The following is a 57,338-nucleotide window of genomic DNA, read 5'->3' on the forward strand; positions in this document are numbered from 1 at the left end:
GTGTCGCCGTCGGCGCAGGCGGTGTGCTCCAGCTCGCCCCGGTGGTTCAGGGTCCAGATGCAGACGCGGTCGGCGGCCAGCCGCTCGGTCGCGGCGCGGACGCAGGTGTGCAGGCGCTCCGCCAGCGGCCCGGAAGCCGTCATGGCGGCGGCGACCTCGGCGGTGAGCAGGGCGTGGCTGGTGCGCTCGGCGAGTTTGCGCTGGGCGTGCATGCGGTCGGTGACGTCCTCGGCCAGTACCAGCGTGCGGCCGCGGCCCTCGGCGTCGGTGACCTGCTGGGCCGCGACCCGCAGGGACTGCAGGGCTCCGTCGGGCCGGGCCCGTTCGAACAGGGCGTCGGGCTCGGCGGCACGGCTGGTGCCGGACGCGGCCAGGTACTCGCGGAACGCCGCGCGCTCGTCCTCGGCGAACAGGTCGGCCAGCGGCCGGTGGAGCGTGTCCCGCTCGGTCAGCTGCAGCATGTCGGCCGCCCTGCGGTTCCAGGCGATCACCCGGTCCCCGTCCAGCATGAGCGCCCCGATCGGGGCCTGGGACAGGAACTGCCCCAGCAGCCGCTCGCCCAGGTGCCGGTGGAACGACGTGCCGGTGGACAGCTGCTGCTGGGCCGCGGCGAGCGCCGCGGCGTGGACCCGCCGCCGGGAGAGCTGCCGCAGCAGTTCCGTCACCGTGCCGGGCACCCGGCCCGGCACGCGGCGCACGACGTCCGCGGAGAACAGCAGGGGGAGCGTGGCGAGTCCGGCGGCGGAGCCGGGACCGGTCATCACGGCGACCAGCAGGTCCGTGGCGTGGGGGCGCAGGGAGTGGATCAGGCCGACCGGCGCCGTCAGCCCCGGTCCGAGGACCACCACCGTGGGACGGCGCTGGCCCGGGGTGCCGCCGGCGTAGGCCAGGACGTCCTCGGCCGTGGTCTCGATGACCTCGACCGGGCCCGCCGGGCCGTCCTCCATGGGCCCGACCGTGCGGCGGGCCACGTCCACCAGCAACAGTAGGGGCGCGGCTGCGTGCACGTCACCCCTCCAGCAGGGGTTCGTCCAGCAGGGCCCGGCCGGTCCACACCCGCAGCAGGTCGGTGACCGGGGACATCACGTGCGCGGCGCGGGCGTCGCGCAGCAGGCGGTGCAGGGACGAGCGCTCGCCGTAGCCGACGCCCCCGACCAGCGTGAGGGCGTCGTTCACGGTCGCTTCGGCGGCTTCGGCGACCTCCGCCTTGGCCGAGGCCAGCCCGAGCAGGGCCTCGGGGCCGCCGATCTCCGCCTCCGCGGCGGCGTGGTAGATCAGCCGGCGGGTGCGCTCGACGCGGGCCCACATCGTGCCCAGGCGGTGCTGGACGACGGGCTGGCCGGCGGGGGGACGCCCCGCGCGCGCCGCCTTGCGCCGCAGCAGGTGCCTGCGCGCCTCGTCCAGGGCCGCCGCGGCGACCCCGAGGTAGGTGCCGGCCATGGCCATCAGGAAGTAGGGGGCGACGACGTTGAAGACGTACCAGATCTCGTCGCCCTCCTCGCCCAGCAGGCACCAGCCGGGGATCCGCACCCCGGGCAGTTCCAGCCCGCGGGAGGCGTTGCCCCGCATGCCGAACCCCTCCCAGGCGTCGCCCCACCGCAGTCCCGGTGTGCCGGCGTCGACCACCGCGCAGGAGAACTGCCCCGGCGGGGTGCCCGGACCGGTCGCGACCGCGGACACCACGTAGGAGTCGGCGTGAGCGGCGTTGGTGACGAAGCTCTTCGCCCCGCTCAGCCGCAGTTCCCCGGCGTCACCGCGCTCCATGCGCGTCTGGGGCAGCCAGAACTCGACGCCGGTGGCCGGCTCCGACAGCGCCAGGGTCGTGAGGTGCTCACCCGCGGCGATGGGTTCCAGGTAGTGCTCCCGCTGACGGCGGTCGGCCTTCGCCGCGATCACCGCCGACCCCACCAGGTGCATGCCGAAGCAGATGGACGTCGACGCGCACGCCCGCCCGGTCGCCTCGCCGACCTGCGCCACCGCCAGCAGGCCGTGGCCCATGCCCCCGGACTCCGCGGGCACCACCAGGCCGCCCAGCCGGGAGCGGAGCGCCTCCATGCCCTCGGCCGGCCAGCGGCGCTCGGCGTCCACGGCGTCGGCCTGACGAGCCAGAACGTCCTCGGCGATCTCACGCGCCAGCGTGACCGCAACACCTAGTTCCACCCGCACCACCACTTCACCCGCACATCATACGGATCGCGGTCCGGCCACCGGGCGGGGCCGGGCGGCCGGAACCCGGCGGTCCGACGGCGGACGGGGACCGGGGCGGGGCCCGTCCCCGGACACCGCGGGGCACCGGGCGCCGGCCGCCCGGCCCCGCCGATCCGGCCCGGGACACGCGGGCCGGCCGCACCACCTCCATGACCCCGCTCCCGCCCGCCGGGCCCGTCCCGGCCGGCCGTGCGGGGATCGGCGGCCGGTCCCGCGTGTCCCGGGCCGCCCGTCGGGCACTCGGCCCGCCGAGGGGGGTGAAACCGGACACAGCAGGCAAGTGGAGGAAGCGTGCACCTGTCATTCCTGCACCCGCTCTTCGACACCCCCGGCCCCTGGGCCACCGTCTACTTCGGCGCCGCCCCGAACGACGAGAGGGGCGCGAAACAGCACGAGCTGTCCGTCCGGCAGGCCTGCCGGACCCTGGAGGAGGAGGGCGCCGACGCCGCGACCGTCGAGGCGGTGCGCGCCGCCCTGATGGCCACGAGCCCCGCCGAGGACCCGGCGGGACGGGTCTTCTTCGCCACCGGCGGACAGGTGGTGCTCAGCCACCGCCTCTCCCGGCCGCCGCGGCGCCCGATCGCCTGCTGGGCGCCGCTGCCGCGGCTGACGCCGCTGCTGGAGCTGTCCGGCCAGGATCCGGTCTGCCTGGTGGCGTACATCGACCGCACCGGCGCCGACTTCGAGCTGCGCGGCGCGACGGGCCCGCAGGACGCCGGGCAGGTCGAGGGACAGCGCCGTCCGGTCCACCGCACGGCCTCGGCCGAGTGGAACGAGCGGCACTTCCAGCTCAAGGTGGAGAACACCTGGGAGCACAACGCCGGCGAGATCGCCGAAGCGCTGGCCTCGGCGTACGAGGAGTGCGGCGCCGACCTCGTCGTCCTGGCGGGTGATCCGCGCGAGCGGCGGGCCGTGCACGAGAGGCTGCCCGGGGCGGTGCGCGAGGTGACGGCCGAGACCGAGCACGGCGGGCGTGCCGCGGGTTCCTCCTCCCCGGCCCTGGAGGCGGCCGTCGAGCGGGCCCGGCAGCAGCACCTGCACCATCACGTCGAGGAGGTGCTCGACCGCTTCCGGGCCGGACGGGTGGGCACCGACCGGGCGACGGACGCGGTGGAGGGCGTCCCGGCCCTGGTGGAGGCCGCGCGGGAGCACCGCATCGACACGCTGCTGGTCCGGCCCGACGGCTCGGAGCTGGCCCGTGAGGCGTGGGTGGGCGCCGGCCCCGACCAGGTGGCGACGCGCCGTACCGACGCCCAGGCCCTGGGCGAGAGCGATCCGGTCCTGGTGCGCGCCGACGACGCACTGCTCAGGGCGGCCGCCGTCACCGCCGCCGACGTCCTGGTCGTCCCGGTCCCGGACGAGGACGAGGAGGATCCCGGACTGCCGACGGGGGGCCTCGGCGCGCTGTTGCGCTGGACGTACGAGCCGGCCACCGCGTAGCGGACGCGCCGGCCGGTGACCGGGCCGGCGCGCACCGGCGGGACGTACCCGGCGACGGCACGGCGACGGTTCCGGCCGGCCCGGGAAGGAGCCGGCCGGAGCGGCCGGGAGGGGATGCGGACAGCGACGAGGCGGCTGCCGGGCCGGCAGCCGCCTCGTCGTCGGCGGGTGTGTCACTCAGGGGGAAGCATGACGGTGCCGGGCGCCGCGCGCCCGGGCGGCCCGGTCCGCGCGCACCTCAGTCCACGGCCGGGCCGGCGTCCTGCGTACCGGACAGTTCGGCCAGGAACCGGTGACAGCGGGCCGCGCGCTCCGAGTCCTGCTCCATGACGGAACGGAAGAAGTCCGCGATCTCCTGCTTGTTCGCGTTCTCCGCGTCACGCACGTACTGGCCGTAGTCGTGCCCGGCCTTCAGGGAATGATATTGCACGGAGATGAGGTCGAAGACGACGTCACTGAATCCGGTTTCGCCTGTCGCCATGAGTCCTCCCGGACCACTCGAGAATCGGACAAGAGGTGGGTATCACCTTCTGCGCGAACGAAACGGCCTGTTTCGGCGCGGATCCGGGATCAGGGCGGTCCCTTGTCGCCGACGGCCGGCGGCGGGGGCTCCCCGAAGCGCACGGAGATCTTCTCGAAGCCCTTGAAGGCCTCCGTGGTCGCGTACGAGCGGTAGGCGCGCAGGTCGCCAGTGGCGAGGTGGACGTGGTCGGTGAACGGGGTCAGCAGGCTGCGGGGCCACAGCCGCAGGCAGCGCACGGAGATGATCTCGGCCGCGGTGAGGTACACGACGGCGCCGAGGTAGATCCAGCCGAGCAGCCCGAGCACGATGCCGAACATGCCGTACGTCGCCGTGGCGCCCCGCAGCACGTGCCCGACGTAGTAGGAGCCGCCCCACTGCAGTGCCTGCCAGGCGCACGCCCCGCCCAGGGCCGGCCCGTACAGCACGCGCAGGGTCAGCCGGCGCCGGGCCATGAGCCGGTAGCTCAGCAGGAGCAGGGCGGCGTTGCACAGGACGCCCGCGACGACGACGGCGATCCGGACGCCGAGTTCCAGGTGGGCGCCGAAGACGCCGGCCGCGGACTCGGCGGCGGACAGGGCCGTGGTCAGGCACAGGCCGACCGCGAGCAGCAGCAGGAAGCACACCCCGCGCAGCCGGGAGCGCAGCGGATCGGGACGGGCGTGCCGGGGCACCGCGAAGATCTTGTTCAGGGCGTGCTGGGCGGCCTGCGCCACGCCCAGGGCGCCGTAGAGGCTGCCGGTGACCCCGACGGCCACGGCCGCCCCGCTGCCGTGGAAGGAGTGGACGCTGTGGCCGAGCTGGTCGCCGATCACCGGGAACTCGCTCAGCGCCGAGTGCAGCACCGACTGCTGGAGGTGCGGGTTGCCGTGCAGGGCGGCGCTGAGGATCGCCACCAGGAACAGCAGCAGCGGGAAGAGGGAGACGAAGCCGTAGTACGTCAGCAGGGCGGCGAGGTAGGCGGCCTGGTCGTCGAAGAACTTGTACACCACCGCCAGGGGCACGCCCGCCCACCGGTGCCGCCGCTGGTAGCGGTCGAGCCGGGCCAGCACGTTCACGCACCCTCCCACACCCTCGGGTGCGAGTTCGCACCATGGCTCGCGCCACAGCATTCCGGTGCCCCCGCCGGACGGTCCCACACCGGCCGGCGCGGTCCGGCCCGGCCGCGCGGCGTCCGGCATCCGGCGGGGGCACCGGGCGGGACGCGGACCGCCGCCCTCAGGCGGGGGGCGGGGCCGGGCGGACGCCGGGACGGAACTTGGGGATGCGCACGGTGATCCTCGTGCCGGCGCCGACGCCTGTCTCGACGACCAGCCCGTGCGCGTCGCCGTAGACCTGGCGCAGGCGCGTGTCCACGTTGCTCAGGCCGATGCCGGCGGACGGGCCGCCCCGGCCGCGGAGGATCTCGCGCAGCCGCTGCGGGTCCATGCCGACGCCGTCGTCCTCGATGACGACCCGCGCCTCGGTCCCCTCGTCCTCGGCCGCGATCGTGATGCGGCCCCGGCCCGCGGACTCCCCCAGGCCGTGTTTGAGCGCGTTCTCGACGAGCGGTTGCAGGCACAGGAACGGCAGGGTGACGGGCAGCACCTCCGGGGCGATGCGCAGGGTCACGTCGAGGCGCCGGCCGAAGCGGGCGCGGGCGAGTTCGAGGTACTGCTCGATGGAGCGCAGTTCCTCCGCCAGGGTCGTGAAGTCGCCGTTGCGGCGGAACGAGTAGCGGGTGAAGTCGGCGAACTCCAGGAGGAGGCCGCGGGCCCGCTCGGGGTCGGTGCGGACGAACGAGGCGATGCTCGCGAGCGAGTTGTAGACGAAGTGGGGGGAGATCTGGGCGCGCAGGGCCCGGATCTCGGCCTCGATCACGCTGGAGCGGGCCCGGTCCAGGTCGACCAGTTCGAGCTGGACGGAGACCCAGCGGGCCACTTCCCCGGCGGCCCGCACCATCACGGCGGACTCCCGGCCGCCGAAGGCGGCGAGCGTGCCGGGGGCCCGGCCGTCGACGCGGAGGGGTGCCACGACGCCCCAGCGGACCGGACAGGTGCCGTCCGCGCAGGACAGCGCGAAGGTCTGGGGGCGGCCGGTGCGCACGGCCTGCGCGATCTGCGGGCCCGCCTCGGCGCGGTGGTGGCCGCCGGCGCCGTCCCAGGCGAGCACGGACTCCTCGTCGGTGAGCGCGAGGGCGACCGTGCCGAGCAGGGGGCGCAGCCGCCGGGCCGCCTTGCGGGCCGTGTCGGGGGTGAGGCCCGCGCGCAGCGGCGGTGCGGCGAGCGAGGCGGTGTGCAGGGTGTGGAAGGTGGCGCGTTCGACGGGGGTGCCGTGGCCCGCCGGGTTCTCCTGCTGGCGGCGGGCGGCGCCGTGGCCGAGGGCGAGCCCCAGGGCGAACAGGGCGAGCCCGGCCAGGGCGAGGGCGACGGTGCCCAGCGCCGTCGCGGCGCCCAGCGCTCCCGTCACGGTGCCCGGTGCCGCCGGGGCGACGGGCGCGGTCACGGGCGGCGTCCCGCGGAGCGGGCCGGGCGGGTCCCGGGCATCGGGCTCCTCGTCGCTGCGGGGCCGGCCGGGGTGCGCGCGGTCACCGCGGGGCCGGCCGGGGCGGGGGCGGACCGGCGCGGCCGGTGAGGGACTCGGGCAGGTGGAGCCGGGCCATCGTGGCGCCGGCGCCCGCGGGGACGCGGTCCCGGGTGGCCAGTGAGGTCAGCACCATGGCGGCGAAGCCCACGGGGACCGACCAGACGGCGGGCCGGGCCAGCAGGGCGTGCGGCCAGCCGGAGCGGGCGGCGCCGGCCATGGTCGCCGCGACCGCGGTGAGCGCCGAGCCGCCGCCGAGGAGCAGTCCGGCGGCGGCGCCGTGCGGGGTGAGTCCGCGCCACCAGATCCCGAGGACGAGCAGCGGGCAGAACGAGGACGCGGACACGGCGAAGGCGAGCCCGACCGCGTCGGCCACGGGCAGGTCGCCGACCACGGTGTTGGCGGCGGCGGGCACCGCGACCGCCGGCAGGGCCGCCAGCCGGACGTGCCGCAGGCCCAGGGCCGGCAGCACGTCCTGGGCGAGGACGCCGGCGACCGACATGGTGAGCCCGGAGACGGTGGACAGGAACGCCGCGCAGGCGCCGCCCGCGATCAGCGCGCCGAGCAGGTCGCCGCCGGCGCCGCCGATCAGCCGGTGCGGCAGGACGAGCACGGCCGCGTCGGTGTCGCCGGTGAGCAGCAGGTCGGGTGCGTAGAGCCGGCCGAGCGCCCCGTAGAGGGGGATCAGCAGGTAGAAGACGCCGAGCAGGCCGAGGACGGCGACGGTGGTGCGGCGGGCGGCGCGGCCGTCGGGGTTGGTGTAGAAGCGGACGACGACGTGCGGCAGGCCCATGGTGCCGAGGAAGGTGGCGAGGATCAGCCCGTAGGTGGAGTACAGGCCGTGCTGTTCCCGGCCGGTCGCGAGGGGCCCGGCCCAGCCCGGCGGGGCCGCGCGCCCGCCCTCTTCCCGGGGCAGGGGCACGGGGGCGCCGGGCGGGAAGCGCAGGGTGGTGCCGGCGCCGACCCGGTGGGCGCCCCGGCCGAGGGTGAGCGGGGCGGCGCGCAGGGTGCGGTCGTCGACGGTTCCGGTCGCGTCCACGCGCACCGGGGTGCGGACGGTGAGGGTCAGCGGCCGGTCGAGGTGCACCTGGGTGGTGCGCCGGAAGGCGGGGCGCTGGTCCCAGGAGGGTGCCGGGGTGTGGTCGGCGCCCCAGGCGAGCAGCAGGAACACCGCGGGGACCAGCAGGGCGGCGAGCTTCAGCCCGTATTGGAAGGCCTGGACGAAGGTGACGCTGCGCATGCCGCCGGCGGCCACCGCCGCGGTCACCACGCCGGCGACGACCGGGCCGCCGAGCCAGCCCGGCGCCCCGGTGAGCAGGCGCAGGGTCAGGCCGGCGCCGCGCAGCTGGGGCAGCAGGTAGAGCCAGCCGACGCCGACGACGAGGACGCTCGCGATCCGCCGGACGGCGCGGGACTCCAGCCGGGCCTCGGCGAAGTCCGGGAGGGTGTAGGCGCCGGAGCGGCGCAGCGGGGCGGCGACGAAGGCCAGCAGGACCAGGAAGCCGGCGGTGTAGCCGACGGGGAACCACAGCATGTCGGCGCCCTGGGCGAGGAGGAGCCCGGCGACGCCGAGGAAGGAGGCGGCGGACAGGTACTCGCCGCTGACGGCGCAGGCGTTGAGCCGGGGCGGGACGCTGCGCGAGGCGACGTAGAAGTCGGAGGTGGTCCGGGAGACGCGCAGGCCCAGCGCGCCGACGAGCACCGTGGCGAGGACCACGGCCGACACGCCGGCGATCGCGTACGTCCGGTTCAACGCGCGGTCACGTCGCCCTCGGCGCGCTCGGCACGGCGGACGTACCAGGCCCCGATGCCGAGCAGGGCCGGGTACGGCGCCACGCCCAGGACCAGCCACACGGCGAGTGGGGCGTCCGGCCGGGCGCTCGTGGCCGGCAGCAGCCGGAGGACCACGGGGAGCGAACCCAGCAGGGCCGCGAGCAGGGCCGTCACCGTGAACCCGGTCCGTATCTGGCGGCGCATCAGGTGCGTGACGGCGGTGTCGTCACCGGGTGCGGGGCGGGGTGCGGGTGCGGTCGCCGGGCGGGGCGGGGTGCGGCCCGCCCGGCCGGTGCGGACGGTGCGCGGCCCACCGGTGACCACCTCCCTGCGCGGGACGGGCTCCGCACCCATGACGCACTCCCCCAGGCCGCGGTGATCACCTTGTTGCGGTGAGTGTACGCAGCCCGTCAGTGGTGGGGTAGACGCTGGACGGGGTTCGCCCGCCGGGTCAGCAGGTCCCGCAGCTCACGGGCGTTGCGGCGGCTGACGGCCAGGACGCGGTCCCCGACGCGGACGGTCAGGTTGCCGCCGTCCAGGCGCAGTTCCTCGATGCGGGAGAGGGCGACGAGACGGCTGCGGTGTATCCGTACGAAGCCGCGGGGGCGCCACTGCTCCTCCAGCGTGGACAGCGGGATCCGCACCAGGTGGCTGCCCTGCGCGGTGTGCAGGCGCGCGTAGTCGCCCTGGGCCTCGACGTCGGTGATGTCGGCGACGGACACGAACCGCGTCACCCCGCCCAGTTCCACCGGGACCTGGCCGTCGGCGGCGTGCCCCGGCTGCCGGTCCGCGCCGGCGCGGGGTCCGGCGGGCGGGACGGCGGGCCGGGGCCCCTGGCCGGCCCGGGTCAGCTCGGCGACCCGTCGCACGGCCTCCGAGAAGCGCTCCCTGCGCAGGGGTTTGAGCAGGTAGTCCACGGCCTTGAGGTCGAACGCGCGGACGGCGAAGTCCTCGTGGGCGGTGACGAAGACGATCAGCGGCGGGGCCGCGAAGCCACCGAGCAGCCGGGCCACGTCCAGGCCGCTGAGACCCGGCATGTTGATGTCGAGGAAGACGACGTCGAGGGCGTCCGCGCCGTCCGGCCCGCCCTCCACGGCCCGGCTCAGCCGGCGCAGCGCCCCGGTGGCCTCCAGGGCGGGCACCACGCTGCCGACCCTGGGGTCCTCGCCCAGGAGGTACAGCAGTTCTTCGAGCGCGGGTTCCTCGTCGTCGACGGCGAGCACGCGCAGCGGGGTGTCGGTCATGGGCCCTCGGTGTGTGGTGGGCGGGCGGGCGTACACCAGGGTCCCTCGCGGACGCGGTTCGTCAACCGGTCGTGACCCGCCCGTGTGCGGACCGGCCGCGCGGGCCGGACCGCCGTCCGGACCGCCCGGGTCCACCGGTGTCCCGTCCGGGGCCGCGGGCCGGCGGCCCGCGGCCCCGGACGCGGTCACCCCTCGGCGAGCAGCGCGGGCAGGATCCGGTCCGGCGTGAGGGGGAGTTCGCGGAAGCGGGTGCCGGTGGCGTGGTGGACGGCGTTGCCGATGGCGGCGGCCGTGCCGACGATGCCGATCTCGCCGATGCCCTTGCTGCCCATGGGGTTGAGGTGGGGGTCGTCCTCGTCGATCCAGACGGCCTCGACGTCGGGGACGTCGGCGTGGGCGGGCACGTGGTACGAGGCCAGGTCCGCCTCGGCGAAGTCGCCGAACGCGGTGTCCAGCGTGCTGCCCTCGGTCAGGGCCATGCCCAGGCCCATGGTCATGCCGCCGACGAACTGCGAACGTGCCGTGCGGGCGTTGAGGATGTGCCCGGCGGCGTAGACGCCGAGCAGGCGGCGGACCCGGACCTCGCCGGTGACGGTGTCGACGGCGACCTCGGCGAAGTGGGCGCCGAACGCGTGCCGGGCGTACGGGCTGTCGGCGTCGGCCCGCCCGGTGGTGTCGGCGCGGGCGGCCAGCCCCTCGGCCGGCAGCGGGCCGCCGTGCCCGGCGAGCCGCTCCCTGAGCTGGACGCACGCCTCGTGCACCGCCCAGCCCCAGGAGGCGGTGCCGGAGGAGCCGCCGGCCAGCGGGGCCGGGGGCAGGTCACTGCGGCCGACCTCGGTGCGCACCCGGTCCACGGGCACGCCGAGCGCGTCGGCGGCCACTTGGGCGAGGACGGTGCGGGCGCCGGTGCCGATGTCGGCCGCGTTGACCCGGACCACGAAGCCGCCGTCCGGCAGGGCGTGCGTGGTCGCGGTGGACGGGGACGCCATCACCGGGTAGGTCGCCGCGGCCACGCCGGTGCCCAGCAGCAGCGGCCCCTCGGCGCGGGAGCGCGGGCGCGGGTCGCGCTCCGCCCAGCCGAAGCGGCGGGCACCCTCGCGCAGGCACTCCACGAGGTGCCGGCTGCTGAACGGCTTGCCGCTGCCGGGGGCGCGGTCCGGCTCGTTGCGGATGCGCAGCTCCACCGGGTCGATGCCGAGCGCGCCGGCGAGTTCGTCCATGGCGGACTCCAGGGCGTACATGCCGGGGGCCTCGCCCGGTGCGCGCATCCAGGACGGGCTGGGGACGTCCAGCGGGACCACCCGGTGGACGGTGCGCAGGTGCGGTGCGGCGTACATGACGCGGGCCGGCACGGCGGCCTGCTCCACGAACTCCTTGACGCGGGAGGTGTGCGTGGTCACCTCGTGCAGCAGGGCGGTGAGGCGCCCGTCCTCCGTCGCGCCGAGGCGCAGCCGGTGCAGGGTGGGGGCGCGGTGGCCGATCGTGGTGGGGAGGTGGCGGCGGGGGTGGGCCAGGGTCACGGGCCGGCCGGTGTGCCGGGCGGCCATGGCGGCGAGGACGACGTCGGGGCGCGGCGTGCCCTTGGAGCCGAAGCCGCCGCCGACGTGCTCGGCGACGACGGTGATCCGGTCCTCGGGCAGCTCGAACAGGGACGCCAGCACGGAGCGGACGGTCGTACCGCCCTGGCTGGAGGTGTACACCGTGAGCCGGTCCCCCTCCCACTGCGCCGTGGTCGCGTGCGGCTCCATGGGGTGGTTGTGCAGGGGCGGCACGCGGTACTCGGTGTCCACGCGGACCCGCGCGGCGGCGAAGGCGGTCTCCGGATCGCCGTGGTCGAGCCGGCCCGGCTGGCCGCCGTTGGCCTCCTCCGGCTCGTAGGCGTCCGGGTGGTCGGGGCGCAGGCCGGCGTCGTGCGCCTCGGTGTCGTACGTGACGTGGACCGCGCGGGCGGCGGCGCGGGCCGTCTCCGGTGTCTCGGCGACGACCAGGGCGACGCACCAGCCCCGGTGCGGCACGTCCGGGTCCTGGAGCAGGGCGAGGGTGGCGTCGTCCGGTTCGGCGAGGCGGGGGGCGTCACCGGGGGTGAGGACCGCGAGCACGCCGGGCAGCGCGAGCGCGTCGGCGGTGTCGACGTCCCTGACCCGGCCGCGCGCCACGGCCGCCGGCACGGGCCAGGCGTGGGCACGTCCGGCCAGCGGGTGCTCGGCGGCGTACCGGGCGCCCCCGGTCACCTTCTGCCGCCCTTCCCGGCGCTCGACGGGGGCGCCCAGGGCGGCCCCGACGGGGGGCGTGGCGCCGGGCCGCGGCCGGGTGCGCGCGGTCGCGGCGTCCGCCGCCGGTGGCAGGTCGGCACCGGCGGGGGCCGGGGGGCCGCCCGCGGGCGGACCGGACCGGGCCCGGGGACCGTCCGCGGGCAGGCCCGGCCGGTCCCCCGGAGCGTCCGCCGGAAGGCCGCCGCGGGCCGGCCGGGCGCCGGGCGGCGGGCCGGGGGGCGGGGTGGTCGGGGGCGGGCCGGTGGGGGCCATGGGGTCTCCTGGGACGGGCCGGGGCGGGGGTCGTCAGAGCGGCGCGGGGGCCGGGGCGAGGCGGTTGAGGACGTCCAGGGCGAGGTTGCGGGCCAGGGGCACCTTGTAGGCGGTGTCGCGCAACGGCTCGGCGCGCTCCAGTTCGAGGGCGACGGCGCCCTCGAAGGCGGCGGGCGTCGCGGCGGCGCCCAGCAGGGCGGTCTCCGCGTGCCGGGCCCGCCAGGGCCGGTGGGCGAGGCCGCCGAAGGCGATGCCCACGTGGTCGACGACGCCGTCGGCGACGCCCAGCACCACGGCCACGGAGGCGAGCGCGAAGGCGTACGACGCGCGGTCGCGGGCCTTGCGGTAGGCGGACGGGAGCCCGGCCGGGGCGGCGGGCAGCAGCACGCCGGTGATCAGCTCGCCCGGGCGGATCTCGGTGTCCCGTTCCGGGTGCTCGCCGGGCAGCCGGTGGAAGTCCGCCGCCGGGATGCTGCGGGTCCCCTCGGTGCCGTACAGCTCCACGCGGGCGTCGAGGGCGGCCAGGGCCACCGCCATGTCGGAGGGGTGGGTGGCGACGCACCGCTGCGAGTGCCCGAAGACCGCGTGGTCGCGGTGGACGCCCTCCAGGGCCCCGCAGCCGCTGCCCGGCTCCCGCTTGTTGCAGGGTTTGTCCAGGTCCTGGAAGTAGGGGCAGCGGGTGCGCTGCAGGAGGTTGCCGCCGGTCGTGGCCGCGTTGCGCAGCTGGCCGGAGGCTCCCGCGAGGAGCGCCTGGGACAGGACCGGGTAGCGGTCGCGGACGAGCGGGTGGGCGGCGAGGTCGCTGTTGCGGACGGTGGCGCCGACGCGCAGCGAGCCGTCGGGCCGCTCCTCGACGGTGTCCAGGGGCAGCCGGCCGACGTCGACGAGGACCGCGGGACTCTCCACGCCGAGCTTCATGAGGTCGACGAGGTTGGTGCCGCCGGCGAGGTAGCGGGCGCCGGGGTGGGCGGCGTGGGCCGCGACGGCCTCCTCGACGCTGCCGGGCCTGAGGTAGGCGAAGCCTTTCACGGGAGCACGTCCTCCACCGCCTCGACGATGCGCGGGTAGGCGCCGCAGCGGCACAGGTTGCCGCTGAGCCGCTCGCGGATCTCGGACCGGTCCAGCGGGACGGGCCGGCCGGAGGGGACCTCGGGGCCGGTCACGTGGGAGGGGTGGCCGGCCGCGGCCTCGGCGAGCATGCCGACGGCGGAGCAGATCTGCCCCGGGGTGCAGTAGCCGCACTGGAAGGCGTCGCGGTCGAGGAAGGCGCGCTGCAGCGGGTGCGGCTCCTCGCCGTCGCCGCCCAGGCCCTCGATGGTGGTGACCTCGCTGCCGTCCAGGGTGACGGCGAGCAGCAGGCAGCTGTTGAGGCGGCGGCCGTCGACCAGGACGGTGCAGGCACCGCACTGGCCGTGGTCGCAGCCCTTCTTGGACCCGGTCAGGTCGAAGTCCTCGCGGAGCAGGTCCAGCAGGACCCGCCGGTGGTCGACGAGCAGGGTGCGGGGTTTGCCGTTGACCCGGAGAGTGATCTCCGAGTGGGGGCCGGACTGGTGGTCGCTGGTCATCGCAGGGAGGGCCTTCCGGACGGACCGTGTGCCGTGCAACTTCACGTATCCAGGCTGCGGCGCCTCACACGTCCGGGCTCCGAGGGGCACCCGTGCGGCGGAGGAGGGCCGGGGACGGCGTCGCCGGGTCGAGGACGACCACGTCCGGACCGGGGCCGGGGCCGTCGGCGTGCCGGGGCACGGGGGTCACCCGGAAACACCGGGCGGCGGTGCCGTTGCGCGCGCCGGACGAACCGGACGCTGTCGGCCGTCGCGTCGCCGGTCACGTCCAGGCACTTGCCGAGGGCGCGGACGGTGCCGCCACCGCCGACCGTCCACTGCTGGACGGCGCTGCCGTTGCAGTCGTAGAGCTGGACGGCCGTGCCGTCGGCGGAGTTCGCCCCGGCGACGTCGAGGCACTTGCCTTGCCGGCCAGGCCCGTGACGGCGCCGGTGGCGGCCTGGGCCGGGGCGGCGGTGAGCAGGCCGGCGGCGAGGGACAGCGCGGCGCGCGGGACGGCTGCGGTGAGGGGTCTGGCCATGGGTGGGGGCGGCCTTTCGCGTGGGGGCGCCCGGGCGCGGCCCGGCACCCGGAGGACCATCGGGTGCCGGGCCTGCCAGGGGTCTTCGAGCAAGGCGTGAGGTGAGAGGTCTGGACCACAGTCGTCAAGAGGCTGGACGGCGTTCAGGAGGATGGACGCCGGCGGGAGGACGGTCCCCCTCAGGCCGTCCGCTCGGCGGCGGCCCGCTCGGCGAACTGCGTCCGGTGCAGCTCCGCGTAGCGTCCGCCGGCCGCCAGCAGCTCCTCGTGCGTGCCCCGTTCCACGATGCGGCCGGCCTCCACCACCAGGATCTGGTCGGCGGCCCGGACGGTGGACAGGCGGTGGGCGATCACCACGGCGGTGCGGCCCTGCAGGGCCTCGGTCAGGGCCTCCTGGAGGGCCGCCTCCGAGGTGTTGTCCAGGTGGGCGGTGGCCTCGTCGAGGATGACGACGCGCTGGCGGGCCAGCAGCAGCCGGGCGATCGTCATGCGCTGGCGTTCGCCGCCGGAGAGCCGGTAGCCGCGCTCGCCGACCACCGTGTCCAGGCCGTCGGGCAGGGCCCGGACGACCTGGGCCAGCCGGGCGCGGCCGAGCACGTCCCACAGCTCCTCGTCCGTCGCCTCCGGGCGGGCCAGCAGCAGGTTGGCGCGGACCGTGTCGTGGAAGAGGTGGCCGTCCTGGGTGACCATGCCCAGGACGGCCCGCAGAGAGGCGGCGGTCAGGTCGCGGACGTCGATCCCGCCGATGCGGACGGCGCCGGCGTCGACGTCGTACAGACGCGGCAGCAGCTGCGCGATGGTGGACTTGCCGGCGCCGGAGGAGCCCACCAGGGCGACGGTCCGGCCGGGTTCGGCGCGGAAGGAGACGCCGTGCAGGACCTCGGCGCCGCCGCGGCCGTCGAGCGTGGCGACCTCCTCCAGGGAGGCGAGGGAGACCTGGTCGGCGGCCGGGTAGGCGAAGCGCACGTCGTCGAACTCGACGGCCACCGGTCCCTCGGGCACCTCGCGGGCGTCCGGCCGCTCCTCGATGAGCGGCTTCAGGTCGAGCACCTCGAAGACCCGCTCGAAGCTGACGAGCGCGCTCATCACCTCCACCCGGGCTCCGGCGAGCGCGGTGAGCGGGGCGTACAGGCGGGTCAGGAGCAGGGCGAGGGAGACGACGGCACCGGCCTCCAGGGTGCCGTTCAGCGCGAACCAGCCGCCGAGGCCGTAGACGAGGGCGAGCGCGAGGGCGGAGACCAGGGTGAGGGCGGTGATGAACACGGACTGGGCCGTCGCCGTGCGCACGCCGATGTCGCGGACCCGGCGGGCGCGGGCCGCGAACTCGGCCGACTCCTCCTCCGGACGGCCGAACAGCTTCACCAAGGTGGCGCCGGGCGCGGAGAAGCGCTCGGTCATCCGGTTGCCCATGGCCGCGTTGAGCGTCGCCGCCTCGCGCTGCAGGCCGGCCATCCGGCTGCCCATGCGGCGGGCGGGCACCACGAACACGGGCAGCAGCGCCAGCGCGAGCAGGGTGATCTGCCAGGACAGGGTCAGCATCACGGCGAGCGTGAGCAGCAACGTCACCAGGTTGCTGACCACGCCCGACAGGGTGTTGGCGAACGCCCGCTGGGCACCGATCACGTCGTTGTTGAGCCGGCTGACCAGCGCTCCCGTGCGCGTCCGCGTGAAGAACGCGACGGGCATGCGCTGCACGTGGTCGAACACGGCCGTGCGCAGGTCGAGGATCAGCCCCTCCCCGAGCGTCGCCGACAGGCGCCGGCCGAGGATGCCGAGAGCCGCCTCGGCGAGGGCGGCGAGCGCGATCAGCAGCGAGAGGCGTACGACGGTGCCGGAGTCGTGGCCCGAGACGATCGCGTCGACGACGCGGCCGGCCAGCACGGGCGTGGCGACGGCGAGCAGCGCGGTCACCACCCCGAGCAGCACGAACCGGGTGATGCCGGCGCGATGGGGGCGGGCGAAGACGGCGATGCGGCGCAGCGTGGCGCGGGCGAGGGGCCGGCGCTCCCGCTGCGCGTTCATCACACTGTGCAGTTGGGTCCAGGCGGTGGTCTCCATGCTCATGAGCAGACCGTAGGACCTCGAGCTTCGTTGAGGTCAAGGTTCGGACGGGTTCGCCCGCCGCGCCGCCCCTCGTGGCCACGGCGGCGGTGACCGCTCGCCGGTCCGGCGGCCCGCGGTCACCGCCGCCACCGGGGGCCCGGCCCGCCGCTCGAGGCGTCCGGCCGGCGTCCGTGCCGGTCCCCGCCGGTCCGTTCCGCGCGCGAACCGGCCTGCCGGATACGGCAGGATGAACGTTCGCGCCGACCGCCGCCGGTCCGGCGGGCGGCGCGGACGCACATCCCGGACATCGAACAGGTGACAACGTGACGACACTTCACATCAGGTTCCGCGCGGCGGTTCCGCGCGCCGGAGGTGGCCGGTGAACCGCACACCGACCCTGGACGACCTGGTCCTCGCCGGCGTCGCCCTCGCGGCGGGCCTGCTGCTGGCCTTCCTGTCGCGGTCGGTGCTGCGCTGGCTGGCGGGACACGCCAAGCGGACCCGCTGGAGCGGTGACGACGTCATCGTGGAGGCGCTGCGCTCCGTCGTCCCCTGGGCGGCGATCGCGGGCGGCACGGCGGTGGCCGCGGCGGCGCTGCCGCTGACCGGAACCGTCCAGCACCACGTCAACCAGAGCCTGCGGGTGCTGCTCATCCTCGTGGTGACCCTGTCGGCGGCCCGGGTGATCGCGGGCCTGGTCCGCACGGTCACCCAGTCCCGCTCGGGCGTGGCCGGCTCGGCCACCATCTTCGTCAACATCACCCGGGTGCTGGTGCTGGCCATCGGCTTCCTGGTGGTGCTGCAGACGCTCGGCATCTCCATAGCGCCGCTGCTCACCGCCCTGGGCGTGGGCGGCCTCGCCGTCGCGCTGGCGTTGCAGGACACGCTCGCCAACCTCTTCGCGGGCGTCCACATCCTCGCCTCCAGGACCGTGCAGCCGGGGGACTACATCCGGCTCAGCAGCGGCGAGGAGGGTTACGTCGAGGACATCAACTGGCGCCAGACGACGGTGCGGCAGCTGTCGAACAACCTGGTGGTCATCCCCAACGGGCAGCTCGCCAAGGCGAACATGACCAACTACACCCGCCCCGAGCAGCAGCTGACGGTGCTGGTCCAGGCCGGTGTGGGCTACGAGTGCGACCTGGACCACGTCGAGCGCGTGACGGCCGAGGTGGTCACCGAGGTCATGACCGGCATCACCGGCGCCGTCCCGGACCACGAGCCCGCCGTCCGCTTCCACACCTTCGGCGACTCGCGCATCGGTTTCACGGTGGTCCTCGGCGTCGGCGAGTTCAGCGACCAGTACCGGGTCAAGCACGAGTTCATCAAGCGCCTGCACCGCCGCTACCGCGAGGAGGGAATCCGCATCCCGGCCCCCACCCGCACGGTGGCGCTCCAGCGGGACTCGGTGGCGATACCGCAGCAGCGCAGTCCGAAGGACTCGGCGTCCGGCCCGGGCACGGCCGACTAGGAACGGCCCGCGGGCGACCGGCCGGGAATTCCCGGACCCCGCCCGCACACCCCCGCCCGCACGCCCCCGCGCCGCGGCCCCGGGGCCGGACCGGCCCCGGCCCGGTGCGACCGCACGATCACCGGCCCCGGCCGGCCGGCGCGGCCGGTTCCGCTCCCCGGACCCCTGTCGAGCCGGCGCCGCTCACGAGATATCTTGATGTCGAGCAATGTTGCAGACGTGGAGCGGAGCACCCGGTGACTGACTCGACCATCATCTACACCTACACAGACGAGGCCCCGGCCCTGGCGACGCATTCGTTCCTGCCGGTGATCCGGGCGTACGCCTCGCAGGCCGGTGTGCCCGTGGAGACCCGCGACATCTCGCTGGCCGGGCGCATCATCGCCGTCTTCCCCGAGTACCTGAACGAGGACCAGCGCGTCGCGGACGCGCTGGGCGAGCTGGGCGAGCTGGCCAAGACGCCCGCGGCCAACATCATCAAGCTGCCGAACATCTCGGCGTCCCTCCCGCAGCTGAAGGCCGCCGTCGCCGAGCTGCAGGCCAAGGGCTACGCGCTGCCGGACTACCCGGACGACCCCAGGACCGACGAGGAGCGCGAGATCCGCGCCCGCTACGACAAGGTCAAGGGCTCCGCCGTCAACCCGGTGCTGCGCGAGGGCAACTCCGACCGCCGCGCCCCCGCCTCGGTGAAGAACTACGCCAAGACCCACCCGCACCGCATGGGCGCCTGGACCTCCGACTCCAGGACCAACGTGGCGACCATGGGCGAGAACGACTTCCGCTCCACCGAGAAGTCCGTCGTCGTCACCGAGGACGGCGCGCTGCGCATCGAGCTGGTCGCCGAGGACGGCACCACCACCGTGCTGCGCGAGTCCGTGCCGGTCCTCAAGGACGAGGTCGTCGACGCCTCCGTGCTGCGCGTCGCGGAGCTGAACGCGTTCCTCGCCGCGCAGGTCGCCCGCGCCAAGGAGGAGGGCGTCCTGTTCTCCGTGCACCTGAAGGCCACGATGATGAAGGTCTCCGACCCGATCATCTTCGGTCACGTGGTGCGCGCGTTCTTCCCGAAGACGTTCGCGAAGTACGGCGAGACCCTCAAGGCGGCCGGCCTGACCCCGAACGACGGTCTGGGCGGCATCCTCAAGGGCCTGGAGAACCTCCCCGAGGGCGCCGGGATCAAGGCGTCCTTCGACGCGGAGCTGGCCGAGGGCCCGGCCCTCGCCATGGTCGACTCCGACAAGGGCATCACCAACCTGCACGTCCCCTCGGACGTCATCATCGACGCCTCCATGCCGGCGATGATCCGCACCTCCGGCCACATGTGGGGCCCGGACGGCCAGGAGCACGACGCCCTCGCCGTCATCCCGGACTCCTCCTACGCCGGTGTCTACCAGGCCGTCATCGAGGACTGCCGCGCCAACGGCGCCTACGACCCGTCGACCATGGGCTCCGTCCCGAACGTCGGCCTGATGGCGCAGAAGGCCGAGGAGTACGGCTCCCACGACAAGACCTTCGAGATCCCGGCCGCGGGCACCGTCCGCCTGGTCGACCGGGACGGCAACGCCCTGATCGAGCAGCCGGTCGCGAAGGGCGACATCTTCCGCGCCTGCCAGACCAAGGACGCCCCGATCCGCGACTGGGTCAAGCTGGCCGTCACCCGTGCCCGCGCCACCGGCGACCCGGCCGTGTTCTGGCTGGACGAGGGCCGCGCGCACGACGCCAACCTGATCGCCAAGGTCCGGCAGTACCTGTCGGAGCACGACACCGAGGGCCTGGACATCCGCATCCTCAGCCCGGTCGAGGCCACCAAGCTGTCGGTGAAGCGCATCCGCCGCGGCGAGAACACCATCTCGGTGACCGGCAACGTGCTGCGCGACTACCTGACCGACCTCTTCCCGATCCTGGAGCTGGGCACCAGCGCCAAGATGCTGTCCGTCGTCCCGCTGATGGCGGGCGGCGGCCTGTTCGAGACGGGCGCCGGCGGCTCCGCGCCCAAGCACGTCCAGCAGCTGGTCAAGGAGAACTACCTGCGCTGGGACTCCCTCGGCGAGTTCTTCGCCCTGGTGCCGTCCTTCGAGCAGTACGCCGAGGCCACCGGCAACGCCCGTGCCAAGGTCCTCGCCGACACCCTCGACCGCGCCACGGCGACCTTCCTCAACGAGGACAAGTCCCCCACCCGTCGCGTCGGCGGCATCGACAACCGCGGCAGCCACTTCTACCTGTCCCTGTACTGGGCGCAGGAGCTGGCGCGGCAGACCGACGACGCCGGCCTGGCCAAGGCCTTCGGCCCGTTCGCCGAGACCCTCGCGGCGAACGAGCAGAAGATCGTCGAGGAGCTGAACGCCGTCCAGGGCTCCCCCGCCGGGATCGGCGGCTACTACCAGCCCGACAAGGCCAAGGCGGACGCGGTCATGCGCCCGTCGGCCACCTGGAACGAGGCGCTGGCGTCCCTGGGCTGACGTCCGCGGCGCCCGGGCCGCCCCGCACGTGATCCCGCCCCGGCCGGCACCCCGGCCGGGGCGGAGCCGTGCCGCGCGGGCCCTCGGGCCGGCCCGCCCGACCGTGCCGGGAGCGGGCCGCCGTTGCGGCGGCATGTCGTGTGTGACGTCTTCGTGTCGCGTGTGCGACACGTCCGCCGGACTCCGTCCGGCCGTGCTTACCTCGTCGCACGTCCGCCGACCCCCCCGCACGAGGAGCACCATGAGCACGCAGGCCGACACCTCGGCGTGGTCCTTCGAGACCAAGCAGGTCCACGCCGGAGCCGCCCCGGACCCGGTCACCGGCGCCCGCGCCACGCCCGTCTACCAGACCACCTCGTTCGTGTTCCGCGACACGCAGCACGCGGCGGACCTGTTCTCGCTGGCCGAGCCCGGCAACATCTACACCCGCATCCACAACCCCACCACCGACGTCCTCGAGCAGCGGATCGCCGCGCTGGAGGGCGGGGTGGCGGCGGTGGCGCTGGCGTCGGGGCAGGCGGCCCAGACCCTGGCGCTGCTGACGCTGGCCGGTGCCGGGGACCACGTCGTCTCCAGCGCGTCCCTGTACGGCGGCACGTTCAACCTGTTCCGGCACACCCTGCCCAGGCTCGGCATCGAGGTGTCGTTCGTGGACGACCCGGACGATCCCGAGGCCTGGCGGGCCGCGGTCCGGCCGGGCACCAAGGCGTTCTTCGCCGAGTCACTGGGCAATCCGCGCGGCAACGTGCTCGACGTGCGGGCGGTCGCGGACGTGGCGCACGCCGCGGGCGTCCCGCTGGTCGTGGACAACACCGTGCCGACGCCGTACCTGCTGCGCCCGATCGAGCACGGCGCGGACGTCGTCGTGCACTCCGCGACCAAGTTCCTCGGCGGGCACGGGACCGCGATCGCCGGTGTGGTGGTGGACGGCGGCACCTTCGACTTCGGGGCGCACCCCGGACGGTTCCCGGACTTCACCGAGCCGGACGCCAGCTACCACGGGCTGCGCTACTGGCCGGCGCTCGGCCCGGGCGCGTTCGCGGTCAAGCTGCGGGTGCAGCTGCTGCGCGACCTCGGCCCGGCGCTCGCCCCGCATTCGGCGTTCCTGCTGCTGCAAGGGGTGGAGACGCTGAGCCTGCGCATCGAGCGGCACACCGCCAACGCGCAGGCGCTCGCGCAGTGGCTGGAGCAGCGCGACGAGGTCGCCGTCGTGCACTATCCGGGCCTCGAATCCAGTCGGTGGTACGAGGCCGGGCAGAGGTACCTGCCGCGCGGCGCCGGCGCGGTGGTCTCCTTCGAACTGCGCGGCGGGGTCGAGGCGGGCAAGCGGTTCGTGGACGCGGTCGAGCTGTTCAGCCACCTCGCCAACATCGGCGACGTCCGCAGTCTGATCATCCACCCGGCCTCCACGACACACAGCCAGCTGACCGAGGACCAGCTGGTGGCCACCGGGACCGCGCCGGGCCTGGTGCGGTTGTCAGTCGGCATCGAGAGCCTCGCCGACCTCAAGGCGGATCTGGAGGCGGGCTTCCGCGCGGCCAAGGGCACGGCCTGACCATGGCGCCGTTCACCACCGGGGCCTGGCGGGAGGGGGACCCGCCGGGCCGGCGCCGCTGGTACGCGGCCGGGAAGCCGCTGCCGCTGCACGCGGGCGGGGAGCTGCCGGGCGTGCGGCTGGCCTACGAGACCTGGGGGCGGCTCGCGCCGGACGCGTCGAACGCGGTGCTGGTGCTGCACGCGCTGACCGGTGACAGCCACGCCGCCGGTCCCGCCGGGCCCGGGCATCCCGCGCCCGGCTGGTGGGACCCCCTGATCGGGCCCGGGCTGCCGCTGGACACCGACCGGTGGTTCGTGGTGGCACCGAACGTGCTGGGCGGCTGCCAGGGCAGCACGGGCCCCGCCTCACCGCGCCCGGACGGACGGCGGGCCTGGGGCGCGGCGTTCCCGTTCCTCACCCAGCGCGACCAGGTGGCCGCCGAGGCCGGCCTGGCCGACGCCCTCGGCATCGGGCGCTGGGCGCTGGTCGTGGGCGGTTCGATGGGCGGGATGCGGGCCGTGGAGTGGGCGGTGTCCCACCCCGGGCGGACCGGGGCGCTGCTGCTGCTCGCCACGGCGGCGGCGGCGAGCGCGGAGCAGATCGCGTGGGCCGGCATCCAGCTGCGGGCCATCCGCTGCGACCCGCACTGGCACGGCGGCGACTACCACGGCACCGGCCGCGGCCCGCACACCGGTCTGGGCCTGGCCCGCCGGCTCGCCCACGTCACCTACCGCAGCGAGCCGGAACTGCAGGCGCGCTTCGGCCGCGCGCCGCAGGACGCGGAGGACCCCCGGCGCGGCGGGCGGTACCGGGTGGAGTCCTACCTGGACCACCACGCGGCCAAGCTGGTGCGCCGTTTCGACGCGGCCAGCTACGTCGTGCTCACCGAGGCGATGAACGCCCACGACGTGGGCCGGGACCGGGGCGGTCCGCGGGCCGCCCTCGGCCGGGTGAGCGCCCCGGCGCTGGTGGCCGGCGTCGACTCCGACCGCCTCTACCCGCTCGCCCAGCAGGCGGAACTGGCCGCGCTGATCCCGGGCGCCGACCGGCTGCGGGTGGTGGAGTCGCCCTACGGGCACGACGGGTTCCTGATCGAGACCGAGCAGGTGGGCGCGCTGGTGCGGGAGCTGCTGGACTGACGGCGCGCTGCGGGTGGCACCGCGGCCCGCACCACCCGCCGCCCATGCCCCCCCGGCGCACCGGGTCACGCCCGCAGCCACTCCGTGACGATCACCTCCGTGCCGGTGCTCAGCCGCAGGGCGAACGGACCGGCGGGCGGCTGCTCTCCGGTGAAGCGGCCCAGGGCGTCGACGGACACCGGACGGACCGTCCGGGGGCCGCCGAGCACCTCGATGCGCGCCCGCTGCGGCGGCAGCACCTGCCCGATCAGTCCGTCCGCGGTGACCTCGACGTCGACGGTCAGTTCCCCCGCGCGGAACGTCAGCAGCCGCGGGGCCTCGGACACCCCCCGGACCGGCAGGCCGTCCACGAGGGAGTCGAAGGTCAGCTCGGCGAGGCGGGCGTCCAGGTCGTGGAACGCGTAGGCGTCCAGGGCGAGCTGGCGCAGTTCGACGGGGACGGGGTCCAGCACGGCGGCCGCCTGCCGCAGCTCCTCCTCCAGCCGGGCGTCGCCGGCGCCTCCCCCGTCGAAGCCCCCGCCGGGGGTCCCGTGCCCGTCCGTGCCGCTCATACCGTCCCCCGCGCGTCCATCCGGGCCCGCAGCCGGCGCAGGCAGCGCTGGCGCAGCGGCCCGATGCTGCCGACCGCGATGCCCAGCGCGGCCGACACCTCCTGGTAGCTGGGGGGCGGTGAAGCCATCAGCACCCGCAGCAACTGCCTGCACCGGTCGCCCAGTCCCTCGAACTCCTGCCACAGCCGGCGGACCCGCTCGGCCTGGGCCGCCGCCTCCTCCGAGTCGATCAGCGACTGCTCCGGCGTGCGTTCGTCACTGGCCCGGTCCAGCACCCGCGGATCGTCCGTCAGGGTCAGCCGGGTCAGTCCCCTGAGCACCTTCAGGCACTCGTGCCGGGCCGTGCTGGCCAGCCAGGAGCCCGCCTTGTCGGGTTCCCGGAGGCGGCCGAGGTGCTGGGCGAAGCGGAACCACACGGTCTGGTAGACCTCGTGCCCGTCGGCGTCGGAGAGCCGGTGCGCGCGCACCACCGACCACACCAGCGGACTCAGCCCCTCCACCAGTGCCTTCCAGGCCGCGGCGTCGCCGTCGACGGCGGACTGGACCAACACGCCGACCTCTGTTCGGTCCACGGTTCCACCCCTCGTGTACGGCACGTCATCGTACGCCGTGGAGCAGAGGGTTCCGGTACTCATGCGGACGGCTCCCGGATCACGAGGGGGACCGGGCGCCAGGTCGGAGGGCGGAGCGCCGGTACGCGCGCCCCGCGCACTTCGGCCACCTCCGTGGTGCGGGCCAGCAGGTCGCGGCCGGCCGCGCGCGGGTCGCGTTCCTTGTGCGCCGTCATGTGGGCGGCGACGAGTCCGGCGACGACCGGGGTGGCGAAGGAGGTCCCGCTCCACTGCGCGAGTCCGTCGAACATCACCTGCTCGGGCTTGCCCCCGCTGTTCTCCCACGCCTCGCTCAGCACGCCCGTGTGGCGCGGGTACTGGCAGGTGCAGGCGTAGTCGAAGCCGTACCGGCAGGTGTCGTAGGTGGAGTGCTGGTAGACGTACGGCACGGGGGTGGTGAAGCCGGTGAGGGCGCTGGTCAGGCGCTCGCCGGGGGCGTGCACGCGCACCCAGGGGCCGTGGTTGCCGAAGCAGGCGCCGGACGCGCCGTCCCCGCGCAGCGCGCCGACCGACAGCACGCAGTCGGCGTACTCGGGCAGGGCGGCGTAGGCGGCCGGCCAGAACGGGTTGTCGCTGGCGTTGTTGCCGGCGGCGGCCACCAGCAGGGTGTGCCGGGCGCGCAGTTCGCGCATGAAGGCGTCGAGGCCGAGGAGTCCGTCGGTGCCGCCGGTCGAGGTGCCGGCGGAGAGGCTGATGACGTCCGGCCAGCCGCCCTCGTCGACGGCCTCGAAGAGCCGGGCGCCGAACTCGGACTCCAGGACGGCGCCCGCGTCGTCGAGCGTGCCGCGCACGGTGACGTCCGTGTTGGGCGCGACGGCGGCGAGGATCCCGGCGATGAAGGTGCCGTGGCCCACGTACGGCCGGAGCACCCCGTCGGCGCCGGTCTCGCACACCTCGGGGTCGCCGGTGGTGTGGGCGAGCAGCGGGTGGGCGCGGTGGTCGTGCACGAGCCCGGTGTCGACGACGAGCACGGTGACGGCGGTGTCCGGGTCGTGGAACCCCCCGGCGGGGGCCGGGTTGGCCGGTTCGCCGCGGGGGACGGGGACGGGCTCGTCGCCGGGACAGGCGTTGACCGCGATGTGCACGACGTGGTTGCGCCCGACCAGCCGGCGGCCCCGGCGGCCCTCGGCCTCCCGCAGCGCGCGCAGGGCGTGCGGGACGGTGTCCTCGCCCTGGGCGGGGTCGCCGACCCGGATGCGGGTGACGCCGGTGCGGCCGGTCCCGGGTCCCGTCCGGCGCACGTGGTCGGGCACCAGGCCCTGGGTGGCGGTGAAGTGGGCGCGCACGGTGTCCTCCACGACGCGGGCCTCCTCGCCGTCGCGGGCGAGGACGACGCCCTTCTCGTAGAGGAACTCGGCGTCCCCGTCCGGCCCCATGGCCAAGGGGGTGCCGGGCATCGTGCGCTGGATGTGGTCGAACTGCTCGTGGAATCGCCGTGGTGCCATGACGTGTCCTCCCCCTGAGACGGTGTCCGACAGTCAGAGCCGCCGGAGCCCCGCTTGATACACCTCCGGCCGCGGGTCGTGCGGGGCGCGGGGCCCCGGGGGACGGCGACGGGGAGGGACGGTGACGGCCGCGGGGGCCCTGGCGCGCGCGTGTGACGGCCCTGCGCGGGCCACTACCATGCGAGGGATGACAGCGGGAAGCGAGCCGGTCCTCGAACTGCTGCCGATGGTCTTCGCCGACCCGGCCGGGGCCCGGGCGCGCGCGGAAGAGGTGCTGCGCTCCGCTCCCCCACCGCTGCACGCCGGCGTGGCGCACCAGGTGCTCGGCATCTGGCAGCGCGACTTTGGCGACCTGAGGATCGCGCTGCGGCATCTGCGCCGGGCCCGTGACCTCGCCGCGCGTGCCGACTCCGCCGAGCGGGAGGCCGACGTGCTCGCGACGCTGGGGGTCGCACTGGTGCACGCGGGGCGCACGCGGCAGGGGCTGTCGGCGTTCGAGCAGGGGGTCGCGCGGGGCACCGGGCACACCCGGGCGCGGGTGCTGTACCGGCGGGCGTACGTGTGGTGGGTGCTGGGGCGCCACCGGGAGGCGCTGGAGGACGTGCGGCGGGCGATCCCGGTGCTGCGGCAGGCCGGGGACGTGATCTGGACGGCGCGGGCACTGACCCTGCGGGCGACCGTGCACCTGGCGCTGGGCGCGGTGGACCGGGCCGAGGCCGACTTCGCGGCGGCGGAACGGCTGTGGGGGACCACCGGCCAGGAACACGACAAGGCGGACGCCGTGGAGAGCCGGGGGCTGGCCGCGTTCCGGTCCGGCGACATCCCGGCGGCGCTGCGGCTGCTGGACGAGGCCGAGGAGCGCTACGCCAAGCTCGGCACGCCGACGTTCATGCTGTCCATCCGGCGCTGCGAGGTGCTGATGGCCGCCGGGCTCGCCCCGGAGGCGCTGGCGGAGGCGGACGCGGCGATCGCCCTGCTGGACCGGATCGGCGGACAGTCCACCCGCAAGGCCGAGCTGCTGCTGGCCGCCGCGCGGGCCGCCCGGTCGGCCGGGGACCCGGACACCGCGATCGCCCGCGCCGCCGACGCCGTACGGCTGTTCGCCGCGCAGCGGCGGACCTGGTGGCAGACGCACGCCCGGCTGGTGCTCACCGAGGCGCGGGTGGCGGCCGGGCGCCGGTCGGGGCGGCTGGTGGCGGACGCGGCGGCGGCCGCCGAGCGGCTGACCTCGTTCGGCTCGCCCGCCGCGCCGGAGGCGTCGCTGCTGGCCGGCCGGATCGCGCTCGCGCTGGGCCGGACAGCGGAGGCGGAACGGCACCTGGCGGTGGCCGCCCGCAGCCGGCGCGCGGGACCGCCGCCAGCCCGGGTGACGGGCTGGGCCGCGCAGGCACTGCGGGCCCGGGCCGCCGGCTCCGCGCGCGGGGTGCTGGAGGCCTGCCGGCGCGGCCTGGACGTCCTGGACGACCACCGGATGACGCTGGGCGCCTCCGAGCTGCGGGCCCGGGCCACCGCGCAGGGTGCCGAACTGGCCGCGCTGGCACAGGAGGTGAGCCTCACCCAGGGCGATCCGCGGCGGCTGCTGGAGTGGAGCGAGCGCTGGCGGGCGACCCTGTTGTCCGCGCCGCCCGCCCGGCCGCCCGCCGACGCGGCGCTGCTCAGCGGCCTGACCGCCTACCGGGAGATCGCGGCCCGTGCGGAGGCCGCCCGGATGGAGGGCCGCCCGGTGCCGGCGCTGGAGCGCGAACAGCGGCGGCTGGAGCGGGAGATCCGCTCCCGCACCCACCACATGCGCGGTTCCGCCCCCGGCGGCGGCGACCGCTTCGACGTCGGCCGCCTGCTGGACCGGCTCGGCGAGGCGCTGCTGGTCGAACTCGCCGTGGTGGACGGACGGGTGCACGTCCTGCTGTGCGGCCGGGGCCGGGTACGGCGGTTCGCGGGCGGGGCGCTGGCGGAGGCGGTGGCCGAGGCCGCACACGTGCAGGCCGGGCTGCGGCGGCTGGCGCAGCCCGGGGGCGAGGCGCGGCTGCCGCTGGTGGAGGCGGGCGGGCGGCGCCTGGAGGAGCTGCTGCTGGCCGGCGCCGTGCCGCACCTCGGGTCCGGACCGGTGGTGATCGTGCCGCCGGGCGCGCTGCACCGGGTGCCGTGGGCGCTGCTGCCCGCGCTGCGGGAGCGGGTGCTGAGCGTGTCGCCGTCGGCGGCGAGCTGGCTGCGCGCCCGGGAGACCGCGCCGCCGCCCGGCGGCCGGCACGTCCTGGTGCGCGGCCCCGGGCTCGCGTCCGGTGGCGCGGAGGTGCCCGAGCTGGCCGACCGGTACGGCACCGCGACGGTCCTGGAGGACGCGGCGGCCGAGGCCCCGCGCGTGCTGGCCGAGCTCGACGGCGCCGCCCTGGCCCACCTGGCCGCGCACGGCACGTTCCGCGCCGACAGCCCGCTGTTCTCCGCCCTGCGGATGGCCGACGGACCGCTGATCGTGCACGACTTCGAGCGCCTGTCCCGCAGCCCCTACCGGATCATCCTCTCCAGCTGCGACACCGCCCGGCTCGCCTCGGTCGGCGCCGACGAACTGCTCGGCCTGGTCACCGCGCTGCTGCCGCTGGGCACGGCCGGGGTGGTGGCCAGCAGCGCCCCGGTCAACGACGCGGCGGTGGTGCCCCTGATGCTCGCCCTGCACAAGGGCCTCGAAGCGGGCCTCTCCCTGCCCGAGGCCCTGCGCGACGCCCGCACCACCCAGCCCGGCGACCCGCTCCACCTGGCCACGGGCTGGGCGTTCGCGGCGTTCGGGGCGGCCTGAGGGGGCGCGCCCGCGGCGTGCGGGGCGGTGAGGAGGACGCGTTCACGTCGCCGGGGCTCCGGGGGACGCCCCCACGGTGGCGGGGCGGCGGCGGGGCGGCGCGTCACCGGTCGGCCGGACGCGAACGCACGGGTGCGGGGCCGTGCCGGCGGCCGGACGCCGGTGCCGGGCGCGGCCCGCCGCTGCGGGCCGGCCGCCGGCCGCCGGCCCGCAGCCCCCTCCCCCGGCTCCGCCCCCGGTCCGAGGCCGTCCCGTCCCCGGCCCCGGCCCCCACCGGCCCGCCCCGCCCGCTTCCGGGCGACGAGCCCCCTCGGGCCCGCCTACGCCGGTTCGGCATCCCGCAGGTCCCCCAGCCACGGCAGCGCCCCGCGGTCACTCGCGCCGAGCCGGGTGTAGGCGCCGTACAGGTGATTGCCGACGGTCCGCACGGACAGCGTCAGCTTCTCGGCGATCTGGCGGTTGCTGAGACCGGCGGCGGCGAGCGTGACGATCTGCCGCTGCCGGGCCGTGAGTTCGCCGAGGAGGAGTCCGGACAGCGCCGGCGTGCGGGCGTCCTCGCAGCGGCGGGCCAGCGCGACCGCGCGGGTGCGGGAGACGCGGGCGGCGCGCGGGTCGCGGTGGGCCCGGACGGCCTGGGCGTGCGCCTCGGCCGCGAACAGCAGGAGGCCGCGCTCCACCAGCGCCTCGGCCACCCGGTCCAGGGCGGCCCCGTCCCCGCGGGCCAGCGCCTCCGCGTGCCGGGCGAACACCCCGCCGGCCGGCAGCGTTCCGGCGACCCGGCCGGGAGCGCCGAGGCGCACGGCGTCGTACCGCGCGACCACGTCGTCCTCCCCGGCGATCGAGGCCAGTGCGCCCTCGATGTCACCGCGGGCCGCGGCGGCCCACACCCCCGTCCCCTCCGCCTGGCCCGACTGGCCTTCGGCTTCGGCCAGTTCCCGACGGCAGCGGGCGTCAGCCGGTGTGTCGCGCAGTCCTTCGCGCGCCCACGCCGCCGCCTGCCGCAGTTCTCCGCGCAGTCGGGCGTACCGGGCGCGCACCGCCGCGTACCCGGCGGGGACCGGCAGCCCCTCGGCCACCAGCCAGTCCCCCACCGGCGTGGGCACGCCGCGCGCCTCGTACCGGGCCAACCGCCGCTCCAGACGGTCCTGTTCGTCCCCCAGCGCAGGTCCGCACCGGTCCGGTGCGCGGGTCAGCCGCCGGGCCCGCAGCCGACCGGTGGTGGCGCGCAGGGCCGGGCCGTGCAGGGGGTGCGCGAGGGTGACGGAACCGGGGTCGTCGACGTGGACCAGCCCGTCCGCCTCCAGGCGTTCGAGGACGTCCACGTCGAAGCCGTCGCGGGTGAGGTCGTCCAGGGTGAGCGGCAGGGGCTCGGCGAAGGCGAGGCGTTCGAGTGCTTCGCGCTCGCCGGGGCCGGGCCGCTCCAGCACCGGGGCGAGGCGGTCGCGGACGGTGGCGGTGACCGGGAGCGGGCCGCGCCACGCCCACGCGTCGGAGTCCGGGACACGGACCGTCCGGCCGCGGGCGCGCACCGCCCCCAGCAGGTCCCGTAGCAGCCGCAGGTCACCGGCGCACATCCGGTGCAGGCGGTCCACGGTGAGCGGCTCCGGACCGCTCGCGGCGAGCAGCCGGGCGGTGTCCTCGCGGGGCAGCGGCTCCAGGGCCAGGCGGGGCAGCAGCTCCCCCGTCCACAGCCGGGACACCGCGCCCGGTGCCGGCGCCCCGTCCGTGGCGGCCACGACCAGGCGGGTGCGTCCGTGCGCGGCGAGCTGGTGGACGAGGGCGGCGGAGGCCTCGTCGAGCAGGTGGGCGTCGTCGACGACGAGCAGCCGTACGCCGGACAGGAGGTGCACCGCGCGGTGCAGCGAGACGGTGTCGGGCAGCAGGTGCGCGAACGCCGCGAACGGCAGGCCCCGGGTCTCGGGCGTCCCCGTCACCCGGGTGCAGCCGGTGCCGCGCAGCGCCTCGGCGATCAGCCGGGTCTTGCCGCGGCCCGCCGGCCCGGTCACCACGATGCCGGGCCGGCCCGCCGCCGACGAGTCGCGCAGCAGCTCCAGTTCGCGCTCCCGGCCGGTGAAGGGCCAGGGCAGTTCCAGCGTCCTCGCGTCCTGTTCGTCAATCGTCACGACAACAGGAGCGTGCCTACTCAGATCTGATACAGGGCGACTTGAGTAGCCCCCGACTCAGGCGCCCGGACCCCGGTGACGGCAGTCTTGGCACATGGCCCGCCGCGGACCGGCACCGGGGGCGGCCGGGGAACGTCGCCTTCGGGGGAGGGCGATGTTCCCCGCCGACGCCGGCGCGGCGGCCACGGGCCCCACGCGCCCCGCCCGTTCCACGAAGTGGGACGCCTCTTGGTGGCGGACCGGCCCCTGCGGTACAAATGGGCCTCATGAATCACGAGCCCTTGGTGCGACGCCTGGTCATCGACCTGTGCCGACGCCCGGCTTCGTGTTGTTGCTGTTGATCCGGCTCGTCTGACGCGCCCGCCGTCCGGTGCTCCCACCCGGCGGGGGCCGGTATCCGCGCCTCCCCTGAGCGGCCGTCCGCCGCTTCCGCCAGCTTCCCTCCCCCTTTCGAGGACGCCGCGTGTCCACAGCACCCCTTTTGTCCGACCCCGACCACCTCCCGACGCCGGACGCGCCCCGCCCGTCCGGGCGCGGCCGGTGGGTCCGGTTCCGCTCCGCCGCCCTGCCGTTCGGTTCGCTGGTGCTCTTCCTCGCCCTGTGGCAGTTGCTGGCCGCGAGCGGCACGTGGAGCGAGACGCTGGTGCCACCGCCGGCCAAGGTGTGGCACGCGTTCGTCGCCGTGTCCACCACGCACGACGGCGTACGGGGCTACAACGGCACCTACCTCGTCGAGCACCTGGGCATCAGCCTGCGGCGCATCGCGTTCGGGGCCGGGATCGGCATCGCCCTCGGAGTGCTCTTCGGGCTGCTGATGGGCACCGTCGGCTGGCTGCGCTCGCTGTTCGAGCCCTGGATCACGTTCCTGCGCACCCTGCCGCCGCTGGCGTACTTCTCCCTGCTCGTCATCTGGCTCGGCATCAACGAGGAACCGAAGATCACGCTGCTGGCGGTGGCCGCGTTCCCGCCGGTGGCGGTGTCCACCACGACGGCGGTCGCGGCCGTGCCGCGCAGTCTCGTGGAAGCGGCCCGCGCCCTCGGCGCGTCGCGCTGGGACGTCGTCAAGGACGTCGTCGTACCGTCCGCGTTGCCGGAGACCCTCACCGGCGTCCGGCTGGCCGTGGGCGTGGCGTACTCCTCCCTCGTCGCCGCCGAACTGGTCAACGGCCTGCCCGGCATCGGCGGCATGGTCAAGGACGCCGCCAACTACAACAACACCCCCGTGGTGTTCGTCGGCATCATCGCCATCGGGGTCTCCGGGCTCGTCATCGACGGACTGCTGCTGCGGCTGGAGCGTGCCGTCGTGCCCTGGCGCGGGCGCTCCTGATCCCGCCCCACGCTGCCGCTCCCCTTCCCGTTCTTTCCGGCCTCTCGTCGTCCCTTCCTCATCCTTTTCCGCCCTTCGCTCGCCCTCCCCTGCACAGAAACGGCCCCGTCATGCCTCCAGTCCCCGCCGGCACCGCTTCGCCGGGCCCCTCCCGCCGTCTGCTCCTCGCCGGAGCACTGGCCGCCGTCTCCGCCGCCGTCACCGGTTGCTCCGGGGACAGCGAGGCGTCGGCGTCCGGCGGTTCCAAGCGGCTGCGCATCGGCTACTTCGCGTTCCCCAGCGGGGACCTGCTCGTGAAGAACGGCAAGCTGCTGGAGAAGGCCCTGCCGGACCACCGGATCACCTGGATCAAGTTCGACTCCGGCGCCGGCGTCAACCAGGCCTTCCTCGGCAAGTCCCTCGACATCGCAGCCCTGGGCTCCAGCCCGTTCGCCCGTGGGGTGTCCGGGAGTTCGCCGATCCCGTACAAGGTCGCCTGGGTACTGGACGTGGCGGGCGAGAACGAGGCCCTGGTGGCGCGCAGGGCGACCGGCATATCCGACGTCGCCGGTCTGAAGGGGAGGACGGTCGCCACCCCGTTCGCCTCCACCTCGCACTACAGCCTGCTCGCGGCGCTGGAGAAGGCCGGGCTGAAGACGTCCGACGTCAAGCTCGTCGACCTGCAGCCGCAGGCGATCCTGGCCGCCTGGCAGCGCGGGGACATCGACGCCGCCTACGTCTGGCTGCCCACCCTGGACGAGCTGCGCACGACCGGCACCCAGCTCACCAGCAGCAAGGAGATCGGCGCCGCCGGCAAGCCGACCCTGGACCTGGCCGTGGTCTCGGACGACCTGATCGCCCGGGACCCGGGGGCGATCGACGCCTGGCGCAAGGCGCAGGCGCAGGCGCTGCGGCTGCTGAAGTCCGACCCCGAGGGATCGGTCAAGGCGGTCGCGGCCGAGCTGGACATCAGCGCCGCCGACGCCAGGGCCCAACTGAGGCAGGGGGTGTTCCTCACCCCGGAGCAGGTGGTGTCCGCCGACTGGCTCGGCACCGACGGCGCTCCGGGCAAGCTGCTGGGCTACGTCACCGACACCGCCCGGTTCCTGGCCGGCCAGAAGCAGATCGACGGCGTGCCGTCCCAGGAGGCCGTCCGCAGGGCGTTCTACCTCAAGGGGTTGTCCGATGTCCTCAAATGAGACGACCGGGACGGCCGAGAAGGCGGCGGCGGACGCCACCCGTGCGGAAGCCGTACGCCTGGACCGCGTCGTCCACCGGTACGGCCGGGGCCGCGAGAGCGTCACCGCCGTCGGACCGGTCGACCTGACCGTCCCCGCCGGGGAGTTCCTGGTCCTGGTGGGCGCCTCCGGCTGCGGCAAGAGCACGCTGCTGCGGCTGATCGCCGGGTTCGAGTGGCCCACCCACGGCTCGGTACGCGTCCTCGGCACCGCTCCGCGGCCCGGCGGGGCGGCCGGAGTGGTGTTCCAGACCCCCCGGCTGTTCCCGTGGCGCACCGTCCGGGGCAACATCGACCTGGCGCTGCGGTACGCCGGCGTCGACCGTGCCCAATGGCCGCTACGGCGTGCCGAGTTGCTGGCGCGGGTCGGCCTGGAGGGCACCGGGGGACGGCGCACCTGGGAGATCTCCGGCGGCCAGCAGCAGCGCGTGGCCATCGCCCGCGCCCTGGCCGCCGAACACCCCCTCCTCCTGATGGACGAGCCGTTCGCGGCGCTGGACGCGCTGACCCGCGAGCGGCTGCAGGAGGACGTGCGGCGGGTCGCCGCCCAGACCGGCCGGACCACGGTCTTCGTGACGCACTCGGCCGACGAGGCGGTGTTCCTCGGCTCGCGCATCGTGGTGCTGACCAGGAGCCCCGGCACCGTCGCCCTGGACCTGCCCATCCCCCTGCCGCGCGGTGACGTCGACGCCGAACAGCTGCGCGAGTCGACCGAGTACGCCGAACTGCGCGCCCGGGTCGCCCACGCCGTCAAGTCCGCCGCGGCCTGAACCGTACCGAGCACCAGGAAAGGAACACGCTGATGAGCATCCTCAGTGAGCGGCCCGCGGCGACGGAGCTGCCGGTCACCGAACTCGGCCCGCACTTCGGGGCCGAGGTCCACGGCATCGATCTCGGCCGCCTCGACGACGCCCAGGTCGTCGCGGTCCGCGAAGCACTCGTGCGCCACAAGGTGCTGTTCGTGCGCGGCCAGCACCACCTGGACGACGACGCGCAGATCGAGTTCGGCAGGCGGCTGGGCGAGGTGACCGTCGGGCACCCGGTCCACGACTCCGGCGACGTGGCGCCCGAGGTGTACGCGGTGGACAGCCAGGACAACGGGTTCGCCGACGTCTGGCACACGGACGTGACGTTCGTGCGGCGGCCGCCGGCCATCTCCGTCCTGCGGGCCGTGGTGCTGCCGCCCAACGGCGGCGACACGAACTGGGCCGACAGCCAGCTCGCCTACGAGTCGCTGTCGCCGGGCCTGCGGGCGTACGTCGACACGCTCACCGCCGTCCACGACGGGACCCGCGAGTTCGGCTACTACCTGGCCCAGCGCCGCATGGGCCGCGGCAACGTCTGGGAGGGCGAGGTGTTCACCGACCTGGTCCCGGTGGAGCACCCGGTGGTGCGCGTCCATCCCGAGAGCGGCCGCAAGGGGCTGTTCGTGAACCCGGGGTTCACCTCGCACATCGCCGGCGTCTCGGAGCACGAGAGCCGGGGCATCCTCGACATCCTGTACGCCCACCTCACCAAGCCCGAGCACGTCGTACGGCACCGCTGGCAGCCGGGCGACGTCGCGCTGTGGGACAACCGCAGCACGGCGCACTACGCCAACCGCGACTACGGCGACCGGCACCGCGTCATGCACCGGATCACGCTGCGCGGGGACGTCCCGGTCGGCCCGGCGTCCGCCCCGCGCTGACCCGGCGCGGGAGCCCGGCGGCGGTCCCTCCGCGCGCCGGGCTCCGCCGTCAGCGGGTGCGGTCGGCTCCGGCGGAGGCGGAGGAGGTGCTCAGGCACCGGCCGTAGCCTGTGGCGGGTTCGCGGGCGGTCCCGTCGTCCCCGGCGGCCACGACGTCCGCGGGCACGCTGGCGTACGGCTTGTCCAGGACGTCGGGGGCCGGAACGCGGCGCGGCGGCCCTCCACCGCCTCCAGCACCGTGGCCGGACTGACGTGGTGGTTCGCCGCGAACCGCAGACCGTCGCCGCCCGCGGCCCCGGCGCTCCCGCCCTCAGCGCTGCCCGGGATCCAGACCTCGGCACCGGCGCCCTCCCCGGCACGACGTGGGCCTCGACACCGTCGGCGGAACGGTACGTGCCGCCGCAACACCGTGATGCCGTCCACCTGTTCGCCGTGGTTCTGCGACTCGGCGTTCGGCAGGAGGAGCAGCTTCCGCCGGAGCACGGCACGCAGTGCGCCGAGCAGGTGCCCGAACGGGAACCGGGGTGGGACGCGCAGGCCGTTGGGGGCGCCGCCGTCGACCACCGCGGCCGCGGTGGTCGACGGCGGGGTGGCGGGCCCGCTGGGTGGGCGTGGGCCGGAGCGGCCGAGCCCCGGGCCGAGGTGCCCGGGGTGCAGTGCGTCGATCAGGCAGGGGTGGTCCGGGGTCGCGTGGTCCTCGCACGCGCGCACCGCGGGTCGAGCGGGCTGAGCGTGGTGACCGCTGTGAACGGCCGGATCCGGGAAGTGCGGGCGGCGATGTGCCTGAGGACGACGGGTGTCGGGGAGGGGACGGAGGGCCGTTCGTGCCGCTCCCCCACGCCGAAGCCGTCGAAACCCACCTCCTCGGCGGGCAGCGCGTCGTCGAACACCTCGCGGAAGCGGTCCGGGTGGGCCTTCGTATGCCCGTCACCGAGTGCGGGGCGCGCACGACCGGTGGTGGCGGGGAACCTCACGATGCCGCCCGCCCGTCGCGCACCTCGTCGGGGTGGGCCAGGCCGAGGTGGTCGCGCAGGGTCGGGCCCCCGTACTCGGTGCGGAAGACGCCCTGTTCCTGGAGGAGCGGGACCACCTTGTCGGCGAAGGGGTCGAGACCGCCCGGGGTGAGGTGCGGAACGAGGATGAAGCCGTCGCTGGCGTCGGCCTGGACGAAGTCGTTGATGGTCTTCGCGACGGTGGCCGGGGAGCCGATGAAGGCCTGGCGGTTGCCGGTCTCGATGACCAGGTCACGGATCGACCACTTGTTGGCCGCGGCCAGTTCGCGCCACTCGCGGGCGGTGGCCAGCGGGTCGCGGTACATGCGCACCTGGGCGCGGCCCTTGGAGATGTGGTTGTCACCGACGTCCGGGTCGATGTCGGGCAGCGGGCCGTCCGGGTCGTACGACGACAGGTCCCGGTTCCACACGAACTCGAGGTGCTTGATGGCCGTGGCGCCGCTGACCTGCTGACGGCGCACCTCCTTGGCCAGTTCCCCGGCCTCGGCGTCGGTGTCGCCGAGCACGAAGGTGGCGGCCGGGAGGATCAGCAACTGGTCCGCCCTGCGGCCGTACTTGGCGAGGCGGGACTTGACGTCGGTGTAGAAGGCCTGGCCGGCGTCGAGGGTGCTGTACCGGCTGAAGATGGCGTCGGCGCCGGACGCGGCGAACTCCCGGCCCTCTTCGGAGTCGCCGGCCTGGAAGATCACCGGGCGGCCCTGCGGCGAGCGCGGCACGTTGAACCGGCCGTGGATGTCGAAGTGCCGGCCCCGGTGCACGAAGGCCCCGGCCTTCGCGTCGCGCAGGAAGGTGCCGGTGGCCTGGTCGGCGACGATCTCGTCGCCGTGCCAGGAGTCGAACAGTTCGTTTGCCGTGGCCAGGAACTCCTTGGCCCGGGAGTAGCGCTCCTCCTGCGGCAGGAAGCCGCCGCGGCGGAAGTTCTCGCCGGTGAAGGCGTCCCAGGAAGTGACGACGTTCCATGCGGAGCGGCCGCCGGAGAGGTGGTCGAGGCTGGCGAACTGGCGGGCCACCTCGTAGGGCTCGTTGAAGGTGGAGTTGATGGTGCCCGTCAGTCCGAGGTGCTCGGTGACGGCTGCGAGCGCGGCGAGGACCGTGAAGGTGTCGGGGCGGCCGACGACGTCCAGGTCGTAGATCTTCCCGCCCTGTTCCCGCAGCCGCAGTCCCTCCGCGAGGAACAGGAAGTCGAACTTGGCCCGCTCGGCGGTCCGCGCGAAGTGGGCGAAGGAGCTGAACTCGATGTGGCTGCCGGCCTGGGGGTCGCTCCACACCGTGGTGTTGTTGACGCCGGGGAAATGGGCGGCCAGATGGATCTGCTTCAGTGGCTTGCTCATGTCGTACGGTCCCTCCGGCTCAGGTGTTCGCGGCAGCGGCGTAGCGGTTGGCGGGGCGGGCGAGCCCCAGCAGCCCGCGCAGGGTGTCGGCCTCGTAGACGCGGCGGAAGGCGTCCCGGCGCTGGAGTTCGGGGACCAGGCCCCGCGTGATCGCGGGGAGGTCGTGACCGGCGACGGCGGGCCGCAACCGGAAGCCGCTCAGCCCGGCTGACTGCAGTTCCTGGAGCAGATCGGCGAGTTGGGCGGGGGTGCCGGTGAAGATCCGGGCGTCACTGGTGTACGGGTACCCCGCAAGGGCGTCCAGGCGCTCCCGGCGGGCCGCGGCCCCGTCGGGCTCGTCGTCGAGGAAGACCACCAGGTCGCCGAAGACGTGCAGGGTCTCGTCGGCGCGGCCGGCCGCCGTCTGCTCGGCGCGGATCTCCTCGACGACGGCGCGGGCCTGGCCTGCGTCGTGCGGAGTGACGTAGCCGATGTCGGCGGCCCGGGCCACCAGCCGGTGGGGGAGGGCCGCATGCGCCAGGGCGCTGACGATCGGCTGGCCCTGGGGCGGACGGGGCGTGATGGAGGGACCCTTGACGCTGAAGTGCCGGCCCTCGAAGTCGATGTAGTGCAGCTTGTCCCGGTCGATGAAGCGGCCGGTGGCGACGTCCCGGATCTCCGCGTCGTCCTCCCAGCTGTCCCAGAGCCGGCGGACGACCTCGACGTAGTCGGCGGCCTCGTCGAAGGCGTCGGCCACCGCTTCCTGCACAACGGGCTCGTGGTGGTCCTCCGTCCGGAGCGGCGGGAACGTACGACGTCCGAAGTGCGCGGCCTCGTCCTGGCGAACCGTGATCTGTACGCGCAGGCCCGCGCGGCCGTTGCTCACATAGTCGAGAGTGGCGATCGCCTTGGAGATGTGGAACGGCTCCGTATGGGTGGCCACCACCGTCGGCACCACACCTATGTGACGGGTCAGCGGGGCGACCCGCGCGGCGATGAGGACGGCGTCCAGGCGTCCGCGGACCTGGTAGGTGCGGCCGTCGGGTCCGGTGGGGGACGAGGACTGCAGGCCGAGCGCGTCCTCGATGGTCACGAAGTCGAGCAGACCGCGCTCGGCCTCGGTGACGAGGTCGGTCCAGTAGGCGGCGGTGAGCAGGTCGCGGGGCCGGGCGACGGGCTCGCGCCAGGCAGCCGGATGCCAGCCGGCGCCGTCGAGGGCGACGGCGAGGTGCAGGGGGGAGGGTGACGAGGACACGGGAGTGGTGCCTTCCTGATCGGTCGTACGAGGGAGCCGGCCCCGTACGAGGGGTGCGGCTGCGAGGACAACGGGTCAGGAGCAACAGAGCGCGCCGGCCACGCGCAGCAGGTCGATGTGCGGCCGGGAGTACAGGTGCACGCGACGGGGCGGGGCGGGTTCCACGACGCGGTGACGGGACACGGGACGCACGTGCCTCACCTCCGCCCTTCCGGCCCGGCGACCCCGGAGCCCCCGTGGGCCTCGCGCTCTCGGCTTGCCGAGGGGACGCCGCTCGCCGGCCACCAGGCACAACAGCACGGCTATTCCTTTTCTTCCGGCTGTTCGGCCACTTGTTCGTTCCGGCCCCGGGTTTCGTCCCGGCCCCGTCCTTCCGGCTGTCCGTCCGGTGTGCGGACGAGCGCGAACCGCGTGCGGCGGCGCAGGGTGAACCCGATGGACTCGTAGAGCCGGATCGCGTGGGTGTTGCTCGCCGCGGCGTGGAGGAAGGGGGTGTCGCCGCGTTCCCTGATCCCCGCCGCGACCGCGCGGACCAGCCGGGTGGCCAGGCCCCGGCCGCGGTGGTCCGGGTGGGTGCAGACGGCGCTGATCTCGGTCCAGCCCGGCGGACGGAGGCGTTCCCCGGCCAGGGCGATCAGCCGCCCGCGGTCCCGGATGCCGAGATAGGTGCCGAGTTCGACGGTACGGGGCAGGAAGGGACCCGGCTGGGTGAGGGCTATGAGGCCGAGGATTTCGGGTACGTCGGCGGGCCCGAGCCGTACCGCTTCGGGTGCGGGTTCGGCGTACAGCGCGGTGTCGACCATCTGGACGCCCTCGCCGCCGTCCTCCGTCTCCCAGCCGCCGGGCACGGTCTGGACCGCGGTGACCGGGGTGACGGTGCCGGGTCCGACCAGTGCGGCCAGGTCGTCCCAGGCGCGGGGATCGGCGGGGTCCTCCAGGGCGGTGAACGGGGAGACGTCCGTCGGGTAGCGGGCAGCCCGGCCGACGCGTTCGGCGAGGTGGGCGTGCGGGCCGGTCAGCGCGGCCCAGGCCGCGTTGTCGAGGATGTGCGGTTCCGTCGAGCTCGGGGGCGGGGGGTGATGGACGCTGGTGGACATGGCGGTGCGAAGTCTCCCTTGTCTGGAACGCGGCGGGGCGCGGCCGGGACTCCGCCGCGTCACGGCGGAGTCCGGTGGGCCGACGACGGTCAGGAGTTGTCGAGCGGCAGGCCGGCCGGGTTGACCTCGGACCTGGCGACGGCCTCGTTGGAGAGGTTGTAGGCGGCGAGCCACTTGGCGTACTGACCGTTCTCGATCAGGTGGTTGATCGCGTCGGCGATGGGCTTGGCGAGCCCGCTGTCCTTCTTGGTGGTCGCCGCGATCAGGCCCTGGAGCGTGGCACCGGCCCCGGAGAACGTGCCCGCGCTGCGCGTCGGGTTGGGCGACCCTGCGGTCTGCGTGATGTGGTAGGCGATGCCGGGATTGGCAGCGAAGTAGGCGTCGATCCTGCCGCCGGTCAGCGCCAGGTTGACGGCGTTCTTGCTGGCGTAGTTCTTGACGGTGAGGGTCCTGCCCTCCTTCTTCAGCTTCGCCCGCCACTCCAGGAGGATCTTCTCCTGGTTGGTGCCGTTGTCGACGGCGACCGTCTTCCCGGCGAGGTTCTCGTAGTTGTCGTCGAAGTTCCAGGTGCTCTTCTTCAGCACCTCGAAGCCGAGATTGTCCTTGCGGTAGGAAGCGAAGTCGTACTTCTTCTTCCGCTCCTCGGTGTCGGTGATGTTGGAGAAGGCCACGTCGACCTTGCCGCTGTCGACACCGACGAACATGTTCTCCCAAGTGGAGTTCTCCAGTTCCGGCTTGAGGCCGAGGACAGCGGCGACCAGACGGCCGAAGTCGGGTTCGGCGCCGGTGAGGGTCTTCTGGTCCGAGCCGACGTACGCCAGCGGCGGGAATCCGTCGGGCAGTGCGCCGACGCCTATCTCCAGCTTGCCGCTCCTGCTGACCGACGCGGGCAGCTCGGCGCTGATCGACTTCACCTCGGCCACCTTGAGCGCGGTCTGCTCGGCGGCCCCGTTGGACAGCCGTCCCACGGTGACCGTGCCGGCGGCGTCGGTCGTGGTGGCGGCGTCGCTGCTGCCCCCGCAGGCGGCGAGTCCGGCGGCGAGCGCGGCGACGGCGGTGCCTGCGGTCATACCGCGGAGAAGTCGACTGCGATGGCTGAGGGTGCGCATGACTGTCCTTGATGGTGAGCGGTGAGCGGTGAGGTGGGGCAGGCTGCGGTCAGAGGACTCTGCTGAGGAAGTCCCTGGTCCGCTCGTGTTTCGGGTGGTCGAGGACCTCGGACGGCGGGCCCTGCTCGACGATCCGGCCGCCGTCGATGAACACGACCCGGTCGGCGACCTCGCGGGCGAAGCCGATCTCGTGGGTGACGACGACCAAGGTGGTACCGCTGGTCGCCAAGTCTTTGATGACGGTGAGGACTTCGCCGACGAGTTCCGGGTCGAGGGCGGAGGTGGGCTCGTCGAAGAGGATCACACCGGGGCGCAGGGCGAGGGCCCGGGCGATGGCGACGCGCTGCTGCTGGCCGCCGGACAACTGCCGCGGATAGGAAGCGGTCCTGTCGGCGAGACCGACCCGGCCGAGGAGTTCGCCGGCGAGCTCCCGTGCCTCGGGCTTGGTGAGTTCGCCGGTGGCGACCGGGGCGGCGGCCACGTTGTCCAGCACGGTCAGGTGCGGGAAGAGGTTGAAGTTCTGGAAGACGAAGCCGATGCGGCTGCGCTGGGCGAGGATGGCCCGCTCGCTCAGTTCCTTCAGCCGCTCCCCCTGGCGCCTCACGCCGATCAGCTCGCCGTTGACGCTGACGTGGCCGATCTCGGGCTTCTCCAGGTGGTTGATGACCCGCAGCAGCGTGGACTTGCCGGAGCCGGACGGGCCGAGGATCACGGTGACCTCGCCCGGCCGTACGGTCAGGTCGACGCCGTCCAGCACCCGGTGGGCGCCGTACCACTTGTGCACGCCGTGGACCTCGACGGCGGCGGGCACGGCCACCGGGGCCCCGGTGGTCCCGGCGCTCATACGGCGGCCTCCCTGCGCGCACGCTCCCGCAGCTCCCCGAGACCGGTGCGCAGTTTCTGCAGCGGGGTCGGCGGCAGGGTGCGGGTGGCGCCCCGGGCGAAGTACCGCTCGACGTAGAACTGGACGGCGGACACGGCGCTGGTGAGGATCAGGTACCAGACGGTGGCGACCAGCAGCAGCGGCACGATGTCGCCGGGATAGGTGCTGCCCATCGTCTGCACCGAGCCGAACAGGTCGAGCAGCGACACGTAGAACACCAGCGACGTGCCCTTGATCAGGCCGATCAGCTGGTTGACGTAGTTCGGGACGATGGACCTGAGGGCCTGGGGGAAGACGATCCGGGTGAACTGGTAGCCCTTGGGCAGGCCGAGCGCGGCGGCCGCCTCGTGCTGGCCCTGGTCGACGGAGAGGATGCCGCCGCGGACCACTTCGGCCGCGTACGCCGCCTCGTTCAGGCTGAGGCCGACGACCGCGACCGCCGTGTCGGTGGCGAGCTTCGACTCGTCGAAGGTGAAGAAGGCGGGCCCGAAGGGCACGCCCAGGCTCAACGTCTTGTACAGGGCGGAGAAGTTGTAGAGGAAGATCAGGACGACGATCAGCGGCACCGACCGGAACAACCAGATGTACACCCAGCTCACGGCCCGCAGCACCGGAGCACCGGAGAGCCGCCCGAGTGCGAGCAGGATGCCGCCGAGCAGCCCCAACACCGCGCTGAGCGCGGCCACTTCGAGGGTGATGACGAGTCCGTCGAGGATCGTGGGGCGCAGGAACCAGTAGCGGAAGCGGTCCCACTGGTAGAAGGGGTTGGTGCCCAGGCCGTGGATGATCTGGGCGACCAGGACCAGCACGACCGCGGTCCCGATCCAGCGGCCGGGACGCCGGAGCGGAAGGACCCGCTGCGCCGCGAGGGGTTTCGGCTCGGCGGGGGTGTCGGGGCGGGGGATCGCCTCGGCGGGAGGCGCTGGTCCGGAGGACACAGCGATGCCCGGAGATTCACTCATGGTGGGCTCCAGCGGATTCGGACACCCCGGACCGCGGAATGCGGCAGTACCGCGCCGAGCGGGAGCGGCCCGGTACGAGACGACGCACGAGTGCACGCGGAACAGGGGCTGGGCGGGGAGAGGGCACACCGCGACAGCGGTGGTCGTCAGAGACTCAGAAAGCCGTCAGCCCTGGCAGAGGGCGCGACAAGCGGCCGTACACAGCGCACTGTTGACGCGCAGCAGGTCCACGGAGCGGTTCGTGCACAGCAGGACGCGGCCGGGGCGCCGCCATGCGGCCGTCCCGTCAGCTGCGTACATCGCCGTCACCCTCACTTCTCCGGCCCTGGGGCATCTTGGTCTGCGCCGCAAGTTAGACATGCCCCGAAAGGAATGTCAATGCAAGTGACCACCAGGTGAGACCACGTGTGCGGCCTTCTTCACGGCGTCACGGAGCGCGCCGAAACCGACGTGGACGGTCACGGTCGTCAGCGCCCACGGCGCGGGTTCGCCCCGGCCGTTCGGATGCCGACGGCCGTGTCCGCCGGGTGAACCCGCTGGGGCGTCCGTCACCTGCGGGAAGGGTCCGGGGCGTGCTCGCTGTGGTGTGCCCAGTCCAGGATCTGGACGGCGGCGCCGGCGGCCTCGAGACCCTGGCAGCGGCCGCGGTGGCGGCGGGCGATGCCGTCGAGGTCGAGGTGGGTGCCGAAGGCGGGATGGGCGGCCAGGCGGCGGGCGTAGGTCCACAGTGCCGGGTGGCCGGCGATGCGCTGCACGGCTGCGGCGTCGAGGTGGTGGCGGTGCACGGTGTCCAGCTGCACCAGGGAGACCCACAGTTCGATGTCGGCGGCGGTGAGTCGGCCGGCGATCAGGTACTCCTCCCCGGTCAGCGACCGCTCCAGCCGGCCGAGGGTGTCGAGCAGCACGTCGAGGGCGGCGTCCCGCTCGGCCGGGTCGGCGCCGGCCCGGCCCGCGCGCTGCGCGGCCTCCTCGATGCCCTCGGCGCACAACCGTTCGACGGCCTCGACGGTGGACGTGTGAGCGCGGGGGTGGAGGCGGGCTCCGCCGTCCCGGGGGAAGCGGTCCAGGTCGCGCAGGATGTCGGGGGTGTGGGTGCTGACGATGCGCCCGGACCAGTCGTCACTGAGCACCGGGCCGAGGGCCGGGCCGGTGTGGTGGTGGGCGCTCGCCTCGTAGAGCGGGCGCAGCGTCGAGTACCCGCCGTCGGGGAGGTCTGGGACGGCGGGCAGGGGAGTGACCGGACAGCTGGTGCCGAGGCCCAGGAGGCTGTGGCCGACGGCGAGGCGCAGTCCGTCGGGACAGGCGGTCGACAGGTGCAGCCGGTAGCGGTGGGGCACGGCGTAGTGGCCGCTGCGCGCGTCCCGGCCGATCCGGCCGCGGAAGGCGGGGGCGGGGCGGTGGGCGGACGGGACGGGGGCGAGCGGGGTGGTGGCGGGCATGCGTCTCCCGTGGTGCGGCCGCGCGGACGGGCGCGGCGGGGCGTTCGTCGGACGGTGAGGAGGGGCCGGTTCGGCGCTCAGCGACCGGCCCGGGGGCTGAGCGCGCTGCACACGCGCAGCAGGTCGATGTGCAGGCGGGAGGTGAGGAGGGGGGTGCGCGACGGTGTGCGGCCCGCTCGGCCGGTGACCGTTTCGAGGCGCACCATGTTCCCTACCCGTTCACTAGGATTCCCTACCGGGAGTGTCGATCCGGCTCCGCGCCGCGTCAAGGGGGCGTCCGCGCCCGGGGCCCGGTCCGCCGACGCGCGGCACGGGCGGGTCAGGGGCCGGGACGCGGGCGGGGTCCGGTCCGGGGCAGGGCCCGGGGCACGGGCGGGTCCGGTCCGGGACACGCGGAGCGCGGCACACCTCCCGGCCGCGGACCCCCGACGGAGCGGTTCCTGCACGATCCGGCGGATCCGGCGGAACCGACGGATCCGCCGGAACGAAACGCGGCCGTTCGGGGCGGGCCGGACCGGCGGCCGGGGCAGCCGGTCCGTGGCCCTCGCCGCGCAGGCGTTCCGCCCCGTCCCCGGCCGCGGCGAGCGGACCGGCCGGGCCCGCCCCGCGGGGGACGCCGTGGCCACCGCCGCGGCGACCGCCTTCCCGGTCCGGTTCGTCGCGGGCGCCGGCCGCGCCCCGGTGCACCGGGGCGCGCCGTTCCCGTCCACCGGGACCACCGTGTGGGCGGCGATGGCGCGGCCGGCGGTGCCGCGCCGGGGACGTCAGGCGGCGAGCGCCTCCCCCAGCGTGGGATAGGCGCTGATCACCTCGTCCAGGCTCAGCGCCCGGAACACGTGCTGGACCACCGGCGGCAGCGTGGCCACCCGCACCCACCCGTTGCGGGCGGTGGCCCGCAGGTGCGCGTCGATCAGCAGGTTGAAACCGGTGCTGTCCATGAAGGACACCCGACTGAGGTCGACGACCGCGCGGGGCGCGTCCGCACCGGTGGCGTCGGCCAACGCCCGGCGCACCTCGGGTTCGGCCGTCAGGTCGATGTCACCGCTGAAGGACACCACAGTGACACCCTCACGCCCGTCGGAGAGCACGGCGGAGAACGGCTGGGACACCACGGCTCACTCTTCTCGTCAGTGCGGGCAGGAGCGCTCGGCGCACCTCCTGGGCTTGCTCCAGCAGGGTGCCGTCCGCATGTCTAACACGTCAACCAATACACGAACAACTTTTCCTGCTTCCTTGTTCACGCAGAGTGCGTCATACTATGGAGCCATGCGGGGAGCAGCACCTGAGCCACACACCGGCTGGACGTTCTTGACGAATCACGCACGCGTCCTGGCCGCCATCGCCGAGGATCCGAACACCCGGATCCGTGACATCGCCGCCCACTGCCGGCTGACGGAGCGGGCGGTGCAGAAGATCATCAGCGATCTCGAACAGGACGGGTACCTGTCCCACACCCGCCAGGGCCGGACCAACACCTACCGCATCGAGCAGGGCGTCCCCCTGCGGCACCCGGCCGAGGCCGAGGCGGGCGTGACCGTGGCGGAGCTGCTGTCGGTGCTGGCCCGGCACGACGCTCAGCGCGGCACCCACGAATCCGACGACGCCCCCGCCCCCGCCGGCCGCCGGGACGCCCTGGCCTCCGCCCGGGGAACGGGCTGAGGCGACGCGGCCGACCGCCTCCGGGACGGCACGGCCGCCGGGAGGCGGATCGACCGCCCCACCCCCCTTACTCGCAAGATCTCGCCGAGGACGACGACCCGTCCCCCAGGCGGCTGACCCGGCCCCCCACGACGCTGCGCGGCGGCCGGAGTGGACGGAAGGTGTCGCGTGGCGCGTGCGGAGGACGCCGGGCAGGAGCCGCGGACGGCAGCCGGGGCGGAGGTGTTCGCCGCCGACCGGGAGGTCGGCGGCGACCTGGCCGCGGTGGACTGGGCGCGCACGCCGCTGGGCCCACCGGAGGACTGGTCGCAGAGCCTGCGCACCTCGGTGAGCATCCTGCTGTCCTCCCGGTTCCCCATGTGGATGGCGTGGGGACCGGAGCTGACGTTCTTCTGCAACGCCGCCTACCGCCGGGACACCCTGGGCCGCAAGTACCCCTGGGCCCTGGGACGGCCGGCGCGCGAGGTGTGGTCGGAGATCTGGGCCGACATCGGCCCCCGTATCGACACCGTGCTCACCAGCGGGGAGGCGACCTGGGACGAGGCGCTGCTGCTGTTCGTCGAACGCTCCGGGTACACCGAGGAGAGCTACCACACCTTCTCCTACAGCCCGCTGCGCGACGACGACGGAACCGTGGTCGGCATGCTGTGCGTCGTCAGCGAGGACACCGTGCGGGTCATCGGCGAGCGCCGGATGGCGACCCTGCGCGACCTGGGCTCCGACCCCAGTGTGATCCGCACCGAACAGGAGGTGCTGGACTTCGCCGGCCGGCAGCTGGGCCGCAATCCGCAGGACCTCCCCTTCACGCTGACCTACCTCTTCCGGGACGACCGCACGGCCCGGCTCGCGGCCACCACGGGACTTCCCGACGGCCATCCGGCCGCACCGGCCACCCTCGCGACCGACGACCCGGACGCCGTCTGGCCGGTGGCGGACCTGGCCCGCGGCGACTCCGCGCTGGTCGCCCTGGAGGGTCCCGCCTTCGCCGGGCTGCCGTCCGGGGCCTGGGACCAGCCGCCGACGCACGCCCTGGCCGTGCCCCTGCTGCGGCAGGGCAGCGCCCCGTACGGCTTCCTGGTGACGGCGCTGAACCGGTACCGCGTGCTGGACGACGGCTACCGCGGTTTCGTCGAGCTGACCGCCGGACACCTCGCCTCCGGCATCGGCAGCGCCCGCAGCTACGAGAGCCAGCAGCAGCGGGCGGAGGAGCTGGCCGAACTGGACCGGGCCAAGACCACCTTCTTCTCCAACATCAGCCACGAGTTCCGCACCCCCCTGACGCTGATCGCGGGACCGGTGCAGGAACTGCGGAACCGGCTGGGCGACGACGCGCGGGCCCAGCAGGAGCTGGACGTCATCCACCGCAACGGCCTGCGCCTGGGCAAGCTGGTCAACACCCTGCTGGACTTCTCCCGCATCGAGGCGGGCCGCATGCAGGCCACCTTCGCGCCCGTGGACCTGGCCGCGGTGACCGCCGAGCTGGCCAGCGTCTTCCGCTCGGCCGTCGACAGGGCGGGCCTCGCCCTCCACGTCGACTGCCCCCCGCTCGGCCGGCCGGTCCACGTCGACCGCGACATGTGGGAGAAGGTCGTCCTCAACCTGCTCAGCAACGCGCTGAAGTTCACCTTCGACGGCTCCATCACCGTCTCCGTGCGCCAGGAGGACGACCAGGCGGTGGTGACCGTCGCCGACACCGGCATCGGCGTGCCGGCCGCGGAGATGCCCCGGCTGTTCGAACGGTTCCACCGCATCGAGAACGCCCGCTCCCGCTCCAACGAGGGCAGCGGCATCGGACTGGCCCTGGTGCGGGAGCTCGTGGGGCTGCACCACGGCACCATCAACGCCGCCAGCACCGAGGGCGAGGGCACCCGCTTCACCGTCCGCCTGCCCTTCGGCAGCGCCCACCTGCCGGCCGGAGCGGTCGCGCCGGCGGCCGACGGCCGGGCGGTCCCCTCCTCCGCCGCCGCCCCCTACGTGCAGGAGGCCCTGCGGTGGCTGCCCCCCGACACCCCCGCCGGGGCCGGGGGACCGCCGGAACCGCAGGCGGACGCCGGCGCGCCCGGCTCCCCCCTCGGGCCCGGCTCCCCGGCACGCGTCCTCGTCGCCGACGACAACGCCGACATGCGCGAGTACCTGGCCCGCATACTCGCCGACGTCGGCTACCGGGTCGACGCCGTCGGCGACGGGCGGGAAGCGCTGGACGCCGTCCGCCGCAAGGCGCCCGACCTGGTGGTCAGCGACGTGATGATGCCCCGCCTGGACGGCCTGCAGCTGGTCCGGGCGCTGCGCGCCGATCCCCGCACGGCGTCGGTCCCGGTGCTGCTGCTGTCCGCCCGTGCGGGGCAGGAGGCCTCCATCGAGGGCCTGCAGGCGGGCGCCGACGACTACCTCGTCAAACCGTTCGCCGCGGCCGAACTCCTCGCCCGCGTCCGGGCCAACGTGGAGCTGGCCCGGCTGCGCAGCCACCACGCCCGCTGGCGCACCGCCCTCGTGGACTCCCTGCAGGAGGCGTTCTTCGTCTGCGACGAGGACGGCGCCGTGGTGGAGATCAACGCCGCCTTCACCGGCATCCTCGGTTACGGCCCCGAGGACCTGCCCTACCGGCCCGTCCACCCGTGGTGGCCCGACGCCGAGACGGACCCGGACGCCCACCGGCAGGTCGACGAGACGTTCCACCGGCTGATGCGGGACTCCCGGGGCTCCTGCACGATCCCCGTCCGGCACCGCGACGGGCACCGGTTGTGGGTCACCGCCACGTTCGCCCATGCCCAGGACCCCGACACCGGGCGCCGCGTCACCGTCGGCACCTTCCGGGACGTCACCGCCGAGCACTACGCCGTCCAGCGCGAGAGCGCGCTGGCGTCCCTGAGCACCTGCCTGTCCCGGGCCACCAGCATGCCCGAGGCGCTGTCCGGCGCGCTGCACCGGCTCAAGGACCTGTGGCGGGCGAAGTGCGTCCTGGCCGCCGTCTTCACGGGCGGTGCCGAACCGGTCCTGACCGCCACCGACGACTCCTCCTGGGGCGAGCTGCCCGCCGAGCGCCGGCAGGCGCTCACCGACCTGCGCCGGCACCCCCTGCTCACTCCGGTCCCCGACCGGACCGGCGCCGGGATCGTCATCGAGCACCCCGCCGGTCCCATGGTGCTGTGGATCGACCTGGGTCACCGGCGCCCGTTCTCCGAAGAGGACCAGCTGCTGCTGTCCCTGCTGGCCGGACACCTCGCCCAGGGCCTGACCCGGGCGCACCAGATCGACGAGCAGCGGGAGACCGCGATCGCGTTGCAGCGCGCGATCCTCGGCCCCTCCAGCCTGCCGGACGGGTTCGCCGTCCGCTACGAGCCCGCCACCCAGCCCCTGGAGGTCGGCGGCGACTGGTACGACACCATCAGCCTGCCCGACGAACGGATCGGCATCGTCGTCGGCGACTGCGTGGGACGCGGTCTGGCGGCCGCCTCGGTCATGGGGCAGCTGCGCAGCGCCTGCCGCGCCCTGCTGCTGCAGGACGCCGGCCCCGCGCAGGTGCTCACGGCCCTGGACCACTTCGCCGCCACCGTTCCCGGCGCGATGTGCACCACGGTCTTCTGCGGCGTCCTGGATCCCGGCACCGGCCGTCTGACCTACTCCAGCGCCGGTCACCCGCCGGGCATCCTCGCCCACTCCGACGGGACCGTCCGCCTGCTGGAGGAGGGACGCTCCATCCCGCTCGCGGTCCGCCCCGGCCGGGAGCGCCCCGAGGCCGAGTGCGTGGTGCCCGCACGCGCCACCCTGCTGCTGTACACCGACGGCCTCGTGGAACGCCGGCGCCGCCCGTTGAGCGCGGGCATCGGCCAGGCCGGCGAAGCCGTGCAGGAGGGCCGCGGCCTGCCCGTGGACGAGCTGGCCACCGAGATCATGACCCGTCTGGCCCCCGCCGACGGTTACGACGACGACGTGGCCCTCCTGCTGTACCGCCACCCGGCGCCGCTGGAGGTGACGTTCCCCGCCGAGTCCTCCCAGCTGGCCCCGGTCCGCAAGGCGCTGCGCAGCTGGCTGGCCCAGTGCGAGGTCCCGCCCCACACCGTGCAGAACATCATGGTCGCCGCCGGGGAGGCCTGTGCCAACGCCATCGAGCACGGCCACCGCGACGCCCCCGGCGACATCGTCCGCCTGCGTGCGGAGGCCTTCGTCCACGGCCTGCGCCTCACCGTCACGGACACGGGCCGGTGGAAGACCCCCCAGCCCGAGCTCAACGCCCACCGCGGCCGCGGCATCACCCTGATGCGGTCCCTGATGCAGCAGGTCACCATCACCCCCGGCACCGCCGGCACCACCGTCGACATGCACACGAGGATCGCCTGATGGCCACCCCGCTCACCCTCACCCCCGGCCGGAGCCCGGACGGCACCCGCCGGCTCACCGTCGTCGGCGAGATCGACATGAGCAACGTCTCCGTCCTCGCCGACGCGCTGGAGGCCACGGCCGGACCGCTCGTGGTGGACCTGACCGCCGTCGACTACCTCGACAGCGCCGGTCTGAGCGTGCTGTTCACCCACGCGGACCGGCTCCAGCTGATCGCCACCCCCCTGCTGGGTCCGGTGCTGACCGTGTCCGGGCTCGCCGACCTGGCGACGGTGCACGGCCTGGACGACGGCCTTTGAGCCCCCTCGCCCCGGGCCCGCGCGCCCCGCACGGCGCCCCCGCGGCGTCCGGCCGCCCGGGTCAGCCCAGGGCCAGGTGCAGGCGCACGACCAGGCCGGAGGACAGCGTGCGGATCTCCACCAGGTCGCAGAGCTGGTGCATCATCCACACGCCCCGGCCGCCGGACGCGGAGAGCGGATCGGGACGGCGACGGCCGGTCAGCGGGTCGGTCATCCGGCCGCGGTCCCGCGCCTCGGCGACGAGGGCGCCGGCGGTGCGCCACAGCCGCAGGGTGCCCCGTCCGCCGCCGTGGCGCACCGAGTTGGTGGTGGCCTCGCTGACGGCGAGCAGCCAGTCGGCGCGCCGCCGCGGTACCAGGCCCGCCGCCGCGGCCCAGTCGTCGGCGATGTCCCGGACGCGTCCGAGGTCACTCTCGCCGAAGGGGACGACGACCGGGTCCTCGGGCTCGGGCAGCGGTGTGTCGCAGTCGCGGCAGACCTCCTGCGGATCCACGTGCTCCGTGCTGGGCCGGTAGCCGCCGGGGCCGCCGACGACGGGATGCGTCCGGTGGGCCTGGGCCAGCACGTCCCCGGGCAGCGCGCTGTCGTACGGGCACAGGATGCCGGCCCGGCGGCGGGCGAAGGCGAGGTTGATCAGCGCCTCGTGGCAGGTGGCCTCCCGTGCCTCGGCGGGGGTGCGGCCCACCCAGATCGGCTCGCCCACGATGGACGGGCACCGGTCGGCGTGCCGGTCGGCGAACTCCTGGAGCATCGACAGGATCCGTCCGGGGTTGCGTCCGGCCTGGCGCATGTCGATCCACGTCACGTCCCCGTGGCCGGTGCCGAGGGCGTCGCGCAGGAGGCGCAGGCGCGGGCCGGGCACGGCGACCAGCACGGGACGGCCGCGGGCGATGCCGTCACGGACGAACTCCCCGACGCCGCTCAGGTATTCCTCCTGCGAGGTGTAGAAGAGGGCGGGGTGGTGGAAGGCCGCGTCCCGACCGTGCTCGGACGAGGTCTGGGCGTGCATCGTCATGCCTGGTCCACCTTCAGGATGCGGCCCAGCTCGGGGAAGAGTTCCAGCATGCGCCGGGCCGTGGGAGGAGCCCCGAGGAGCCGGACGGGGAGCCCGGCCGGCCGCCGGGCCGCCGCGCGGGCCAGGCCGGCCAGTGCCGCGACGTCGATGTGGCGCAGACCCGACAGGTCCAGCGTGACGTGCTCCGCCGGGGCCGCGTCGAGGGCTGCCGCCAGGGCGGCGGTGACGTGCCGGTTCTCGTACCCCGCCGATCCCGACAGCCGGAAGCCCGGCCGGTCGGCCAGGGGGGTGACGGACAGGCCCGGCGCGCCGCCGGCCGGACCCCGGCGCGTCGGATGGGCTCCCGCCAGTACCTCCAGGGCGTCGCCGGCCAGCAGACGCCGGTCGTAGAAGCACCACGCCGTCAGGGGCAGCCGGACGAAGACCTCGCGGTGGATGCGCAGCTCGTACTCCAGGAGGCGCTCGGCGCCGGCCAGGTCGCGACCGCCCCAGGACATCTCGCCGATCGCCCGCAGTCCCCGGTGCCCCTGCTCCGCGGCCGCCGCGACGGCCTCGTGCCACAGAGCGATCATCGCGTCCGGGTCGAACACGGCACCGGCCAGGTAGGTCTGCGCGGCGGTCGTCACCACCAGCCGGCCGCACCGAGCGGCGCGGGCGGCGTCGACGCCGTGGTCGGTGAGCGTGCGCATCACCCGGCCGGGATCGGTGGCGTCGGCGAAGTACCGGACCTGTTCGCCCCGGTCCAGCCCGGTCCGGACGAAGGAGACGAGGCGGCCGGACCATTCGGCGTCGGTGGAGTACACCACACCGACGTGCCTGCCCACGGCCGTCTCCTCGGCCGCGGTGGCGCACCCGCCGTCCCTCACCGGACCACCCTGCCCCTCCGGTGCGGCCCGTCCGCACACCGCTTCGAACAGCCAGCCTACCGCCGCGGCGGGATCCGGAAAGGCGGGGGACGCGGCGGCTCCGGGGCGGGCGCGGGACCCGGACGCGCGGATGAGCACGGGCGGGGGGCCGCGGACCGCGTTCCCGCCTTTTCCGGAACAGGTGCGAGGATGGCGGACATGGACGTCCTCCGCAGGAACAACGTGTCGGTCATCGGCCCCGCTGACCGTCCGGCAGTGGTGCTGGCCCATGGTTTCGGGTGCGACCAGAACATGTGGCGCCTGATCGTGCCCGCACTGGCCGAGCGGTACCGGCTGGTGCTGTTCGACTACGTCGGTTCCGGTGGTTCGGACCTGTCGGCGTGGAGCGAGGAGCGGTACTCCTCGCTGAACGGCTACGCCCAGGACGTCACCGAGGTCTGCGAGGCGCTGGGGCTGGAGCGGGCGGTGTTCGTGGGGCACTCGGTCAGCGCCATGGTCGGTGTCCTGGCGGCGCAGGCCGCGCCGGAGCGGATCGGGGCACTGGTGATGGTGGCCCCCTCGCCCTGCTACATAGACGACGAGGGCTACCGCGGCGGTTTCACCGCGGAGGACGTCGACGAACTGCTGGCCTCCCTGGAGTCGAACTACCTGGGCTGGTCCTCCGCCATGGCCCCGGTGATCATGGGCAACCCGGACCGGCCGGAGCTGGGGCGGGAGCTGACCAACAGCTTCTGCGCGACCGACCCCGACATCGCCCGCGTCTTCGCCCGCACCACCTTCCTGTCCGACAGCCGGGACGATCTGAAGCGTGTCGAGGCGCCCACCCTGGTGCTGGAGTGCGTCCAGGACGTCATCGCACCGCGCGAGGTCGGCGCCTACGTGCACGCCGCGATCCCGTCCTCCCGCCTGGTCACCCTCGATGCCACGGGGCACTGCCCGCAGCTGAGCGCCCCGGAGGCCACCGCCCGTGCGATCCTGGACTTCCTGGCGAGCCTCGCATGATGTGCCGCTCGGGCAGTCCGCCCGAGCCGGCCGACACAGGGAACGGGGCGGGCATGGACGCAGCCTTCACCGCACTGCTGGAGGACAGTTCCGAGGAACTGTACGAGTCGGCGCCGTGCGGCTACCTGTCCACGCTGATGGACGGCACCATCGCGAAGATCAACGGCACGCTGCTGGGCTGGCTCGGCCTGGAGCGCGGGGCCGTGGTGGGGCGCATGCGCTTCGCGGACCTGCTGACCGTCGGCGGCAAGCTGTACCACGAGACGCACTTCGCGCCGCTGCTGCGCATGCAGGGCGAGCTGCGGGGCATCGCCCTGGAGGTGAGGACCCCGGGCGGCGGCCGGCTGCCGGTGCTGGTCTCCTCCGTGGTCAAGTACGGCACCGGGTGCGAGCCGCTGCTGATACGCACCACGGTCTTCGACGCCTCCGACCGGCGGACCTACGAGGAGGAACTGCTGCGCCGCCGCCAGGAGGCCGAACGCGCCCGTACCGAGGCCGAAGGCGCCCGCGCCGAGGCGGAGCGGGCGCACGCGCAGGCGGAGGAGGCCCGTCGGCAGGCCGAGGCCGACCGGGAACGGCTGACCCACACGCTCGCCGTGTGGCAGAGGTCCCTCCTGCCCGACGTCCTGCCGGTGCTGCCGGGGCTGGAGACCGCCGTCCACTACCACACGGCCTCCCCCGACCGGCTGGGCGGCGACTTCTACGACCTGTTCCCCGTCGACGACGACCGGTGGGCGTTCTTCCTGGGCGACGTGTGCGGCAAGGGTCCCGAGGCGGCCTCGATCACCTCGCTGACCCGCTACACGCTGCGCGCGGCGGCCCGGCACGACTCCGAGCCGGCCAACGCGCTGACCGCGCTGAACACCGTGCTGCACGAGCGGTACACCGCCGACGGCGACCCGCGGTACTGCACGTGCATCTTCGGCATCGTGGAACCCGGCGCGGACGGACGCATGGCGATCCGCCTCGCCTCCGGCGGGCACCCTCCGGCCCTCGTCCTGCGCGCGGGCGGCGACGCCGACTTCCTCCCCACGCCCGGAGGACTGCTGGTCGGCATCGTGCCCGCCGCGCCCTTCACCACCACCGAGACCGTCCTCGCCCCCGGTGACACCCTGCTGCTCTACACCGACGGCCTCACCGAGGCCCGCACCGGCCCCACCCGCGACAGCCTGTACGGCGAGGAGACGCTGCTCGACTTCGCCGCGGGCCGCGCGCCCGCCGCGGCCCACGAGGTGATCTCCGCGCTGAGGGGACTGCTGGAGAGCTTCGGCGACGGCCTCGACGACGACACCGCCCTGCTCGCCCTAGGCGTTCCCGCCTCCCGCCCGGCCACGGATGACCCACGATGACCTCGCTGAACATCACCCACCGCGACACCGTTGCCGGTCCCGTCCTGCGCGTGACCGGCGAGCTCGACTACGACCAGGCCACCGGCCTGCGCCGACAGGTCGCGGCCCTCGCCCTGCAACCGGGCCAGTGCCTGACCCTGGACCTGTCCGGCCTGCACTACTGCGACTCCACCGGGATCACGGCCCTCCTCGCCGCCCGCCAGCACGCCCAGGCCGCGGGCGCCGACGTCGTCCTGGCCGGCGTCCCCGCCCACCTCCTGCGCATCCTCGGCATCGTCGGCCTCGACCAGGTGTTCACCGTCCTCCCCGGCGGGGAGCCGGCCGACGCCTGACGGCGGGGCGGAGCCCGCGCCGCCCCGTGGCGGCACGGCACGGACCGGACCGTGCCGTTCCCCGGCAGGACGCGTCCGGTCCAATCCTCCGTGCGCCGCGGGGGCCGTCCGCCGCTTCGCCGCAACGGTGTGCACCGTGTGCCGCGGGGCGATGACGGCCGCCGGGGCGGCCCGGCCGGACGGCCGTCCCGGCGCCCCCCCCTTCCCCGGGTGCGGGCCCGGCCCGGTCCGGCGTCGGCTGGTCCGGTCCATGACCGGGGTCCTGGGCGAACCGGTCAGCCCGGCGCAACCGCCGCAGGGGGCGGTGACCAGGGCGGGACCGTGCTGATGCGGTGTCCGGGAACAGGGCCCTCGACCAACACGCCGACGGATTCCGCGGGGACACCGGTCCCCGACCGGTCCCCGGGAAAGGGTCAGGGGCGGCCCGGATTACTCCGAACCGCCCCTGACCTGCGACTCTCACGAGTCGGGACGACAGGATTTGAACCTGCGACCCCTTGACCCCCAGTCAAGTGCGCTACCAAGCTGCGCCACGTCCCGGTGTGGTCCCACGCGGGTTGTTCCGCGTGATCACCCAGGTCAGCCTACCGCACCGGAGCGGGTGCGGAGGTCCGTTCGAACGGGACCGCGGGTGCCTGCGTCCGTGCCCTCCCGCCGCGCCGGCCCGCACCGCCCCGACGCCGCCCGGACCGCCGGGCCGGTGCGCCGGTCGTGACGGCGGGTTGACACCCCGCTCATGTCCGGACATGGTGACCCGAACGGGGCAGGAACCGGTCCAGCGGAGGGCTGTCGTGGTCGAAGCGCTCGGTGTCGCCGTCGTCGGGTTCGGCTGGATGGGCCGGGTGCACGCCCGGGCGTACTCCCGGGTCGCGCACCACTACCCGCAGCTCACCGTGCGGCCCCGTCTGGTGGTGGTGGCCGAGGAGGTGCCGGGCGGGGCCGAGGAGGCCGCCGGGCGGTTCGGGTTCGCCTCCGCGACCCGTGACTGGCGCGAGGTGGCCGCCGACCCGCGCGTGCGCGCCGTCAGCATCACCGCGCCAAACTTCCTGCACCGGGAGATCGGGGTGGCGATGGCCGGGGCGGGCAAGCACATCTGGATCGAGAAGCCGGTGGGCCTGACCGGAGCGGACGCCCGCGCGGTGGCCGACGCGGTCGCCGCGGCCGGTGTGCAGGGCGCGGTCGGGTTCAACTACCGCAACGCCCCCGCCGTGGAGGCCGCCCGCAACCTGATCGCCTCCGGGGGGATCGGCACGGTCACCCACGTGCGCATCCGGCTGTTCAGCGACTACGCGGCCCACCCGGACACCGCCCTGACCTGGCGCTACGAGCGGGAGCGCGGCGGCAGCGGAGTGCTCGGGGACCTGGCCTCGCACGGTGCCGACCTGGCCCGCTTCCTGCTCGGCGACATCGTCTCCCTGACCGCCGACACCGCCGTCTTCGTCCCCGAGCGGGCCCGGCCGGCCGGCGCCACCGCCGGTCACGCCCTCGCCCGCGGCGGCGAGCGGGGGCCGGTCGAGAACGAGGACTACGTCTGCTGCCTGCTGCGGTTCGCCTCCGGTGCGCGCGGTGTCCTGGAGGCCTGCCGGGTCTCGGTGGGCGAGCAGAACAACTACGGCTTCGAGGTGCACGGCACCCGGGGCGCGGTGTTCTGGGACTTCCGCAGGATGAACGAGCTGGCGGTCGGGCGCGGGACGGCGTACCGGGACCAGCCGGTCAGCACGGTGTACGTCGGTCCGGACGACGGCGAGTTCGCCGCGTTCCAGCCGGGCCCAGCCAACGCGATGGGCTACGACGACCTGAAGGTCGTCGAGGCGTACCGCTTCCTGCGCTCCATCGCCGAGGGCACGCCGTACGGCGCCACCCTGGCCGACGCGGTGCACAGCGCGGCCGTGCTCGACGCCATGGCGGCGTCGGCCCGCAGCCGGGGATGGGTCGACCTGCCGGTGCCGCAGGCGGGCCGCAGGGGGTGACCCCCTGGATCGCCGGCCCCGGACCGCCCCGCACGACACCTCACCGGCGAAGTCCCCCGCACGACGCGTCGAGGTCACCGCCGCCCGAGCGCTCCCGGGCCGCGAACGCCGCGACGCCCCGGGCCGGGCGGGGGCACCGCCCGCTCGTACCACCGGCAGAGCGGGCCGGCCCGTGCGTCGGCCGTGCCGGGGCGCCCGGCCGCACCCGCACCGAACGGCGCGTCCGGGTCGGGCGTCGTGGTCGTGCTCGCGGGGACCAGGCCACCCCAACCGGTCCCCGGGAACGGCCAGGGGCGGTTCCGGATTCCTCCGGAACCGCCCCTAATCCGCGACTCCCTCAAGTCGGGACGACAGGATTTGAACCTGCGACCCCTTGACCCCCAGTCAAGTGCGCTACCAAGCTGCGCCACGTCCCGGTGCGCTCGTCCGCGGTGCTCCGCGTGATCGCGCGAACAGCACTTTACCGCACGCGCGGGGGTGGACCGAAGTGGGTTCCCGGCCGCCGGGGGACAATCGGCCGTATGGCACACACAGGCACGGCAGCGGGCGGGCAGCGGGGCTCCCGGGACCGGGACGCCGACGGGCGGGCCCGCAACGCCCGGCCCCGGGACGGGCTGGGGCGGCCCCTGCCCCACGGGGCGGACGGCGTCGCCCGGCAGCCGGAAGGGGTCGTGCGGGCGCCGCGGG

At 74.8% G+C, this 57,338-nt stretch carries 47 protein-coding genes, 2 tRNA genes and 3 pseudogenes (2 of these 52 cut by a window edge); 18 read left to right on the plus strand and 34 right to left on the minus strand.

The window, feature by feature from the left end; all coding sequences use genetic code 11:
* Together QQY24_RS04365 and QQY24_RS04370 are read right to left on the minus strand one after the other, a co-directional pair.
* Window positions 1-1,007: the 5' end (the start) of a SpoIIE family protein phosphatase gene (locus QQY24_RS04365; RefSeq protein ID WP_301971332.1), read on the minus strand. Its footprint begins 1,225 nt before the window's first position; the window shows 1,007 of its 2,232 coding nt (coding positions 1-1,007); its start codon is at window positions 1,005-1,007; its stop codon lies off the left edge, out of view.
* Window position 1,008: 1 nt separating this feature from the next.
* A complete protein-coding gene (locus QQY24_RS04370; RefSeq protein WP_301971333.1) occupies window positions 1,009-2,160 on the minus strand; it encodes an acyl-CoA dehydrogenase family protein in 1,152 nt (383 codons plus the stop codon).
* 339 nt (window positions 2,161-2,499) lie between these two features.
* Between QQY24_RS04370 and QQY24_RS04375 the strand changes: the two genes are divergently transcribed.
* A complete protein-coding gene (locus QQY24_RS04375) occupies window positions 2,500-3,648 on the plus strand; it encodes a Vms1/Ankzf1 family peptidyl-tRNA hydrolase (RefSeq protein WP_301971334.1) in 1,149 nt (382 codons plus the stop codon).
* A gap of 238 nt (window positions 3,649-3,886) precedes the next feature.
* Here the strand turns inward: QQY24_RS04375 and QQY24_RS04380 are convergent, their stop codons facing one another.
* The 11 genes and pseudogenes from QQY24_RS04380 to QQY24_RS04430 form a co-directional block, all read right to left on the minus strand.
* On the minus strand, window positions 3,887-4,129 hold the full coding sequence (locus tag QQY24_RS04380) for an acyl carrier protein (protein WP_301971335.1): 243 nt from the start codon (window positions 4,127-4,129) through the stop codon (window positions 3,887-3,889).
* Between the two features lie 89 nt (window positions 4,130-4,218).
* Entirely contained in the window at window positions 4,219-5,226 is a 1,008-nt protein-coding gene (locus tag QQY24_RS04385; protein ID WP_301971336.1) for a YihY/virulence factor BrkB family protein, read from the minus strand.
* A gap of 160 nt (window positions 5,227-5,386) precedes the next feature.
* The gene (locus QQY24_RS04390; protein ID WP_301976142.1) at window positions 5,387-6,541 is read right to left on the minus strand and encodes a sensor histidine kinase; all 1,155 of its coding nucleotides are present in this window, start codon (window positions 6,539-6,541) and stop codon (window positions 5,387-5,389) included.
* A 193-nt stretch (window positions 6,542-6,734) separates the two neighbouring features.
* A complete protein-coding gene (locus QQY24_RS04395) occupies window positions 6,735-8,483 on the minus strand; it encodes a cation acetate symporter (RefSeq protein ID WP_301971337.1) in 1,749 nt (582 codons plus the stop codon).
* A complete protein-coding gene (locus QQY24_RS04400; RefSeq protein ID WP_301971338.1) occupies window positions 8,480-8,857 on the minus strand; it encodes a hypothetical protein in 378 nt (125 codons plus the stop codon). The genes QQY24_RS04395 and QQY24_RS04400 overlap by 4 nt, the downstream gene beginning before the upstream one ends.
* A gap of 56 nt (window positions 8,858-8,913) precedes the next feature.
* Window positions 8,914-9,747: a LytTR family DNA-binding domain-containing protein gene (locus QQY24_RS04405; RefSeq protein ID WP_301971339.1), complete on the minus strand. Its 834-nt coding sequence runs from the start codon at window positions 9,745-9,747 to the stop codon at window positions 8,914-8,916.
* 185 nt (window positions 9,748-9,932) lie between these two features.
* Window positions 9,933-12,272: a xanthine dehydrogenase family protein molybdopterin-binding subunit gene (locus tag QQY24_RS04410; RefSeq protein WP_301971340.1), complete on the minus strand. Its 2,340-nt coding sequence runs from the start codon at window positions 12,270-12,272 to the stop codon at window positions 9,933-9,935.
* A 33-nt stretch (window positions 12,273-12,305) separates the two neighbouring features.
* Entirely contained in the window at window positions 12,306-13,301 is a 996-nt protein-coding gene (locus QQY24_RS04415; protein WP_301971341.1) for a xanthine dehydrogenase family protein subunit M, read from the minus strand.
* On the minus strand, window positions 13,298-13,837 hold the full coding sequence (locus tag QQY24_RS04420; protein ID WP_301971342.1) for a (2Fe-2S)-binding protein: 540 nt from the start codon (window positions 13,835-13,837) through the stop codon (window positions 13,298-13,300). The genes QQY24_RS04415 and QQY24_RS04420 overlap by 4 nt, the downstream gene beginning before the upstream one ends.
* 242 nt (window positions 13,838-14,079) lie before the next feature.
* A pseudogene (locus QQY24_RS34690) lies at window positions 14,080-14,357 on the minus strand (ricin-type beta-trefoil lectin domain protein); the annotation flags it as partial.
* 179 nt (window positions 14,358-14,536) lie between these two features.
* The gene (locus QQY24_RS04430) at window positions 14,537-16,414 is read right to left on the minus strand and encodes an ABC transporter ATP-binding protein (protein ID WP_301976144.1); all 1,878 of its coding nucleotides are present in this window, start codon (window positions 16,412-16,414) and stop codon (window positions 14,537-14,539) included.
* 364 nt (window positions 16,415-16,778) lie between these two features.
* Between QQY24_RS04430 and QQY24_RS04435 the strand changes: the two genes are divergently transcribed.
* From QQY24_RS04435 to QQY24_RS04450, 4 genes are all read left to right on the plus strand, one after another.
* Window positions 16,779-17,870 (plus strand): mechanosensitive ion channel family protein, encoded by a 1,092-nt coding sequence (locus QQY24_RS04435; protein ID WP_301971343.1) that lies wholly within the window; start codon window positions 16,779-16,781, stop codon window positions 17,868-17,870.
* A 236-nt stretch (window positions 17,871-18,106) separates the two neighbouring features.
* Complete coding sequence (locus tag QQY24_RS04440; RefSeq protein WP_301971344.1) at window positions 18,107-20,326, plus strand: NADP-dependent isocitrate dehydrogenase; 2,220 nt, start codon at window positions 18,107-18,109, stop codon at window positions 20,324-20,326.
* 241 nt (window positions 20,327-20,567) lie between these two features.
* Window positions 20,568-21,881, plus strand: coding sequence for a bifunctional o-acetylhomoserine/o-acetylserine sulfhydrylase (locus QQY24_RS04445; RefSeq protein ID WP_301971345.1), 1,314 nt, complete (start codon window positions 20,568-20,570; stop codon window positions 21,879-21,881).
* A gap of 2 nt (window positions 21,882-21,883) precedes the next feature.
* The gene (locus tag QQY24_RS04450) at window positions 21,884-23,002 is read left to right on the plus strand and encodes a homoserine O-acetyltransferase (RefSeq protein ID WP_301971346.1); all 1,119 of its coding nucleotides are present in this window, start codon (window positions 21,884-21,886) and stop codon (window positions 23,000-23,002) included.
* Window positions 23,003-23,067: 65 nt separating this feature from the next.
* On the opposite strand, the gene QQY24_RS04455 is transcribed toward QQY24_RS04450, so the two are convergent.
* Genes QQY24_RS04455 through QQY24_RS04465 form a run of 3 tightly spaced genes read right to left on the minus strand, consistent with a single transcriptional unit; the run spans window position 23,068 to window position 25,609 of the window.
* A complete protein-coding gene (locus tag QQY24_RS04455) occupies window positions 23,068-23,553 on the minus strand; it encodes a hypothetical protein (protein ID WP_301971347.1) in 486 nt (161 codons plus the stop codon).
* On the minus strand, window positions 23,550-24,188 hold the full coding sequence (locus QQY24_RS04460) for an RNA polymerase sigma factor (RefSeq protein ID WP_301971348.1): 639 nt from the start codon (window positions 24,186-24,188) through the stop codon (window positions 23,550-23,552). The genes QQY24_RS04455 and QQY24_RS04460 overlap by 4 nt, the downstream gene beginning before the upstream one ends.
* Entirely contained in the window at window positions 24,185-25,609 is a 1,425-nt protein-coding gene (locus tag QQY24_RS04465; RefSeq protein ID WP_301971349.1) for a S8/S53 family peptidase, read from the minus strand. Before QQY24_RS04465 ends, QQY24_RS04460 begins: the two co-directional genes overlap by 4 nt.
* A 187-nt stretch (window positions 25,610-25,796) precedes the next feature.
* Between QQY24_RS04465 and QQY24_RS04470 the strand changes: the two genes are divergently transcribed.
* Window positions 25,797-28,400, plus strand: a complete 2,604-nt coding sequence (locus QQY24_RS04470; RefSeq protein ID WP_301971350.1) for a CHAT domain-containing protein — start codon at window positions 25,797-25,799, stop codon at window positions 28,398-28,400.
* A gap of 320 nt (window positions 28,401-28,720) precedes the next feature.
* On the opposite strand, the gene QQY24_RS04475 is transcribed toward QQY24_RS04470, so the two are convergent.
* Window positions 28,721-30,523, minus strand: a complete 1,803-nt coding sequence (locus QQY24_RS04475; RefSeq protein WP_301971351.1) for a LuxR family transcriptional regulator — start codon at window positions 30,521-30,523, stop codon at window positions 28,721-28,723.
* A 565-nt stretch (window positions 30,524-31,088) separates the two neighbouring features.
* Between QQY24_RS04475 and QQY24_RS04480 the strand changes: the two genes are divergently transcribed.
* From QQY24_RS04480 to QQY24_RS04495, 4 genes are all read left to right on the plus strand, one after another.
* Complete coding sequence (locus QQY24_RS04480) at window positions 31,089-31,850, plus strand: ABC transporter permease (protein WP_301976145.1); 762 nt, start codon at window positions 31,089-31,091, stop codon at window positions 31,848-31,850.
* Between the two features lie 110 nt (window positions 31,851-31,960).
* Complete coding sequence (locus QQY24_RS04485) at window positions 31,961-33,028, plus strand: ABC transporter substrate-binding protein (RefSeq protein ID WP_301971352.1); 1,068 nt, start codon at window positions 31,961-31,963, stop codon at window positions 33,026-33,028.
* On the plus strand, window positions 33,015-33,836 hold the full coding sequence (locus QQY24_RS04490) for an ABC transporter ATP-binding protein (protein WP_301971353.1): 822 nt from the start codon (window positions 33,015-33,017) through the stop codon (window positions 33,834-33,836). The genes QQY24_RS04485 and QQY24_RS04490 overlap by 14 nt, the downstream gene beginning before the upstream one ends.
* 32 nt (window positions 33,837-33,868) lie before the next feature.
* Window positions 33,869-34,753, plus strand: a complete 885-nt coding sequence (locus QQY24_RS04495) for a TauD/TfdA family dioxygenase (protein WP_301971354.1) — start codon at window positions 33,869-33,871, stop codon at window positions 34,751-34,753.
* Between the two features lie 100 nt (window positions 34,754-34,853).
* On the opposite strand, the pseudogene QQY24_RS04500 reads toward QQY24_RS04495, so the two are convergent.
* The 13 genes and pseudogenes from QQY24_RS04500 to QQY24_RS04555 form a co-directional block, all read right to left on the minus strand.
* A pseudogene (locus tag QQY24_RS04500) lies at window positions 34,854-35,422 on the minus strand (LLM class flavin-dependent oxidoreductase); the annotation flags it as partial.
* A gap of 6 nt (window positions 35,423-35,428) precedes the next feature.
* Window positions 35,429-35,727 (minus strand): annotated as a pseudogene (locus QQY24_RS04505) (LLM class flavin-dependent oxidoreductase); the annotation flags it as partial.
* The gene (locus QQY24_RS04510) at window positions 35,724-37,097 is read right to left on the minus strand and encodes an NtaA/DmoA family FMN-dependent monooxygenase (protein ID WP_301971355.1); all 1,374 of its coding nucleotides are present in this window, start codon (window positions 37,095-37,097) and stop codon (window positions 35,724-35,726) included. The pseudogene QQY24_RS04505 and the gene QQY24_RS04510, both read right to left, overlap by 4 nt.
* A gap of 19 nt (window positions 37,098-37,116) precedes the next feature.
* Complete coding sequence (locus QQY24_RS04515) at window positions 37,117-38,331, minus strand: LLM class flavin-dependent oxidoreductase (RefSeq protein WP_301971356.1); 1,215 nt, start codon at window positions 38,329-38,331, stop codon at window positions 37,117-37,119.
* A 75-nt stretch (window positions 38,332-38,406) separates the two neighbouring features.
* A complete protein-coding gene (locus QQY24_RS34695) occupies window positions 38,407-38,631 on the minus strand; it encodes a putative leader peptide (RefSeq protein WP_367657978.1) in 225 nt (74 codons plus the stop codon).
* A gap of 2 nt (window positions 38,632-38,633) precedes the next feature.
* Window positions 38,634-39,428 (minus strand): GNAT family N-acetyltransferase, encoded by a 795-nt coding sequence (locus tag QQY24_RS04520; RefSeq protein WP_301971357.1) that lies wholly within the window; start codon window positions 39,426-39,428, stop codon window positions 38,634-38,636.
* An 89-nt stretch (window positions 39,429-39,517) separates the two neighbouring features.
* Window positions 39,518-40,537, minus strand: coding sequence for an ABC transporter substrate-binding protein (locus QQY24_RS04525; protein ID WP_301971358.1), 1,020 nt, complete (start codon window positions 40,535-40,537; stop codon window positions 39,518-39,520).
* Between the two features lie 49 nt (window positions 40,538-40,586).
* A complete protein-coding gene (locus QQY24_RS04530; RefSeq protein WP_301971359.1) occupies window positions 40,587-41,381 on the minus strand; it encodes an amino acid ABC transporter ATP-binding protein in 795 nt (264 codons plus the stop codon).
* Entirely contained in the window at window positions 41,378-42,382 is a 1,005-nt protein-coding gene (locus QQY24_RS04535) for an amino acid ABC transporter permease (protein ID WP_301971360.1), read from the minus strand. The genes QQY24_RS04530 and QQY24_RS04535 overlap by 4 nt, the downstream gene beginning before the upstream one ends.
* A 165-nt stretch (window positions 42,383-42,547) precedes the next feature.
* Window positions 42,548-42,682: a hypothetical protein gene (locus QQY24_RS04540; protein WP_301971361.1), complete on the minus strand. Its 135-nt coding sequence runs from the start codon at window positions 42,680-42,682 to the stop codon at window positions 42,548-42,550.
* 248 nt (window positions 42,683-42,930) lie between these two features.
* A complete protein-coding gene (locus QQY24_RS04545; protein WP_301971362.1) occupies window positions 42,931-43,821 on the minus strand; it encodes a glutathione S-transferase C-terminal domain-containing protein in 891 nt (296 codons plus the stop codon).
* Window positions 43,822-43,898: 77 nt separating this feature from the next.
* Complete coding sequence (locus QQY24_RS04550) at window positions 43,899-44,027, minus strand: hypothetical protein (protein ID WP_301971363.1); 129 nt, start codon at window positions 44,025-44,027, stop codon at window positions 43,899-43,901.
* A 558-nt stretch (window positions 44,028-44,585) separates the two neighbouring features.
* Window positions 44,586-44,933, minus strand: a complete 348-nt coding sequence (locus QQY24_RS04555) for an STAS domain-containing protein (RefSeq protein WP_301971364.1) — start codon at window positions 44,931-44,933, stop codon at window positions 44,586-44,588.
* Between the two features lie 154 nt (window positions 44,934-45,087).
* On the opposite strand from QQY24_RS04555, the gene QQY24_RS04560 reads away from it, so the two are divergent.
* The 3 genes from QQY24_RS04560 (at window position 45,088) to QQY24_RS04570 (ending at window position 50,117) form a co-directional block, all read left to right on the plus strand.
* Complete coding sequence (locus tag QQY24_RS04560) at window positions 45,088-45,480, plus strand: winged helix-turn-helix domain-containing protein (protein ID WP_301971365.1); 393 nt, start codon at window positions 45,088-45,090, stop codon at window positions 45,478-45,480.
* Between the two features lie 168 nt (window positions 45,481-45,648).
* Window positions 45,649-49,818 carry a SpoIIE family protein phosphatase gene (locus QQY24_RS04565; protein ID WP_301971366.1) on the plus strand — a complete coding sequence of 1,390 codons (4,170 nt, stop codon included), beginning with the start codon at window positions 45,649-45,651 and terminating at the stop codon, window positions 49,816-49,818.
* Window positions 49,818-50,117 (plus strand): STAS domain-containing protein, encoded by a 300-nt coding sequence (locus QQY24_RS04570; protein ID WP_301971367.1) that lies wholly within the window; start codon window positions 49,818-49,820, stop codon window positions 50,115-50,117. Before QQY24_RS04565 ends, QQY24_RS04570 begins: the two co-directional genes overlap by 1 nt.
* A gap of 61 nt (window positions 50,118-50,178) precedes the next feature.
* Here the strand turns inward: QQY24_RS04570 and QQY24_RS04575 are convergent, their stop codons facing one another.
* Together QQY24_RS04575 and QQY24_RS04580 are read right to left on the minus strand one after the other, a co-directional pair.
* A complete protein-coding gene (locus QQY24_RS04575; protein WP_301971368.1) occupies window positions 50,179-51,132 on the minus strand; it encodes an anti-sigma factor RsbA family regulatory protein in 954 nt (317 codons plus the stop codon).
* Window positions 51,129-51,956, minus strand: coding sequence for an MEDS domain-containing protein (locus QQY24_RS04580; protein ID WP_301971369.1), 828 nt, complete (start codon window positions 51,954-51,956; stop codon window positions 51,129-51,131). The genes QQY24_RS04575 and QQY24_RS04580 overlap by 4 nt, the downstream gene beginning before the upstream one ends.
* A gap of 240 nt (window positions 51,957-52,196) precedes the next feature.
* On the opposite strand from QQY24_RS04580, the gene QQY24_RS04585 reads away from it, so the two are divergent.
* The 3 genes from QQY24_RS04585 to QQY24_RS04595 are packed head-to-tail and all read left to right on the plus strand — an operon-like array spanning window position 52,197 to window position 54,681.
* Window positions 52,197-53,000, plus strand: coding sequence for an alpha/beta fold hydrolase (locus tag QQY24_RS04585; protein ID WP_301976146.1), 804 nt, complete (start codon window positions 52,197-52,199; stop codon window positions 52,998-53,000).
* Window positions 53,000-54,349, plus strand: coding sequence for a PP2C family protein-serine/threonine phosphatase (locus QQY24_RS04590; RefSeq protein ID WP_301976147.1), 1,350 nt, complete (start codon window positions 53,000-53,002; stop codon window positions 54,347-54,349). The genes QQY24_RS04585 and QQY24_RS04590 overlap by 1 nt, the downstream gene beginning before the upstream one ends.
* Window positions 54,346-54,681, plus strand: coding sequence for an STAS domain-containing protein (locus QQY24_RS04595; protein ID WP_301971370.1), 336 nt, complete (start codon window positions 54,346-54,348; stop codon window positions 54,679-54,681). The genes QQY24_RS04590 and QQY24_RS04595 overlap by 4 nt, the downstream gene beginning before the upstream one ends.
* Before the next feature lie 466 nt (window positions 54,682-55,147).
* Here QQY24_RS04595 and QQY24_RS04600 read toward each other — a convergent pair.
* Window positions 55,148-55,221: transfer RNA gene (locus tag QQY24_RS04600), tRNA-Pro, on the minus strand.
* Between the two features lie 251 nt (window positions 55,222-55,472).
* Between QQY24_RS04600 and QQY24_RS04605 the strand changes: the two genes are divergently transcribed.
* Window positions 55,473-56,651, plus strand: coding sequence for a Gfo/Idh/MocA family protein (locus tag QQY24_RS04605; protein WP_301976148.1), 1,179 nt, complete (start codon window positions 55,473-55,475; stop codon window positions 56,649-56,651).
* Window positions 56,652-56,993: 342 nt separating this feature from the next.
* Here QQY24_RS04605 and QQY24_RS04610 read toward each other — a convergent pair.
* Window positions 56,994-57,067, minus strand: a tRNA-Pro gene (locus tag QQY24_RS04610).
* A gap of 105 nt (window positions 57,068-57,172) precedes the next feature.
* Between QQY24_RS04610 and QQY24_RS04615 the strand changes: the two genes are divergently transcribed.
* Window positions 57,173-57,338 carry the beginning of a DUF309 domain-containing protein gene (locus QQY24_RS04615; protein ID WP_301971371.1) on the plus strand. The gene runs 356 nt beyond the window's last position, so the window shows 166 of its 522 coding nt (coding positions 1-166); it begins with the start codon at window positions 57,173-57,175; its stop codon lies beyond the right edge, outside the window.

The organism is Streptomyces sp. TG1A-8 (genome assembly GCF_030499535.1).
Lineage (GTDB): Bacteria > Actinomycetota > Actinomycetes > Streptomycetales > Streptomycetaceae > Streptomyces.

Coding starts and splice junctions, on each gene's coding strand:
- QQY24_RS04380 (WP_301971335.1), bottom strand. CDS start 4,129: ATGGCGACAGGCGAAACCGGATTCAGTGACGTCGTCTTCGACCTCATC.
- QQY24_RS04400 (WP_301971338.1), bottom strand. CDS start 8,857: ATGGGTGCGGAGCCCGTCCCGCGCAGGGAGGTGGTCACCGGTGGGCCG.
- QQY24_RS04405 (WP_301971339.1), bottom strand. CDS start 9,747: ATGACCGACACCCCGCTGCGCGTGCTCGCCGTCGACGACGAGGAACCC.
- QQY24_RS04410 (WP_301971340.1), bottom strand. CDS start 12,272: ATGGCCCCCACCGGCCCGCCCCCGACCACCCCGCCCCCCGGCCCGCCG.
- QQY24_RS04420 (WP_301971342.1), bottom strand. CDS start 13,837: ATGACCAGCGACCACCAGTCCGGCCCCCACTCGGAGATCACTCTCCGG.
- QQY24_RS04430 (WP_301976144.1), bottom strand. CDS start 16,414: ATGGAGACCACCGCCTGGACCCAACTGCACAGTGTGATGAACGCGCAG.
- QQY24_RS04445 (WP_301971345.1), top strand. CDS start 20,568: ATGAGCACGCAGGCCGACACCTCGGCGTGGTCCTTCGAGACCAAGCAG.
- QQY24_RS04450 (WP_301971346.1), top strand. CDS start 21,884: ATGGCGCCGTTCACCACCGGGGCCTGGCGGGAGGGGGACCCGCCGGGC.
- QQY24_RS04455 (WP_301971347.1), bottom strand. CDS start 23,553: ATGAGCGGCACGGACGGGCACGGGACCCCCGGCGGGGGCTTCGACGGG.
- QQY24_RS04460 (WP_301971348.1), bottom strand. CDS start 24,188: ATGAGTACCGGAACCCTCTGCTCCACGGCGTACGATGACGTGCCGTAC.
- QQY24_RS04465 (WP_301971349.1), bottom strand. CDS start 25,609: ATGGCACCACGGCGATTCCACGAGCAGTTCGACCACATCCAGCGCACG.
- QQY24_RS04470 (WP_301971350.1), top strand. CDS start 25,797: ATGACAGCGGGAAGCGAGCCGGTCCTCGAACTGCTGCCGATGGTCTTC.
- QQY24_RS04485 (WP_301971352.1), top strand. CDS start 31,961: ATGCCTCCAGTCCCCGCCGGCACCGCTTCGCCGGGCCCCTCCCGCCGT.
- QQY24_RS04490 (WP_301971353.1), top strand. CDS start 33,015: ATGTCCTCAAATGAGACGACCGGGACGGCCGAGAAGGCGGCGGCGGAC.
- QQY24_RS04495 (WP_301971354.1), top strand. CDS start 33,869: ATGAGCATCCTCAGTGAGCGGCCCGCGGCGACGGAGCTGCCGGTCACC.
- QQY24_RS04510 (WP_301971355.1), bottom strand. CDS start 37,097: ATGAGCAAGCCACTGAAGCAGATCCATCTGGCCGCCCATTTCCCCGGC.
- QQY24_RS04520 (WP_301971357.1), bottom strand. CDS start 39,428: ATGTCCACCAGCGTCCATCACCCCCCGCCCCCGAGCTCGACGGAACCG.
- QQY24_RS04525 (WP_301971358.1), bottom strand. CDS start 40,537: ATGCGCACCCTCAGCCATCGCAGTCGACTTCTCCGCGGTATGACCGCA.
- QQY24_RS04530 (WP_301971359.1), bottom strand. CDS start 41,381: ATGAGCGCCGGGACCACCGGGGCCCCGGTGGCCGTGCCCGCCGCCGTC.
- QQY24_RS04535 (WP_301971360.1), bottom strand. CDS start 42,382: ATGAGTGAATCTCCGGGCATCGCTGTGTCCTCCGGACCAGCGCCTCCC.
- QQY24_RS04540 (WP_301971361.1), bottom strand. CDS start 42,682: ATGTACGCAGCTGACGGGACGGCCGCATGGCGGCGCCCCGGCCGCGTC.
- QQY24_RS04545 (WP_301971362.1), bottom strand. CDS start 43,821: ATGCCCGCCACCACCCCGCTCGCCCCCGTCCCGTCCGCCCACCGCCCC.
- QQY24_RS04550 (WP_301971363.1), bottom strand. CDS start 44,027: ATGGTGCGCCTCGAAACGGTCACCGGCCGAGCGGGCCGCACACCGTCG.
- QQY24_RS04560 (WP_301971365.1), top strand. CDS start 45,088: ATGCGGGGAGCAGCACCTGAGCCACACACCGGCTGGACGTTCTTGACG.
- QQY24_RS04570 (WP_301971367.1), top strand. CDS start 49,818: ATGGCCACCCCGCTCACCCTCACCCCCGGCCGGAGCCCGGACGGCACC.
- QQY24_RS04575 (WP_301971368.1), bottom strand. CDS start 51,132: ATGACGATGCACGCCCAGACCTCGTCCGAGCACGGTCGGGACGCGGCC.
- QQY24_RS04585 (WP_301976146.1), top strand. CDS start 52,197: ATGGACGTCCTCCGCAGGAACAACGTGTCGGTCATCGGCCCCGCTGAC.
- QQY24_RS04590 (WP_301976147.1), top strand. CDS start 53,000: ATGTGCCGCTCGGGCAGTCCGCCCGAGCCGGCCGACACAGGGAACGGG.
- QQY24_RS04595 (WP_301971370.1), top strand. CDS start 54,346: ATGACCTCGCTGAACATCACCCACCGCGACACCGTTGCCGGTCCCGTC.